Raw genomic sequence first — 42,756 nt, 5'->3', positions numbered from 1 at the left:
GCTTCACGCGATTTGAGGCGTTCTTCATAAAGCACCTGGCCCAGAGCGTCTTCGCCTGCGACCTGAAAGACCTGCTTGGCAAGATCGACCGCCACTGTCGTACAGGCCGACACATCGGTTGAAGACAGGGACTGTTTAAGCGTCGTATTCTTTTTCATGGACTCGCCCTCGCTGCCGTTGGCTTCTTAGACTGCCACCGTGGCGCATTGACGCCTCGGCGTGGGCGAGTCCATCCAATTACAGGTATGACCGGCACCATTGTAGGAGCAAGGCTTGCCCGCGATGAGGCCCTGTCTGCTTGCACAAAACGGCAAGATCTACACTTTACGGATGACGGTTGCGCACTAAACCCGCAAAATGCAACGATTCCAGAAACTATCAACGACATGGCCCGCGGGCCTTGTCGATAAAAGCCATCGTTCCAATCAGACTGGGCCTGCTGACTCTATGCGAATGCGCCTTATGTTACTGGGCGGCGGAAATGCCCTTGGGCAGGCGCTGATTCGCCTCGGTGCGGAGGAAGACATCGGTTTCCTCGCCCCCCGCCCCCCGCAAGACGGCTGGGATGCCGCGAGCCTGACGCAACTGCTCGACGACACCCGCCCGGACGCGTTGATCAACCTCGCCTACTACTTCGACTGGTTTCAGGCGGAAACAGTCAGCGAGCAACGTCTGGCCGGGCAGGAGCGAGCAATCGAGCGTCTGGCCGAACTGTGCCAGCATCACAACATTGTTCTGCTGCAACCCTCGAGTTATCGCGTGTTCGATGGCTCCCGTGCCACCGCCTACAGCGAGAAGGACGAACCGGTTCCGCTGGGACTGCGCGGTCAGTCGTTGTGGCGCATCGAACAAAGCGTTCGCGCGACTTGCCCGCAGCACGTGTTGCTGCGTTTCGGCTGGTTACTCGATGACAGTCCTGACGGCACGCTCGGGCGTTTCCTCGCGCGGGCCGAGACGCCTGAAGAACTGTTGTTGGCCGACGACCGCCGGGGCAACCCGACACCGGTCGACGATGCGGCCCGTGTGATCATCTCGGTGCTCAAACAACTCGATTGTGCCGCGCCGCTGTGGGGCACCTATCATTACGCCGGCCATGAGGCGACCACGCCGCTGGCACTGGGTCAGGCTATCTTGACCGAAGCACGCAGCCTGCATCCGCTGGCCATTGAAGCGCCGACCGCCCAGGCTCACGCCGCGCGACCGGATGCCGCCGAAGAGCCGCAACACGCGGTGTTGGCCTGCAAGAAAATTTTGCACACGTTCGGGATCAAACCTCGCGCCTGGCGCGCCGCACTCCCGGGCCTACTGGATAGGTTTTATCGCCATGGCTGACGGACCTGTTTTAATCACCGGCGGTGCCGGTTTCATCGGCTCGCACCTGACCGATGCCTTGCTCGCCAAGGGGCATTCGGTGCGCATTCTCGATGATCTGTCCACCGGCAAACGCAGCAACCTGCCGCTGGATAACCCCAACCTCGAATTGATCGTAGGTGATGTCGCCGACGCTGCTTTGGTGGCTCAGGCGATGGTCGGTTGCAGCGCCGTGGCGCACCTGGCCGCGGTGGCCTCGGTACAGGCCTCGGTGGCCGATCCGGTGAAGACTCACCAGAGCAATTTCATCAGTTCACTGAATGTCTGCGAAGCCATGCGCCAGGCCGGCGTCAAACGCGTGCTGTTTGCCTCCAGTGCGGCGGTTTACGGCAACAATGGCGAAGGTGAGTCGATTGACGAAGACACGCCCAAGGCGCCATTGACGCCTTACGCAGTGGACAAGTTGGCGAGCGAACACTACTTCGAATTCTACCGTCGCCAGCATGCGCTGGAGCCGGTGATTTTCCGCTTCTTCAACATCTTCGGCCCGCGTCAGGACCCCTCCTCGCCGTATTCTGGGGTCATCAGCATTTTCAGCGAACGGGCGCGCCAAGGTCTGCCGATTACCGTGTTCGGTGATGGCGAGCAGACGCGCGATTTCGTCTACGTCGAGGATCTGATTGAACTGCTGGTGCAGGCCATCGAAAAGCCGCAAGTTGAAGCCGGTGCGGTGAATGTCGGCTGGAACCAGGCGACCAGTCTCAAGCAATTGCTACAAGCGCTGGAAGCGCTGTTCGGTGAGTTGCCGCCCATCAGCTACGTCCCGGCGCGCTCTGGCGATATCCGCCATTCGCGGGCGAACAACCGGCGTTTGCTGGAGCGCTTTACCTACCCTGCGCAGACACCCATGAGTGTTGGCCTGGCACGGTTGTTGGGGCGCTGAGATTTTCGCGATCACAAAAAAGGCGCCTGTTGAGGCGCCTTTTTTATTGGGTCTGGCTGTGTGCTGTCTGGGCTGACGTCTTCGCGAGCAGGTCGAATCGTCGCACCGTCGCCCCCACAGTGGTTGTGTGTTGATGCACAGATCAAATGTGGGAGCGACGGTGCGACGATTCGACCTGCTCGCGAAGGGGGCTTAGAACTTGTAACCCAAACCAACCATGTAAACGAACGGGTCTACGTCCACATCGACTTTAGCCCGGGTACCCGGCGCAATTGCGTTGTTTTCAACGGTCGCGGTGGTGTCGATGTCGATGTAGCGTACCTGGGCGTTGATCAAGATGTTGTCGGTGATCATGTAGTCAGCACCAACCTGAAACGCCAGGCCCCATGAGTTGTCCGCTTCGAAGTTGCTGAAGCCCTTGGCCTGGGCTTCGCTGCCGACGTTTTCGTCGTAGATCACGGTGTAGTTGATGCCGGCGCCGAGATACGGTTGGAAATCGGACTTCGAGTCCAGCGGGTAGTACACGACACTCAAGGTCGGTGGCAGCTGTTTAATGGTGCCGAGTTTACCGTTGGCGGCTGAGCCCAGGGCAGTGCCTTTGAGCTTCACGTCATGCTCGAACGGGGTGGCTGCCAGCAGTTCGATCCCCCAGTGGCTGGTAAACATGTACGCGAAGTTCAGACCCAGCTGCGTGTCGCTGCTCAGGGTGGCTTCGCCACCCAGGTCTGCACCGGCCAGCGGGCCTTGATCGACCTTGACGCTGGAACTGTCGGCTTTTGGGTCGACGGTGATTGCGCCGGCACGAATAAGGATGTCGCCGGCCTCGAAGGCATGGGCGAGGGGGGCTGCGAGCGCGAGGGCAACCAGCGAGGCGCTGAGCAAAGACTTGTGCATGGGAGGGCTCCAAAGGGCGTTAAAAATTTTTGATGCCCAATGGTACAAATCCGTCTGATGCGGTCTTTTGATTCAGCTCAATGAAAACAGTGATGGGGCTTGTTTCTGTGGTGTAACTGAGGCCCTATCGCGAGCAGGCTCGCTCCCACAGGGATCACCTAAACCCTGTGGGAGCGAGCCTGCTCGCGATAGCTATCTTGTGGGCAACACAGAATTGCCGGATTCACTCCGGCAATTCATACACATAAATCTTGTTCGCCTCCATCTGATATCCGGCATCCGCCAACTCACTGGTTGATGCCTTGACCTGCATCGCCCCCTCGATCCAGTACGGTTGGTACAGCTCATCCAGCTTCACGCCGACTTCGCTTTTCACATGCACGATCTGGTTCGACGGCGGTGGCGGCACGTGGATGCACGCGCCGAAATACGGCACCAGCAGAAACTCCGTGGTACGACCGTCTTCACTCACTTCCAGTGGAACGATGTAGCCCGGCAGGCGAATATTCTGACCATCAAGGCTCTTCACCACCGGCGCATTCGGCATGTCCTGTCTGGCGGCGGGTGCCGACTCGGCAGACAGCGTGCTGCTCATCTGCGACAGGTCGTGCAGGGGCGTCATGTTCGGCACTTCCGGCGCGGCATCCGGCGGGATCATTTGCGACCAGGTCAGGTCTTTCGGCTCGGCTGCCCAAAGGGGCAGGGCGACCAGCATCAGCAGCGCAAGTAAGGCGCGGGGCATGTTCAACGTCCTCATAGTCGGATCGACAGGCCATCGGCCAACGATTGGCGATACGCGCGCCAGGCCGGCACGCTGCCCATCAGCAAGGCGGCGATCAGGATGCCACCGAGCAGCATCCATTCATACTCGCTGGGCCACGCGAGTGGCAGGTACAAGCCGTAATTGGCTTGCACGTAACCTTGGGCGGTGGCGATGCATACATAGAGCAATGCCACGCCGGCAATCACCCCGGACAGCGCCAATGCAAACGCCTCCAACACCAGCAAGGTCGCGATGTGCCACGGCCGGGCTCCCACCGAACGCAGTATCGCCATCTCGCGCCGACGTTCGTTCAGGCTGGTGAGAATCGCCGTGAGCATGCCGATCAACCCGGTCAGCACAACAAACAGCGAGACCACAAACAAGGCTTTTTCCGCCGTGCTCATCAAACTCCAAAGTTCTTGCAGCGCCACGCCGGGCAGGATCGCCAGCATCGGCTCGCCACGGAATTCATTGATTTCGCGTTGCATCGCAAAGGTCGAAATCTTGCTGTTGAGGCCGAGCATGAACGCAGTGATCGCTTGCGGCGTGAGGTCCATGTTGCGCGCCTGATCGGCACTGATCCGGCCGTTGCCTTGCGCTGGCACACCGTTGTGCCAGTCGACGTGAATCGCCTCCATGCCGCCAAGGCTGATGTGCAGCGTGCGGTCCACCGGGGTCCCGGTGCGTTTGAGAATGCCGACCACGGTGAATGGTTTGTCGTCGTGCTTGACCAGGCTGATCACCGCCACACCGTGGGCCAGTACCAGTTTGTCGCCGAGCTTGTAGTGCAATGCATCCGCCACTTCGGCACCGAGCACCACTTCAAACGGATCGGTGGCGAAGGCGCGACCGTCGGCCAGTTCCAGGTGCTGCTGATGGCCGTACTGGTAATGCTCGAAGTAGGCCTCAGTGGTGCCCATTACTCGATAGCCGCGATGGGAGTCGCCGAGGGACATCGGGATCGCCCATTTCACTTTCGGATTGTTGGCGAAGTGTTCGAAGCTGTCCCAGCGGATGTTGTTGGTGGCGTTGCCGATTCGGAACACCGAGTACAGCAACAGGTTCACCGAACCGGAACGCGCGCCGACGATCAGGTCGGTACCGCTGATGGTGCTGGCGAAACTGGCTTTGGCTTCGGTGCGCACTCGTTCCACCGCCAACAGCAGGCACACCGACAGGGCGATGGCGAACGCGGTGAGGAGGGCGGTGAAGCGCCGGTTAGCCAGACTGGCCATGGCTAGACGAAACAAATACATCTCAGACCTCGAACGGGGTGGCGGCGCGATTGAGTTCGGCCAGCGACAGGTGGCGATCGAACAGCGGTGCGAGGCTCTGGTCATGGCTGACAAATAACAGGCTCGACCCGGCTTCACGGCATTCGGCGAACAACAACCGAATGAAGTTTTCTCGCGCGTCGTAGTCCAGGGCCGACGTCGGTTCGTCGGCGATGACCAATTCCGGTTGACCGATCAACGCGCGCGCAGCGGCCACGCGTTGCTGCTGGCCGATAGACAGCGAGTCGGCGCGACGGCTGAGGATGCTTTCATCCTTCAAACCCAAATGAGCGAGCAGGGTGGCCGCTGCCTGATCGACGCTGCCGTGGCGCTGTTTCGCCCGTTCGGCGCGCAGCCTGGAGAAGTGGCAGGGCAGTTCGACGTTCTCGCGCACGGACAGAAACGGCAGCAAATTGAATTGTTGGAAGATGTAACCGGTGTGATCGACGCGGAAACGGTCGCGCGCACCGGCGCCGAGTTCGGTCAGTTCCTGGCCAAGCAGACGAATGCTGCCGCGATCCGGCTTCTGCACGCCACCGAGCAGGCCGAGCAGGGTGGTCTTGCCACTGCCGCTGGGGCCTTTGAGGAACAGGGTTTCACCAGGCTCCAGGCGAAACGCCGGGATGTCCAGCAATGGCGGGTGACCGGGCCAACTGAAGCCCAGGTCGGACAGTTCGATGAGTGCTTGGGTCATGGCGCCGATTTCATGGGTGTTGATAAACCTGTGGGAGCGAGCCTGCTCGCGAAACCGGTCTGACAGTCAACAGATGTGTTGAATGTGATGGCCCCTTCGCGGGCAAGCCCGCTCCTACATTGGATTTTCGGTGGATTCAGAATTTCAGGGCGGCCGCCTTGGCTGTCACTTCAATGCCTTGCTGGCCGCTCGGGCTGATCAGTTGTACCTGAATTTTCTGGGTCGCCGGGAACGTGTTGAAGATGTTCGCCAAGTCCAGGTTTTTCAGGGCGCCGGGAGCTGCGCAGGTGAATTGGTAGTGAGCGTGGATTTCGCTGTGATCGTGATGATGTTCGTTTTTGGCGTCTTCATCGTGGTCATCGGCGTCCGGTTTGTCACCGAACAACGGGCTTTCCAGTTCCTGCATGGCGATCACGCAACCGGCCGCTTTTGGCAGGTTGAACAGCACCAATGGTTTTTCGAGTTGCGCACGAACGGTGGCGACTTTGGCTTTGTCGGCATCCGTGGTGGCGGCGTGTTCGAAGCCCACCAGGTTCATCGCCGGGCTTTCAAGTTCCAGTTCCAGGGTCTGGCCGTCCAGCGCGGCATTCAAGCGACCGACGCCATGTTCGTGGGCGCCGAGGCTGCCGTGCTCATGATCATGTTCGTCAGCGGCGTGGGCGACGGCCAGCGGTAACAAGGCAAACGGCAAAGCGAGCAGCAGACGGCGCATGGCGGGTCCTCGAAAAGTAAAATGAAGTATTTGTTATGTAATCTTATAACGTAAGTGCGAGGAGTTTGACCGGCTACTTGGCGTTGCACAAGTCCCATGGGAGCATGCAGGTCAGAAATGTGCAGGAGCAGACGTATGTTGCGTATACGCGGAAGCATCGGCGACTGGCCGGTGGATTTGACGCTGGAGATGGATGACGGCGACTGGGCACGGCTCGGCGCGCAGTTGCAGGTGAGCCAGCCCGAGGCCAGTGTCGCCCCGGCCAAACCGGTGACTCAGGATGAGGCGTTGTGGCAGATCGCCAGGGACCTGTTGCGCAAGGCCGGGCAATTGAGCGGGCCGGATTTGCTCGATCAGCTGGAAGCTCTGACGGGCAGCGCGGCGTCGGGCAAGCGCTTGTTGGTGCGCTTGCGCCATAGCGCCGATGTGAAGGTGTCGAGCGGCGGCGATACGCCGCTCTACAGCTGGCAAGAGCCCTTGTAGGAGCACAGGCGGCTGGCGATGGCGATCTCAGGGACGCCATCGCCGGCAAGCCGTGCTCCTACAAGGTTGCTTAATACAGCGCAGCAAACAGCTTGCGGCGGTACGTGGTCACCAGCGGGTGGTCATTGCCCAACAATTCGAACACCTGCAGCAAGGTCTTGTGCGGCAAGCCTTCGCTGTAGCTGCGATTGCGGATGAACAGTTTCAGCAACGAGTCCAGCGCCGGCTCGTATTGCTGGCGAGCCAGTTGCTGAATGGCCAGTTGATACACCGCTTCATCATCCTGCGGATTTTTCGCCAGACGCGCTTTCAGGTCTGCCGCATCCGGCAAATCCTTGGCCTGGCCGAGAAACAGGATCTGCGCCTTGGCACCGGCCAGCGCCGCTTTGTGTTCATCGCTCTTGACCGCGTCGAGCACGGTTTGCGCTTCAACCAACTCACCGCGCTCGGTGAGGCAGCGGGCGTAGAGGATCAGCGCTTTGGCGTTGGTGTTGTCTTCGCCCAGCAACACTTTCAGTACGGCTTCGGCGTCGGCGAAACGACTGTCATCGAACAAGGCCTGAGCCTGCTCGAACGGGTCGGCGGCGGCCGGTGGCGGCATTTGTACGTGAGGCTCAAGCATCGCCCGTACGGCGGATTCCGGCTGTGCACCGGCAAAACCGTCGACCGGTTGACCATCTTTAAACAGCACCACGGTCGGCAGGCTGCGAATCCCGAAACGGGCGACGATGTCTTGTTCCAGATCGCAGTTGACCTTGGCCAGCAGCAACTCGCCCCGATAACTCTCGGTAATGGTCTGCAGCAATGGCATCAGCACTTTGCAGGGCGCACACCATTCGGCCCAGAAGTCCACCAGCACCGGTTTGTGGAAGGAGTTCTCGATCACCGACTGGTCGAAATCAGCAGTCGTGGCGTCGAAGATGTACGGCGTTTCCTGACTCATGGGGGATCTCTTGGAAGCGTGAATGGGGCAACTATAAGGCCAGGCGGGGTATGGCTGAAAGCGGGGTGGCAGTTAGTCTTGTGTTGCCGAACACATCGCCATCGCGAGCAGGCTCGCTCCCACAAGTGATCTACGTCACACCGAACATCCCTGCTCGCGAAGCTTTTAGCCGCGCCGCGCGTGGTAAAGGCTCACATGCCGAAACTCTTCAGGTTCGGCCAGATCCGGCAGAGTCATGGCCTCCAGCATTTCGATGCGCTGATACAGCGAATGACGAAAATCCCTGACACGCGAATCGGCCACCAGCGCCTCTTTGCCACGGGTTAAAAATTCATCGAGCAATGGCAGGTTCGCCCGGTCGTAGAGCACATCGGCGACCAGGATCAGATCAAACCGGTCCGCCTCGGCGAAAAAGTCGGTCGAGTAGTTGAGATGGACATCATTGAGTTGCGCGTTTGCCCGGCACGCGGCAATCGCCAGCGGGTCGAGGTCACAGGCCACCACTTCAAGCGCGCCGGCCTTCACTGCAGCGATGCCCGCCACCCCGGAACCGGCACCGAAATCCAGCACCCGTTTGCCTTTGACCCACTCGGGGAATTCGGCGAGGTAGCGCGCCACTGCCAGGCCACTGGCCCAGCAGAAACTCCAGTACGGCGGCTCATGCAGAATCCGCCGGGTTTCTTCCGGGCTGAATGCGCGGTCCATGTTGTCGCCGTCGATCAGCCAGAGTTTCAGGTCGGTCTCGGGTAATGCGACAGGTACAAGCTGCGCATCACCGAGCAGTTCACCCAAGGCCTGTTGCAGGTCGAGCGGTGCAATCATGGCGCTTTGACAAATTGCAGCTGACCCAAAGCCTGCGTGGTTGGCTGCGAGATGACCCGCGACGGCAGATGCAGAATCAACTGGCCGGACTGGCTGGCACGACCGCGCAGTTCAACGCGGGCACCGGAAGGGAACGATTCCGGATTAAAACGCAGGTGAAATGGCAGCACTTGATTGGTGCCGATCAAACTGGAGCTGGCGAGCAATTGTTGCGGGCGATCCTTTTCGTCGATCACCAGCAGCGCCAGTTCGACTTCGGCGCCGGCAGGCACGCCTTGCAAGGTGCCGCTCAATTCACGTTGATACGCCGGCAGCGGTCCGAGGTTGGCCGATTCTTGCGCTTTTTTCTGCGCAGCCTGTGGGGCCGGCCCTGGCGTCGGCGGCTGGGACTTGGGTGCATCGCTGCCGCAGGCCACCAGCAGGCTGAATAGACTGAGCAAAACGAGCGGTCTTAGGGACATTTACGGCTCCAGCAAGGTGAAATCCATGGATCAAACACTATAGCCGTCTGTATACCGCAAACCCTATGGCTTGTCTTGCCACGGGGATGCGCTACCATGGCCCTCCCTTTTTTTGTTGCCTGCCACCATGCACTGTCCCTTCTGCGGTGCCAACGACACCAAGGTCATCGACTCGCGTCTGGTCGCCGAGGGCGAACAGGTGCGCCGCCGGCGTGAATGCCTGGCCTGCGGCGAGCGTTTCACGACGTTCGAGACTGCCGAACTGGTGTTGCCGCGCCTGATCAAAACCGACGGCAGCCGTCAGCCGTTCGACGAAGAAAAACTGCGCGCCGGTATGCAGCGTGCCTTGGAGAAGCGCCCGGTGAGTGTCGAGCGCCTTGAATCGTCGCTGGTGCACATCAAACACAAACTGCGCGCCACCGGCGAGCGCGAGGTCAAATCCCTCGTGGTCGGTGAGCTGGTGATGGCCGAGCTGCAAAAGCTCGACGAAGTCGCCTACATTCGCTTCGCTTCGGTGTATCGCCGCTTCCAGGACCTCAACGAGTTCCGCGAAGAGATCGATCGCCTGGCCCGTGAGCCGGTGAAAGAATGAATACGCCCGCAGAACTTGCCATCCTCGATGCCCATTACATGGCCCGCGCGCTGGAACTGGCGCGAAAAGGCCATTACACGACGCACCCCAACCCTCGGGTGGGCTGTGTGATCGTGCATGACGGGCAGATTGTCGGCGAAGGCTGGCACGTGCGCGCCGGCGAACCACATGCCGAAGTCCACGCCCTGCAAGCCGCCGGCGACAAGGCCCGTGGCGCCACCGCCTACGTGACGCTGGAGCCGTGCAGTCACCACGGCCGCACGCCGCCCTGCGCCGATGCCCTGGTGAATGCCGGTGTCGCCCGTGTGGTCGCGGCCATGCAGGATCCGAACCCGGAAGTCGCCGGTCGCGGTCTGCAACGCCTGGCCCAAGCCGGGATTACCACCGAAAGTGGCGTGCTGGAAGGTGAAGCGCGAAAGCTCAATCAAGGCTTCCTCAAGCGCATGGAACACGGCTTGCCGTTCGTGCGGGTCAAGTTGGCCATGAGCCTGGACGGTCGCACCGCGATGGAAAGCGGCGAAAGCCAATGGATCACAGGCACAGCGGCGCGTTCGGCGGTGCAACGCCTGCGTGCCCAGGCCAGCGTGGTGCTGACCGGCGCCGACACGGTGCTGGCGGACAACGCCCGGCTGACCGTGCGCGCTGACGAATTGGGCCTGGATCCGGAGCAAACCGCTCTGGCCATGAGCCGTCCACCGCTGCGCGTGCTGATCGACGGCCGCCTGCGGGTGCCGTTGAATGCGCCTTTCTTCAAGGCCGGCCCGGCGTTGGTCGCCACCTGCGTGGCGGTAGAGGAGCAATATGCCAATGGCCCGGAATGCCTGATCGTGCCCGGTGTTGACGGTCAGGTCGATCTGCGCCAGTTGCTGGTCGCGCTCGCCGCCCGTGACGTCAACGAGGTGCTGGTCGAAGCCGGCCCGCGTCTGGCCGGCGCTTTCGCGCAGCAAGGCCTGGTGGATGAATTCCAGATTTTCATCGCCGGCAAGTTCCTCGGCTCCTCGGCGCGGCCACTGCTCGACTGGCCGCTCGTGCAAATGAAGGATGCGCCCGAGCTTAAAATCACCGAAATTCGCGCGGTTGGCGATGACTGGCGGGTCACTGCCATTCCTTCGCCAGCCGCCAGCGTATAATTCCTGGCCGCTGCCTAGACGGCTTTGTTCTCGAGGAGGACTCCATGTTTACCGGCATCATCGAATCCATCGGCAGTATTCGTGCATTGACCCCAAAAGGCGGAGATGTGCGGGTCCACGTAGAAACCGGCAAGCTCGACCTGAGCGACGTCAAACTGGGCGACAGCATCGCGGTCAACGGCGTGTGCCTGACCGCAGTTGAACTGCCGGGCAACGGCTTTGCTGCCGACGTCAGCCGCGAAACCCTCGACTGCACCGCCATGAACGACCTCAAAAGCGGCAGTCCGGTGAACCTGGAAAAAGCCCTGACCCCGACCACTCGCCTCGGCGGGCATCTGGTCAGCGGTCACGTCGATGGCGTGGGCGAAGTGGTTGCCCGTACAGAAAACGCGCGTGCCGTGGAATTCCGCATCCGCGCCCCGAAAGAACTGGCCAAGTACATCGCCCATAAAGGCTCGATCACCGTCGACGGCACCAGCCTGACCGTGAACGCGGTCGATGGCGCCGAGTTCCTGCTGACGATCATTCCGCACACTCTGAGCGAAACCATCATGGCGTCGTACCAGCCAGGTCGCCGGGTGAACCTGGAAGTCGACTTGCTGGCGCGTTATCTGGAGCGTCTGTTGCTGGGCGACAAGGCCGCAGAGCCGACTGCCGGCAGCACCATTACCGAAAGCTTTCTGGCCGCCAACGGCTACCTCAAATCCTGACTCAAGGGGGTGCCTTGTGGCGCTCAATAGCATCGAAGAACTGGTTGAAGACATCCGCCAAGGCAAGATGGTCATCCTCATGGATGACGAAGACCGCGAGAACGAAGGCGACCTGATCATGGCCGCCGAGTGCTGCAAGCCCGAGCACATCAACTTCATGGCCAAGCACGCCCGTGGCCTGATTTGCATGCCGATGAGCCGCGAGCGCTGCGAACTGCTGAAGCTCCCATTGATGGCGCCGCGTAACGGTTCCGGCTTCGGCACCAAGTTCACCGTGTCCATCGAGGCGGCCGAAGGCGTGACCACCGGCATCTCCGCTGCCGACCGTGCGCGCACCGTGCAAGCGGCCGCCGCGAAAGACGCCAAGGCTGAAGACATCGTCAGCCCGGGCCACATCTTCCCGCTGATGGCCCAGGCCGGCGGCACGCTGGCCCGCGCTGGCCACACTGAAGCCGCCTGCGACCTGGCGCGCATGGCCGGTTTCGAGCCAAGCGGCGTGATCTGCGAAGTGATGAACGACGACGGCACCATGTCCCGTCGCGCCGAATTGGAAACCTTCGCCGCTGAGCACAACATCAAAATCGGCACCATCGCCGACCTGATCCACTACCGGATGATCCACGAACGTACCGTTCAGCGGATTGCCGAGCAGCCACTGGACAGCGAACTGGGCCAATTCAACCTGGTGACCTATCGTGATTCCGTGGAAGGCGACGTGCACATGGCCCTGACCCTGGGCACTGTCTGCGCCGAAGAACCGACCCTGGTTCGTGTACATAACATGGACCCGTTGCGCGACCTGTTGATGGTCAAGCAGCCGGGCCGCTGGAGCCTGCGCGCCGCCATGGCCGCGGTCGCCGAGGCCGGCAGCGGTGTGGTGCTGTTGCTCGGTCACCCGCTCGATGGCGACGTGTTGCTGGCGCACATTCGCGAAACCGCCGACCAGGCGGCCGTGAAAAAACCGACCACCTACAGCATCGTCGGTGCCGGTTCGCAGATCCTTCGGGACCTGGGCGTACGCAAAATGCGCCTGATGAGTGCGCCAATGAAATTTAATGCGATATCCGGTTTCGATCTGGAAGTTGTAGAATACGTGCCCTCCGAATAATGACCGGTTGTTTCCAGTCCTTGATTCGCGGCTAAAAAATCACTGAGGGGCGCGTAGAAAGCGCGTCCCGGCTCTTTAAGAGATCTAACGAATGACCCTGAAGACCATCGAAGGTACCTTCATCGCCCCTAAAGGCCGCTACGCTTTGGTAGTGGGCCGTTTCAACAGCTTCGTCGTTGAAAGTCTGGTCAGCGGTGCTGTGGATGCCCTGGTTCGCCACGGCGTAAGCGAAAGCGACATCACCATCATCCGCGCTCCTGGCGCCTTCGAAATTCCGCTGGTTGCGCAGAAAGTCGCTCAGAAGGGCGAATACGCGGCAATCATCGCTCTGGGCGCGGTCATTCGTGGCGGTACTCCGCACTTCGAATACGTGGCGGGCGAATGCACCAAGGGCCTGGCCCAGGTGTCCATGGAGTTCGGCGTTCCAGTCGCTTTCGGCGTGCTGACCGTTGATTCCATCGAGCAAGCCATCGAACGTTCCGGCACCAAGGCCGGTAACAAAGGTGCTGAAGCTGCCCTGTCCGCTCTGGAAATGGTCAGCCTGCTGGCGCAGTTGGAGGCCAAGTGATTAGCGACGAAAGCGATCGTTTCAACCCGCGCGATCCAAAGCCTGCGGATGCCGGCAAGCCATCGAAAAGCGTCAAGCGTCGCGAAGCTCGTCAGCTCGCGACTCAGGCGCTGTACCAGTGGCACATGGCCAAGCAGTCTTTGAACGAGATCGAAGCGCAGTTCCGGGTCGATAACGATTTCAGCGATGTTGATGCCGCGTACTTCCACGACATCCTGCATGGCGTTCCGGCGCACCGCACCGAGATCGATACGGCCCTGGCCCCATGCCTGGACATTACGATCGAAGAGCTGGATCCGGTCGAACTGGCCGTTCTGCGCCTGTCGACCTGGGAATTGATCAAGCGCGTCGACGTCCCTTACCGCGTTGTGATCAACGAAGGTATCGAGCTGGCGAAAGTCTTCGGTTCCACCGACGGCCACAAGTTCGTCAACGGTGTACTCGACAAGCTGGCCCCGCGTCTGCGTGAAGCTGAAGTGAAGGCGTTCAAGCGCTGATTCGCGCTTGAGTATGCGATGGGCGAGTTTGAGCTGATCCGCAACTTCTTCGCCGCCGCGCCCTGTGCGCAAGGCGGCGAAGGCGTTGCCCTCGGGATTGGTGATGACTGCGCCTTGCTGGCTGTTCCTCCCGGGGAGCAGTTGGCCATTTCCACCGATACGCTGGTTGCCGGTGTGCATTTCGCAGACCCCTGTGACCCGTTTCTGCTCGGTCAGCGCTCGCTGGCTGTGGCGGTCAGCGATCTGGCTGCCATGGGCGCCACCCCCATTGCCTTTACCCTTGCCCTGACCTTGCCGACGGTGACCGCCGATTGGTTAGAGGCCTATGCCCGTGGTTTGAGCCTCATGGCGCAACGCTGCGGTGTAGCGTTGGTAGGCGGCGATACCACCCGGGGGCCGCTGAGCCTGACCATGACCGTGTTCGGTCGTGTGCCGGCCGGCAAGGCGCTGACCCGTAGTGGCGCGCAAACCGGCGACTTGCTTTGCGTTGGCGGTGAACTGGGCAACGCGGCGGGGGCTTTGCCACTGGTGTTGGGTCAGCGTACCGCTGACGCGGCCATCGCCGATCCGTTGCTGGCGCATTACTGGTCACCGCAGCCGCAATTGGCGTTGGGCCAGGCATTGCGCGGCAAGGCGACCTCGGCGCTGGACATCTCCGACGGCCTGCTCGCCGACTGCGGGCACATAGCGCTGGCGTCGAAGGTCGGTATTCAGGTTGAGCGGAGTAAGCTGCCCGTGTCGGCGGCGTTAGTGGCGTTCCTCGGTCAATCCGGTGCCGAAACGGCTGCCCTGAGTGGCGGCGATGATTATGTGCTGGCCTTCACATTACCGTTCGTCGAGTTGTCTTCATTGCTGGCGGACGGCTGGCCGATACATGTGGTCGGGCGTGTCGTGACGGGGCAGGGCGTGGCGCTGCTGGATGCCGATGGGCAAGACATCACCCCGCAAACCCGGGGCTATCAACATTTTCGGGAGACACCGTGACAGATCATCCCAAACAGGTCCCGGCGGAATTCGTACCGCCATCGGTCTGGCGCAACCCCTGGCATTTCCTGGCGTTCGGCTTCGGCTCGGGCACCCTGCCCAAAGCACCGGGCACCTGGGGTTCGTTAGTGGCGCTACCCTTTATCCCGTTGTGGCAAATGCTGCCCGACTGGGGTTACTGGCTGACGCTCGGTATCACCATGTTGTTCGGCTTCTGGCTGTGCGGCAAAGTGGCCGATGATTTGCGCGTGCACGACCACGAGGGCATTGTCTGGGACGAAATGGTCGGAATGTGGATCACCCTGTGGCTGGTGCCGGAAGGTTGGTACTGGTTGCTGGCGGGATTCCTGATGTTCCGCTTCTTCGACATTCTCAAGCCCTGGCCGATTCACTGGATCGACCGGCATGTGCATGGCGGCGTCGGGATTATGCTCGACGACGTGTTGGCTGGTGTATTTGCGTGGTTGGCAATGCAAGGGCTGGTATGGATTTTCGCCTGACGGGCGAAGCAAGGGGACTAGGATGGCTCGGTGCGGGTTGGCGGTTTTTTTCGCAATGTTTTGCTCACTCGCCCAGGCGGCGGATGCCGCGCCGACGCCGTCAGTGATTCATCTGGCCAGCGAAGAATGGGAAGACTACACCGCCGCTGACGGGCATGGCCTGGGCTGGGACGTGCTGCGGGCTATCTTCGAGCCGGCCGGGGTCAAGCTGGACTTGCGCACCGAACCCTACACCCGCGCCGTGGGCCTGGCCCAACGCGGTGAAGTGGATGCCTGTGTCGGTTCTTACCGTGACGAGGCCAGCGATGTGCTTTATCCACGCTGGAATTACGATACCGATCACATCTACGCGTTGGGCCTGGCCAGTAATCCGGCGCCGAGCCCGGAGACCCTCGGCAACTATCGACTGGCCTGGGTCCGCGGTTACGAGTACCAGAAGTACCTGCCCAACGTGCAGCGCCATAACGAAGTCGTGCGGCGTACCGGCATTTTGTCGATGCTGTCCCACAACCGTGCCGACTTTTACATCGATGCGCTGCCCGAGATCGATTACATCGTCAAGCGGGCCAAGGATCCTTCCCAGTACCGCCGCACGCATATCGCTGAATTGCCGCTGTATCTGTGCTTTGCTAATACGCCCGATGCCCGGACGTTGATGGCGTTGTTCGACCAGCGCATGGATCTGTTAGTGAAAAGCGGCGCACTGAAACCGATCTTCGTGCGCTGGAAACAGCCCTATCCGTTCGATTCGAACTGAACATGAACCCTGTGGCACATGATTAACCCTGTGGGAGCGAGCCTGCTCGCGAAGACGGTATGTCAGTCGACATGACATCAATGGCGCAAGACAGTCCGTCATCGCGAGCAGATTCGCTCCCAAAGGGTGCAGTAGTGGCCTGATATCTAACTTTTTGATCGTTATGCCCCATAATTCAGCCTAAGCGTCTGCAGGAATCGGCTGTTACAATGCCGCGTCTGCGAATCTCCAGCACTATTGATCAGGAGCACACCGGTGCCTGTCGTTTTTGTCGCCGCTTCCAAGCTGCCAACGCCTTTTGCGCAATTCACCATGCATGGCTTTCTCGATGAAGCCACCGGCCGCGAGCACGTGGTGCTGAGCCTGGGTGAGTTTGCCGACGGTGCCCCGGTACTCGGCCGGTTGCACTCCGAATGTCTGACGGGTGATGCCTTGTTCAGCCAGCGCTGTGACTGCGGCTCTCAACTTGAAGCCGCCTTGCAAGCCATCGCCCGTGAAGGCCGTGGCGTGTTGTTGTACTTGCGTCAGGAAGGCCGTGGTATTGGCCTGCTGAACAAGATCCGCGCCTATGAGTTGCAGGATGGCGGTGCTGACACCGTTGAGGCCAACGAGCGCCTGGGCTTCGCTGCCGACCAGCGTGATTACGCCATATGTCTGCCGATGCTTGAGCACTTGGGCGTGAAATCCCTGCGTCTGATGACCAACAACCCGCGCAAGGTCAAAGCCTTGACCGACATGGGCATCTTGGTCGCCGAGCGCGTGCCGCTGCACACCGGCCACAACCCGCACAACAAACTCTACCTGGCGACCAAGGCCAGCAAGCTCGACCACATGATGGGCAACGAGCATCAGGGCGAGGCGGATCGAGCGTGACCCGCGGTCAGGTTAGGCGGCGGCTGTCGTTCAATTGGTGGCAATACCTGGCGCTGGCCTTGTTGCCGCTGTTGGTGATCAATGGCGTATTTGGCCAGGGCGAGGCGATTCTGCCGGTGCTGGCGATGCCGTTGTTCATCGCTGGGGTGGCCTCGATGTTTGTCAGCCTGAAGTTTTTCGGTGGCTACAAGCACGCCCTGATCGCTACGCAAAAAGCCCTCGACACGCCTGAGGAACCCGCCGCCTGGATCGCCCTGGCCGCTAAGCGGCGTACCGCGTTTCTGGCGGCTGCAGTGCCTGCCTGGATTGGTGCGCTGGCGGTGTTCGTCGGCCTCGAAGCCGTGCCGTTGATGCTGCTGGCGCTGTCGACCATGGTGCTGTTTTACCTCTACCGTATTCCGCGTCAACTCGGCTGATGCTTCGAGCCTGGCTGGCGGTTCTGCTGCTGGCCGTCAGCGGCTCGGCGGTTGCCGTCGGGCGGGTCGTCAGTCTGGCGCCGTCCCTCTCTGAAATCGTCGTCGAACTGGGTTCAGCCGACCTGCTGGTCGGTGTGCTGGATGCCGGTGAGCGCCCATCCGGGCTTGAACACCTTCCTTCGGTTGGCCGCTACGGTCAATTGGATATGGAGCGTTTGCTCAGTCTTCAGCCCGACTTACTGCTGCTCTGGCCGGGCAGCGTTGGCCCAGCCCAGCGTGAGCAGCTCAAGCGGTTGAACATCCCCACGTACGTCGCCGAACCTCACACGCTCAACCAACTCGCTGCGCAAATGGAGGCGATCGCTACGCAACTCGGTCGGCCCGAACGGGGCGTAACGTTGGCGGTCGATCTACGCCAAAAACTGGATACCCTGCGTCAGCGTTATCGACGGGATGAGCCGTTGCGGGTGTTTTATCAAGTCTGGGATCGGCCGTTGTACACCGTGGGTGGCGGGCAGATCATCAGTGATGCGCTAGAGGTGTGCGGCGCGCGCAACGTGTTTGCCGACCTGACGTTGCCCGCGCCGCAGGTCAGTGTCGAGGCGGTGTTGCAGCGTAATCCCGAGGTGATTCTGGCCAGTGATCAGGCCCAACTCGACGCATGGAAGACGTGGCCGCAGGTGGCGGCGGTGGGCCACGCTCCCACATTTGGAATGCATTCCACTGTGGGAGCGTGGCTTGCCCGCGATGACGTCCGCCTAGACACAGCTGACTTCAGGTCAGATCTCGGGTGTCCAGGTCACCCCAAACAACCACGCCCGACCTTCCTCTCGATACCCAAACTGACTGCCTTCATGGCTGTACATCGCCCGGCTATAGCTTTTATCCAGCAGGTTATCGAGCTTCAGCTCAAGCGTGATTTCACGATTGAGTTCCCAGCTGCTGCGCAACCCCAACAAGCCGTAGCCACTCAGTGGCTGTTGATTGTTCAAGTCGTCATAGCTGCTGCTGACTGCTTGCCAACTGGCGCCGAGGCCCAGGCGATCAAATTGTCGATCCAGATCCAGGCTCAACGTCCGCCGTGCACGACGGGCGAGGGTGTGGCCGGTATCGCGGTCGCGCGGGTCGATGATCGATATACCAAGGTTGCTCTGCCAGCCGAACAATTCCTGTTTCAATGCCGCTTCGAAGCCATTGATCCGCGCCGAGGCCACGTTCTCTGGCTGAGAGTTACTGCCGAAAATAATCGCGTCTTCAAGATCGATGCGATAAAGCGAAGTTTCCAGGCGACTGGTTTCTGTTAACTGGCTACGCCATTGCAGCTCATAGTTTTTCGACGTTTCAGGTTTCAGGTCCGGGTTGCTGAAATCCGGGTAGTACAAGTCATTGAACGTCGGCGCGCGAAAGCCTTCGCTGTACGTCAGCAGCACAACGTTATCCGGGTTAAGCGGCAGGGTGAAGGTGCCGCTCCAGCTGTTCTGGCCGCCAAACTGTTGGTTCTGGTCACGGCGCAGGCCCAGTTCGGTGGAAAAACTGTCTACCTGGTAGTGATGCTGAACAAAGGCGGCGCGGTTCCAGCGGCTGTCTTCGTCGAAGGGCGTGCTGCTGTTGATCCGGTCTTCGTACCAGTCGCCGCCCAGGATCAGGCTGTTGCGCTCGGTGAGCGTCAGGTCGTTTTGCCAGTTCACCGAGTCGCGGTAGGTATTGAAGACGCTGCGTTCATCGCTGAGCTTGTCGAGGGTCTTCTCGCGGTTTTCGCTGTGGCCGAATTCGACGCGGGTCTTCCAGGCATCGTTAACCCGTGCGTCGACATAACTGCTGACGCTGCTCACTTCGAACTCGCTGAAAGGCTGCTGCTGGACTGACTCGAAAGTGTCCGGGTCAAAGCGGCCAAACGGGTTGTCGAACTCGCTTTTGCCTCGGTTATCCAGAATATTGGTACCGATTTCCAGGTCATCGGTAAGCGTATGACTCACGCTGAAACTAACCGATTGATTGCGGTACTCATCGTGATCGCTGTCGCTGGGAAAAGACTCGTGTGTGCGATTGATCCCGGCAGTTTCATTGAGGCTGGCGCCGAGATTGAAGCGGGTGTTCTCATCGCCACCTGACAGCCCAAGGCTGCGTTCCCAGGTCTGGTTGTTGCCAAATCCTACGTGCATCCGCGGTTGCAGGCCTTGTTCACCTCCGCGCCGGGTGAAGATTTGAATCACCCCGCCGATGGCGTCACTGCCATATATCACCGAACGGGAGCCGCGCAGCACTTCCACGCGCTCGACCTGCTCGATGTTGATGTGTTGCAGGTTGCTGTCGCCCGAGGTCGAATTGCCGATGCGCTGACCATCCACCAGCACCAGGCTTTGCGCCGACTGGGTGCCGCGAATATAAACCCCCGGCAGACTGCCGAGCCCGCCGGTTTGTGCCACTTGCACGCCCGGCACCCGTTTGAGCAAATCGGTGATGCTGTCCGGTTGCAGACGGTCGATGTCTTCGCGGGTGAACACTGTATTGGCGGCACTGCTGTCGTTGCGCGCTTCGACCTGACGATTGGCGGTGATCAACACGTCGGGCAGTTTCAAGGCTTGATCGCGTTCGAAGGTGTCGGCCAGCAGTTGACCGGCTGGCAGCAGGGTCAGCGTCAGGGCGAGGCGAGAGAAATTCATGGTCAATTCTTGTGTATCAAGGACGGCGCGGTCCTTGTAGGAGCTGGCTTGCCAGCGAAGCTTTTGGCGCCCATGAGGGCGCCTTCGCCGGCAAGCCGGCTCCTACAGGGGATGGGATTTAGATGTTGAGCAGTTGCAGGCGCTCACGCACCGCCGCTTCGATCCCGGCCTCATCCAGCCCACACTCGGCCAGCATCTGCGCAGGCTTGGCGTGTTCGACGTAGAGGTCCGGCAAGCCCAGGTGCAGGACCGACTTGAGGATATTTTCGCGGGCGAGGAATTCGCTGATCGCGCCGCCGGCACCGCCCATGATTGCGTTTTCTTCGACGGTCACCAACAGCTCGTGGCTGCCGGCGATTTCGCGAACCAACGCTTCATCCAGCGGTTTGACGAAACGCATGTCGACCACCGTCGCATCCAGCGTTTCGGCGACTTTCAGCGCCTCGGCCAGTTGCACGCCGAACACCAGCAAGGCGACTTTGCTGCCCTGACGACGAACAATGCCTTTGCCGATTTCAATCGGTTGCAGGTCTTTCTCAATGGTCGCATTAGGCCCCGAGCCGCGTGGGTAACGCACCGCCGCGGGGCCGTTGTAGAGGTGACCGGTAGTGAGCATTTTGCGCAGTTCGTTTTCGTCGCTCGGGGTCATCACCAGCATGCCGGGGATGCAGCGCAAGAACGACAGGTCGAAGCTACCCGCGTGGGTCGGGCCATCTTCACCCACCAGACCCGCGCGGTCGATGGCGAACAGCACGTCGAGGTTTTGCACCGCCACATCATGCACAAGCTGGTCATAGCCACGTTGCAGGAACGTCGAATAAATCGCCACCACCGGTTTAGCGCCTTCACACGCCATGCCGGCGGCGAGGGTCACCGCGTGTTGCTCGGCAATCGCCACGTCGAAGTAGCGCAATGGGAAACGCTCGCTGAACGCCACCAGATCGGAGCCTTCTTTCATCGCCGGGGTGATGCCCACCAAGCGCGGATCAGCAGCGGCCATGTCGCACAGCCATTCACCGAACACGCCGGAATACTTCGGCCCGCCGGCTTTCTTCGGCGCAGCGGCCGGTGCGTCCAGCGGTTCGAGTTTGGTGATGGCGTGGTAACCGATCGGGTCGACTTCGGCCGGGGCGAAGCCTTTGCCTTTCTTGGTGACGACGTGCAGGAACTGCGGGCCTTTGAGATCGCGCATGTTGCGCAAGGTGGCGATCAGGGTAGGCAGGTCGTGGCCGTCGATAGGGCCGATGTAGTTCCAGCCCAGCTCTTCGAACAGCGTGCCGGGAACCAGCATGCCTTTTGCGTATTCTTCGGTACGACGAGCGATTTCCCAGGCGCCGGGCAGGCGCGACAGGACCTTTTTGCTGCCCTCGCGCATGCTTGCGTAAGTGCGACTGGAAAGGATTTTCGCCAGGTAATTCGACAATCCGCCGACATTGCGCGAGATCGACATGTCGTTGTCGTTGAGGATCACCAGCATGTTGGCGTCCACTTCCGGCGCGTGGTTCAACGCCTCGAAGGCCATACCGGCGGTCAGCGCGCCATCGCCGATCACGGCAATGGCCTTGCGATCACTGTTCTGCAGGCGGGCGGCAATGGCCATGCCCAGCGCTGCGCTGATCGAGGTGCTGGAGTGGCCGACGCCAAAGGTGTCGTACTCACTCTCGGAACGGCGCGGGAAGGCTGCGACGCCGTCCTTCTGGCGCAGAGTGCCCATGCGCTCGCGACGGCCAGTGAGGATTTTGTGCGGATAAGCCTGATGACCCACGTCCCACACCAGCCGGTCGTCCGGGGTGTCGAAGACGTAATGCAACGCGATGGTCAGTTCGATGACGCCCAGGCCTGCACCGAAATGCCCGCCGGTCTGACCGACCGTGTAGAGCAATTCCAGGCGCAACTCATCGGCCAGGGTTTCCAGCTCGGCTTCGCCTAACCGGCGCAGGCCGTCCGGCGTGTTGGCACGGTCGAGCAGGGGCGTGGTCGGGCGCTTGCGGGGAATCTCATGAAACGTCGTGGGCATCAGGCGAATCGTTATAGGTATAAAAGATGCGGCAGTTTACCTGATGCATCGCCCCCTGCCCACGCGTTGGTCTTAACTTGGCCGATACGCTGTCAGCTACGCCGGTCGACGATGTAGCGGGCCAGATCGCGCAAGGGTTCGGCGGCCGCGTCAAACGGTCGCAGCGCGTGCAGGGCCTGATCACGCAGTTCCAGGGCGTAAGCCTTGGCCGCGTCGAGGCCGAGCAGCGCCGGGTAGGTCGGTTTGTCGCGAGCGATGTCGGCGCCCTGGCGTTTGCCGAGGGTTTCGGTATCGCTTTCAACGTCGAGAATGTCGTCCTGCACCTGAAACGCCAGGCCGATGGCCTGAGCATAGGTCTGCAATGCTTTCAGTTCGTCCTTCTCGGCGCGGCCGCTGGCCAGGGCGCCGAGTTTGACGCTGACTTCAATCAGCGCGCCGGTCTTGTGCCGGTGCATGTACTCAAGGGCTTTTTGATCGAGCTTCAGACCGACCGAACCGAGGTCGATGGCTTGACCGCCGACCATGCCCGCCGGGCCTGCCGCGACGGCCAGGGCGCTGACCATCTGCAGGCGGATCTCGGCGTCCGCCCCGTTCAGGCGCGGGTCGAGCAGGGCGCTGAACGCCAGGCTCTGCAAGCCGTCACCGGCAAGAATTGCGCAGGCTTCATCGAATTTCTTGTGAGTCGTCGGCTGGCCGCGGCGCAGGTCGTCATCATCCATGGCCGGCAAGTCGTCGTGCACCAGGGAGTACGCGTGAATCAGCTCCACCGCGCAGGCCGCGCCGTTGGCTTGCTCAGCCTTGCCGCCCAACGCTTCGCAGGCCGCATAAGCCAGCAATGGACGTACGCGCTTGCCGCCATTCATCACGCTGTAGCGCATGGCTTCATAGAGGCGGGCAAGTTCAGAGCTGGGGGCGTTGAACAGGGTTTCCAGTGCCGCGTTGACGCGGGCCTGGCTGGTCGCCGAATACGCTGCAATCATTCTGGCTGATCCGCGTCGAAGGGTTCCTCGGCCAACTCGCCATCACGTTCGAGCAGCACTTGAACCTTCTGCTCGGCCTGGGCCAGCGCCGCCTGGCAATCGCGAGTCAGACCGATGCCTTGCTCGAAAGCCGTCAGCGAGTCTTCCAGCGACAGTTCGCCGTTCTCCAGACGCTCTACCAGCGTTTGCAGGTCAGCGAGCGATTGTTCGAAATCCAGTGCAGCTTTTTTGCGGGCCATGGCGGCTATTTCCGGTTGACGTTAAACCGGCGCGACACTAGCAGACATGGGGGTTATGGGCAAATGAGCAGGACCCCGTTAACTCTCTGACACGACGAAGAGGCTAACTGATCAAACGAAGCAAAATATGGCGGAAGGGGGCTTCTCTCAGAAAATCTTGCGCAATCAATGGTTGTTCCTTCAGGAGACTGACAAAGGCGTTTATCCATTTTTCACGTTCACGAACGAGCGCAGCGCTTTGAAGCCCAAGCATGTCTCTCGTTTGGCGAACCACATGCTTTTCCCTTCTGTTAAGAGTAGGCATAGGTTCCAGCGAGCCATCCGATGACAGCGAGAACCGCTCGTTACAGCCGGGTGCAGGTTCAATTGGGAGGACCCGGTCTCCTTTTCGCTGTCCACACCCATCTGATCGGATACACCCGTGCGCATAGTTGGTGTAAGTGAACGTCAAGTGAGGGTGTCCATCGTTGCCGCGCTTAGGTTTGATATGGTCAATTTGTCCTGAATCGGGCTCGAGTGGCGTTTCACAATAAACGCAAAGCCCGCCTTGATCGTAATGGAGGCTCGCCTTCACGATTTTTTTCACTAAGTGAAAGGCATTTCCATCGAAGTCCCCTGGCCCCGCATGTGGATAGGCCGCGTTGAAATCCACAAGCGCCTGCGGTGTTACAGGGTTATGAGCCAACTCAATCATTACGCGCCTTCCTAACTTGCGCTGCAAGGAACGTCCAGAGAGTCATATCAGCTTCGGAAATTTCATAACCTGCGTCGTCCAACTCCTTTTTCAACTGTTTCGCTTGTGGACTGGTGCCTGCGCCATCCCGGAACAATTGCTCATATTCGTGAGCTGTTTCAACTATGTCCATAGGAGGGCGGGTACTCACATTCATGACCCCAGCCAGTGCGTCTCCCGATTCCTGTGCTAAAGGGCTCATTGTCGGTTGTTCAGAAATCCAGCCTTGCTCATCCTTGTGAATCACGCGGATCTGTTCGCGGTTCACGGTAGTCAGTACCTGTGGACTATGTGTGCTGACGATGAACTGGATCTTTGGGAACGCTTTGCGTAAGGCTGCGAGCACTTGTTGTTGCCAAGCGGGGTGAAGGTGCAGGTCGACTTCATCTATCAGAACAATGCCTTCAGTCAGCAGCGGGGCTTTATCCTGAAATTGACCGTTCAATCGCGCACAACGAAATGCCATGTCGGCGGTCAGCGAGATCATTGCGCGAACGCCATCACTGAGCAGACTGATAGGCAACAGCCCGTGATCAGGGTGAGACATCGCGAGATCTTCATAGCCAAGGCTGTAATGGAAGTTGCTCCACCCCTCATTCTCCAGAACCAGATTTACGGCGTTTTGAATTCCGGCGATTCTGGGCTTCAGGTCTGACTGTTCATAACCCGGTAGCTCTTGTTGTTGGAGCAGTGCCATTGTCGCCTTACGCATCCACTGCTGCATTTGCACAAAGTTGGATGCAGAGGATAGGCAGTCTTCGTAACCCATGGTTCTGCTGGCACTCACCACCGCTTTTCGTGAACTGTTGTTATGGGTGATCCAGAGCCGTCCTGCAGGGTAGTAGCTAATTAGCGGCAAGGCAGTCGCTACTTCGGAACGCAGTAGCTCTTGTAGATTCTTACCCCAGTTGGCCAGAGGAGTCGCTTCTTTGGTTGTCGTACGGCTTTTGGGGCCATGCAGGGCTCTCTGCCACTGGATGCTTGGAGTATCAAGAGCCGCATCAATGACGACCGGAAACCTTTGTTCATTTTCAAAACTGTTGCCCAAGCGAACATAACGAGCGTCAGTACGTTCGATGTGCTTGGACTTTCCCATATCGAATGCGCCTACAAAGGGGCCGAGAGCGGTGGCAATGGCTTCCAGAATGGTAGTTTTGCCTTGCCCGTTACGTGCGGCAATTACCGTCAGTTCAGGATGGAAGTCGATTTCAATGTCTTCAAATCGACGGAAATCCTTGAGTTTCAGTTTGCGCAGCTTCACAGGCTTACCTCTGGTTCTACCGTCCTTGCCGACGGTTTTTCTGGCCGTAGTTGACCATGAGATGACATTGAGCTCCAGTTAAAATCTTTGTTTGAAACTGGAGGGTTGCTGATCATGGAAATGGATCTGAATCATCAATTTGATAACGCGTACTGCGCCCGCCACCGGGCAAGCGTTTCAGGCAACCCTTCTCCAGCAACTCAGCCAGATGACGCGTCGCAGTGGCCTTGGATACCTTTGCAACCGCTTGATACTGTGTCGCGTTGATGTTGTCTTCTCCATCGAGCAGGCCATTCAGTACCTTGATCTGTTCGGCCGATAGCGATGACATCCTGTGCGCCTGCCAGAAACGTGCCTTACCCAGCAGGCTTTCGATCCAGGCCATGGCTTGTTGTAAGCTGCGCAGCAGGGTTTGCAGAAACCACTCCAGCCATTCGGTGATATCCAGCGTAGCCTTCTGACTGGTTTCCAGCACTTGGTAATAGCCTGAACGATCCTCAAGGATGCTCGCCGACATGGCATAGAAACGGATCGCCTGCGCTTCACCTTGAGCAAATGCCAGATCGGTGATCGTGCGCGTCAGGCGACCGTTGCCGTCGTCAAAAGGGTGCAGCGTGACGAACCAGAAGTGCGCGATGCCGGCCCGCAACAATGGATCGAGCCCGCCCTGTCTCTGGCTGTTTTCAAACCACGCAAGAAAAGTATCGAGCTGTTGTTCAAGGCCAAGGCGGGGTGGTGCCTCGAAGTGGATGGTCGGTTTGTCGAGTCGTCCGGAAACCACCTGCATCGGCTCATCGCCGCGCAATTCGCCGATACGAATCGACCGGGCGGCAACATTCATGCCCTGATCCGGAAACAGCCATTCATGCCATGCCAGTAACCGCTCCAATGTCAGCGGTTGCGCAAAGTGCTGAGTCGCGTCGAGCATTAACTGCGCTAGCCCTTCACTGCGTTGGCTGACTTTATCGCCATCGACCACCTCCAGACCCAGGCGTCGCGCCAGTGATGAGCGGACCGAGCCAACATTCAGCTGCTCACCCTCGATAGCTGAAGACGTCACTATGTTCTGCAATAACGCATCCAGTTCGTTCTGCACGTTGAGTGAGCCACCCACAGAACTGGCCATGCCCATCAACCGACCTTGCGCCTGCACGCACTCACGCAATAGCGGCGTCAGGCGTTCGGATTGCCAAGTGAAATTCGGCCAATCAGGCTGTTGCCAAATCCAGTGAGGTGCCATGGCCACGGTAACTCCAGAGTGAATGAGCTGAATAATAGTCTTATTCGGCTCATTTTGTGAGCCGAATAACCTCGCTATTCGGCTCACGCACTCAAATGTTCGTGACTTCCCCCGCAAATCAAGATGGATCCGATTGTTAAAAACCAGCCAAATCGCTACCCTCGCGCCTTCCAGGACCCATCAGTCACCGGGTCTTTCTGACGAAACGCAGTATTTGGATCTGTAACGCGCCGAGGATCGGGCGCAAGGTTTCGTTATGCATGGCAGGAGGCATCACATGCGTTCATTTCTTTTGCTGGTGATGGGGCTGGTCTGCGCGACCGCTGCCTGGGCAGAACCGACGGCTGAGCTGTCGGAACCGGTCGGCGGCTGGCGCTTTAGCGGTCTGCTCGACCGTAGCGAAAACCCGCAAGTTGCCTATCCCACGCCGCCCATCGACCGAGGCGTGCAGCGCAATCGCACGATGATCGAGGGCCAACTCAAGGCCATCGGCACTCAACGCGGGCCGCACACGCTGGCGGTCAACGGTAATCCACTGAATCTGTACACCGACGACCAAGGGCGTTTCGCCCGGCCGTATGCCTTTGGCGCGGGCTCCAACAGCGTCGAAGTGCGCAGTGCCGAAGGCCAGTCGCTCAAGCGCGTTCAATTCTATGAAGCCAACAACCTGCGCACGCCGGCACGGATTCGTGTGGTGCTGGGGTGGGACGATCCGAAAGCCGAGCTCGACCTGCACATCATTACCCCTGACGGCCAGCATGCGTTTTGGGCTCACTCGGCGCTGACCAATGGCGGCGGCCTCGACCCCGACGGCGTCGATGGCCCCGGTCCGGAAATGTTCACCATGACCGCGCCGTTGCATGGCACCTATCTGGTTTATGTGAACTATTGGGGCAACTTCGGCAGCGGCGGCTATAACTTCGAGGAGGCCAGCAACCAGAACGAGGTCATCACCTCGCAGATCAACCTGGTGCTCAACGAAAACACCGTCGACGAAAAACGCGAGACCTTCATCGTGCCCCTGCGGGCCATCGGTGACCTGCTGCTGGTCAAGACTTTCAACTATTAAGCATCCCGCACCACGGATGAATTGGGTGTTGTGAACATGAGTGAAGAGACTGTTTCCCCGGCCGCTGACGCACCTGCTGCCAAAGCTCCCCGCCGTTGGCCGGCGCTGCTGGTCGGGCTGTGCCTGGTGGCTGGCGTGGCGGGTGGGTTGTGGTGGTTCATGCACAAACCCAAAGCGCCACTGGCGGAGTTGGCTAGCGACAAACTGGGCATGAGCCGGCCGGACGGTCTGCTCGAAACCCACTCCTTGAGCCAATTGCCCAAGGACCTGCTGGCGGTGCCGTTCCTCAAGGAAACCCTGACCGAAGATTTCGTCTTCTATTACGAAGCGCATGTCGATCGTCTCGGCTTGATCGGCAGTCTGCGACGGATCATTTACGAGCATGACCTGAAATTGCAGGACAGCCTGATCGAGCAACTCTTCGATCAACCAGCCGACGTGGCGCTGTGGCGCGGGGCGGATGGCCGGCTCAAGGATTTCCTGTTGGTGATGGATCGCGGTGGCCTGGCCAAGGTCTTGGAGCCGCTGGCCAAAGTGGCGCTGGACGATTCACAGCTGACTAAACTCAGTGATGTGAAGGTCGGTGCCGACGACGTGGCGCTTTATCAGCTCACCTACAACAACAGCAAAGCGCTGGTCTTCGCTTCCCATGGCGACAAACTGGTGGTGCTGTCCAATCCCTCCAAACTCTACGACCCAAGTAACGGAGCGGCGGAAGAGCCGGGCAGTGTTTCGACCCTGGCGCTGGCGGCTCTGCTGAACGGCGACAAACTGTTCCCCGAAGCCTTCGGCCTGCCACCGCGTACACCGGAAGTGAAACAACGTCTCTCGGTGAACTCCAGCGTTCTGGCCATGGGTTACCAGCGCTTCATCCCGAACTTCGCCGGACTGCGCTTCGACATGGACGACAAGGGCTGGCACAGCTTCCTTGCTCTGGATGAACTAGAGGATCAGCCGGACTTCGACTTCAAACCGATCTGGCAAGCCATGCCGATGGGCGCCAGCGCCTGCGTTGCTTTGCCCCTCGCGGCGGAACAACAGAAACCGCTGTTGGTGAAACTCGGTGCCGAAGAAACCGTGGCCCAGGCCCTGACCGAACACATGGCTGGTGCCGCCGGACTGTGCTGGTATGCCGATTCGCGTCTCTACACACCGCTGCTGGTGGCCAGCCTGAACGACGATGACAGCGCCAAGCTCGACGGTGATCTGGGCAGTTTGTTCGGTTCGATGGTCGGCGCCTTTGAGCCGAATGTCGAAGAGCATGCGTTCCCGGTGGTCGAGAAACAGGAAGGTCCAACCCACCAGTGGCAGCGTCAGGTCAGCTCCAACTTCGGCCCCTACAAAGCCAAGGAAGCTGAAGATCCGGACGCGATTTCCGGCAAGGCCTTCATGAAAGTCAGCCTGGCCCGTCACGGCTCGACGCTGCTGTTCTCCCTCGACGACAAACTCGTGGACAAGGCCCTCGGCACCCTCGACAAACGCTTCCCGCCGATGGCTGACGTGGTGCCGAAAGACCTGCTGATGCCGCTCTACTTCGGCCCGGAGCCCATGGCGCAACTGATGCAACAGGAAACCCTCGACAGCCTGCCGCAGGACATGGAACCGGTGTTTTACAACGCCGCGCAAACCTACCTGATCCCGAAATTGCGCAAGCTCGGTGGCTATGGAAAATACGCCCTGACCTTGCCCGAAGGCAGCGAACCCGACGGCCACTGGCAATGGCTGCCGCTGCAATGGAAAGCCCTGTGACTGCACTCATCCGAGGCCTCGGCTTGCTGGCCATGTTGCTGGGCAGTCGCGCGCTCGCCACTGAGGCGCCACCCCTCGACGTGCAGCAATCCCAGGTGTTCCGCGCCTGGTTCGTGCGCATCGCCCAGGAACAACTGACCCAAGGCCCGAGCCCGCGCTGGTATCAGCAGGACTGCGCGGGACTGGTGCGGTTCGCCGCCAACGAAGCGCTGAAAGTCCATGACGATAAATGGCTGCGCAGCAATGGCCTGTCCAATCGCTACCTGCCACCGGAACTGCAATTGAGCGAGGCGCAACGTGGTCTCGCCCAGCAATGGCAACAGGGCGGCGGCAAGGTCGGGCCGTACGTCAACGCGATCAAATTGATTCAGTTCAACAGCCATCTGATTAGCCGTGATGTGGCGCAAGCCCGGCCCGGCGACCTGATGTTTTTCGATCAGGGCGACGACCAGCACCTGATGATCTGGATGGGCCGCTACATCGCCTATCACACCGGCACCACCACCCCCACTGACAACGGCATGCGTTCGGCAAGCCTGCAGCAACTCATGACATGGAAGGACACCCGATGGATACCCGACGCAGCCAACCCCAACTTCATCGGCGTCTATCGACTGAACTTTCTCTCCCAATGATCGGTGCCCGCATGTTGCGTTTTCTGCCTCTGCTGTTGGTCTTGATGCTGCCTTTCTCGGCGGTCAACGCCGAAGACACCGTCGAGCCGAGCGGCTACACGCCAGTGGCCGGTGAAAGTTTTTTTCTGCTGGCCGACAGCAGTTTCGCCAGCGATGAACAAGCCATGGTGCGCCTCGAAGCGCCGGGTCGTGACTATCGCCGGTTTCGCATGGAGCCTTACGGCGGCGCCGACATTCGTGTGTACCGCATCGACAAGCCGCTGGATTTTCTCAAACGCCAGAAGAACCTGCACCGCGTCGTCAGCGATGGCCAGTTCAAAGGTGAAGGTCTGTCGAACACGCTCGCGTACCTGTGGGACAACTGGTACCGAAAATCCCGTCGCGTGATGCAGCGGGCGTTTTCCTACGAGTCCCGCCAACAAGTCACCGAGGCAGTGCCGGAACTGAAGATGGGCACCGCGATTGCCGCGCCAACGCCTTACGACGCCCAGCCGCAATTCGCACTGATTCCGGGCTTGCCGGTGGTCAGTCAATTCCGCTATCCACTGTGGCAAGCCAAACCGATCCAGCCGCCTGAGGGTGTGAACCTGGCGGGTTCTTCCAGCGAGTTCGTCAGTGTCGCGCCGGGCAATGTGTACATCCCGTTGGGCAACCTGAAACCGGGTCTGTACCTGGTGGAAGCGCTGATCGGCAAGTACCGCGCGACCACCATGGTATTTGTCTCGAACACTGTGGCGGTGAGCAAGATTGCCGGTGATGAACTGGTGGTCTGGGCCGCGCGCAAACACGAAGGCAGTTCGGTGCCCAAGGTTAATGTGCTGTGGACCGACGGCCTCGGCGTGATGAGCAGCGGCGCCACTGACACCGACGGTTTGCTGCGTCTGAAACACGTCAGCCCCGAGCGTTCTTTCGTGATCGGCGAGGACGAAGAGGGCGGGGTGTTTGTCTCCGAGAACTTCTACTACGACAGCGAAATCTACGACACCAAACTCTACGCCTTCACCGACCGGCCGCTGTACCGGCCGGGGGATTGGGTGTCGCTGAAAATCGTCGGGCGCGAATTCAAGAATGCGCGTGATTCGGTGGCGCCGACCGCAGCCGACGTCAACGTGACCGTGCTCGATGCCACCGGCACGGCGCTGCAATCGCTGGCGTTGAAACTCGATTCCAAGGCGGGCACCCAAGGTCGTTTCCAGTTGCCGGACAATGCGGTGGCGGGCGGTTATGAACTGCGTTTCAGCTACAAGGATCAGACTTACAGCAGTGCGTTCCGCGTGGCTGAATACATCAAGCCGCACTTCGAAATTTCGCTGAACCTGGCCAAGCAGGATTACCGCACTGGCGAACCGGTCAAGGGCAGCCTGGTGTTGCTATACCCGGACGGTAAACCGGTGGCCAACGCCAAGTTGAGCTTGAGCCTGCGCGCCCAGCAACTGTCGATGGTCGACAACGAACTGCAATACCTCGGGCAATTCCCGGTGGAGCTGACCAGCACCGAACTGACCACTGATTCCAAAGGCAACGCGACCCTCGACCTGCCGGCCGCCGAGAAGCCGAGCCGCTACATGCTCACCGTGTTTGCCAGCGATGGCGCGGCGTATCGGGTCAAGACCACCAAGGAGATTCTCATTGACCGTGGTGCCGCGAGTTTCAGCTTGAGTGCGCCGCAACGCTTCAGTGCGGTGGGCGACAAAGTCATTTTCAGCTATCAAAACGAAGGCGCCAACGAGCAGAGCAAAACCGTCACGCCGAGCAGCTACGGCTGGGTGCGTCTGGAAGACCAGAGCAGCGGCGACGGCAAACTTGCCGCGAAGGACAAAGGTTTCACCGTGGCTTTCGACCGTCCGGGCACTTACAACCTGACGTTGAAGGATGACCATGGCCGCGTGATTGGCGCGACCGGTCATTCGGTCACCGGCGATGGCGTCAAAGCCGTGCCGGGCACCGTGGAAATTGTCCTCGATAAACCGGAGTACAAAGCGGGTGATGAAGCCTTGGCGTTGATCACTTTCCCGGAACCAATCAGCGATGCGCTGCTGTCGCTGGAGCGCGACAAGGTCGAGGCCACGGCGCTGCTGTCCAAGGGCGGCGACTGGCTGAAGATGGAAAAACTCAGCGACACCCAATACCGTGCGCGCATTCCGGTGAAGGACAATTTCGCGCCGAACCTGACCTTCTCCGTGCTGTACACCAAGGGCGGTCAGTACAGTTTTCAGAACGCCGGCATCAAGGTGATTGCGCCGCAAATCGACGTGGCCATCGTCACCGATAAAGAGGCCTATCAGCCGGGCGATACCGTGTCGGTCGACCTCACCACGCAGTTCGCCGGCAAGCCGATTCCGGCACACCTGACGGTCAGCGTGGTCGACGAAATGGTCTACGCGTTGCAACCGGAAGTTGCGCCAACCATCGACCAGTTCTTCTACCACCCACGCCGCAACAACGTGCGCACCAGCGCCAGTCTGTCGTTCATCAGCTACGACGTGGCGTTGCCGGGCAGCCCGGGCGCGCCGGGCAAAGCCAACCGCAGCGAGCGGGGGGTGAAAGTGCTGGAGCGGCCACGTCGTGAAGACGTCGACACCGCCGCGTGGCAGCCGGAATTGATCACCGATGCCAACGGCAAAACCCGCTTCACCTTCAAGATGCCGGACTCGCTGACCCGCTGGCGCATCACCGCCCGAGCCATCGCCGATGACGGTCAGGTCGGGCAGAAGAAGCAATTCGTGCGCTCGGAAAAACCGCTGTACCTGAAGTGGAGCGGGCCAACCAAATTCCGCAGTGGCGACAAGCCGGCTCTTGGGGTGTTTGCCTTCAGTCAGGCTGAAAAACCAGTCAAGGCTGAGCTGGTGATTCATTACGGCGGCGCCGATCAGCGTGTGCCGGTGACCCTGAACAATGGCATCAACTACATCCCGCTGCCTGCGTTCGCGTTGGCCTCTGGCGAGTGGACTGCCGAACTGGTGCAGGATGGCAAAACCGCTGACGCGCTGGCCGTGCGCCTGACCGCGACCGGTGAAGGTTGGCAGGTTACGCAAAGCCAAAGTCTGGACGTGGCCAGCGGCGAAACACCGCTGAGTTTGCCGGCGGACGCGACGGATATTCGCCTGCGTCTGGATGACAGCCCGCAAGCGCTGTTCCGTTCGGCGCTGGATGATTTGCTCAGTTATCCATACGGCGGCGTTGAACAAACCGCCAGTCGTTTGCTGCCGCTGAGCATCGCGTATCCAACCTTGGCGTCGAACCCGCAAATCCGCGATCGCTTACGCCTGATCATGCAAAACAGCCGCTTGCGACTGGTGCAAATGGCCGGGCCTTACGCGAGCTTCACCTGGTGGGGCATGGACGGCGAGCCGGATGCGTTCCTGACCGCTTACGCTTACTACGCCGACTGGTACGCCAGTAAAGCGTTGGAGCTGAGCCTGCCGCCGGAGCATTGGCAGCGGGTGCTGGAGGTGTATTCGAAGCAGGCCAAAAACACCCCGCTGTTGCAGCGCGCGCTGATCCTGTCGTTCGCCAAACAGATGCAATTGCCGGTGAACACCTTACTCAGTGGGTTGATGGATGACCTGGCGAAAGCGGGCGAGGGTAACGCCGCGAACCTGATGGAGGACGGTGAAGACAGCCTCGTGATGAGTGATCCGGATTCGGCGCTCGGCTTAGCCGCTGCGCGCGTGTTGACGGCATCACTTGCGCGTCAGTCCAAGGTGACGCTGCCGGACGCTTTCAATCGTCAACTGGCGGATGCGCAACAGCGTTTGGCCGTCAGCTCGCAGCCGTTCGCCGAAGCGCTGAACCTGTCGCTGCAAGCCTTCGATCCGGCTCACGCGCAAGCCTTGTTGCAACGCTTGCTGCCGCAGCAATCGACGCTGGAACGCGCCTTGGCGCTGACCTGGTTGCAACGCAGCATCGAGCAGGCTTCGCCCACCATCGCATTGGCACCGGGGGAAGGCTGGAAGAAAGAACACAGTGATACCGGTGAGATGTATTGGACGTGGCAGGGTGTTTCGCCAGTGCCGGCCGTGTTGTCGTTGGCTGGGACGCAGGAACGGCCATTGCGTGCCGCGTTGAGCTACCAGACCCAACAACCTTCGATTGATCCGATGGCAGTGACCATCACTCGTCGCCTGTCGCGTCTGGTGCCGGGTGATGAGGCCTTCACCTTCAAACTCGAAGCGGTCGGCACCCAGCCATTGTCCAGCGACAGTCTGTATCTGGACGAAGTGATCATCACCAGCAAAGCCGCGAAACCGCTGCGCTACGGCATGCTCGAAGTGCCGCTGCCGCCGGGTGCCGATGTCGAGCGCACGACGTGGGGCATCAAGTTGATGGGCAAGGCTGGCACCGAACCGACGGCGCTGGAGAAGGCGCGTTTCGAGCCGGGGCAAATGGCTTACGCGATTCCGGTGGATGCCTTGAGCGGGGAAATGCGCTTGCGTCACTTGGTGCGCTTTTCGCAGAAGGGTCAGTTCAATTTGCCGCCAGTGCGGTTCACTCAGGTTTATGCGCCGCAACATCAGGCGCAGGAACAGAAGCCGGCCCTTGGTCAGGTTACGGTCAACTGACATGACCCGGCCTCTGGTCTGGTTGCTGCTGTGTTTGACTCCTGCTCTGGCGACAGCGCAGGACGAACCGCTGCGGCTGGGTTTCAAGGGCGAACTACTGTCGTTGAGCCGGACTCAGGTGGTTTCACGCGAGCCCATGCCTGCTGATTTGCAGGCGCCATTGGGCAGTTTGTGGAAGTTGTTTGTGTACGGTTGGCTGGTGGATACCGGCGCTCAAGAATCGCCTTATGAATGTCGCGGGCAGTCAAAAGAAGAAGTTTATTGCTGCACGGCCGGCGGCAAAATTGAGCGCGATCAGGCGTTGGTGAAATCGTGTGGCTTGTACTTTGAACCGGCGCGATTGGGCATCACCGACGCTGACTGGCGCACGTATTGGCAAGCGCGACAGGCACCGGAGTGGTTACTGGATTTGCCCTCATTAAAGCCCTCTGCGCGAGTTTCCGTCGCTGAATTGCTCAAGGTGCTGGCCGGGATGCCGGCGCAGGATCAGACGAGACGGGTGTTGCTGGACGTGGTGCTGAATGCCGCCGACGGCAATGTCGTGGGCGAACTCGGTGGCCGGTTGCGGGTTAAAACCTGGAGCTGGCTGGGGGATCAGGACCCGTCGTCACGTCAGGGCGGGTTTGCCGGTTGGACGGCGGATGGCACGCCGATCTGGGCCGGTGGGCGCGGGACCAGTCAAATAGTGCTTCGTCATTACGGTGAGGCGTTAGCCTCAGCGTTGCCGACTGACTGGCCTGCGGATACGGGGCGTTGTGTCGAAGTCGGATTGTTTTCCCGCTATCCGATCGAGCGCGTTCTGGCGGGGGATCGTGTTGTTTCTTCCGGGCCATTGCAGGGCGACTATCGCATTGAATTCAGCAAAGGCAACCAGCTTGATATCCACAGCGACGGCGAACTCTTTTTATTGAAGGACAAGCTCGTCGCCCGCCTGGACCGCGAAGAATACGTCGCCCGCGTCCTCCAGCGCGAAGCCAAACCCGAACCCGCCGAAGCCGCCAAAGCCTTGGCCGTCGCCATCCGCACCTACCTGCTGCAAAACGCTACCCGTAATGGCGACTGCCTGAGCATCGACGACAGCAGCAGCCGTCAACGCGTCGCCCCACGCCCAGCCACTAACGAAGCGCGCAATATCGCCGCCTGGACCAGCGACCTCGTACTGGCCGGCAGTACCGTCACCTACCACGCCGATCAACCCGGCCCGGACAAACTCTCCTGGCAGCAAGCCGTCGAACAAGCCAACGCCGGCCAACGCTTCGACTCCATCCTGATGCACGCCTACCCGCGCGGCAGTCTCAGTCGCTGGGACAACCCTGTCGCCTCCTGCGAAGCACTGCCCGCCGCGCAAGACTGGCTGCAAACCCAGCGTCGCGGCTGGCGTGCGCGGTTGGAAAGCGAGGTCGGCTACAACGAAGTCAGCACCTTCGCCGTCTGCCGCCTGGCCTTCGGCCGGCCCTACGTCGACCGCGAACGTCAGCGCATCTACGTACGCGGCGTGCTGTCGCTGCAAGACCGCCTCGACCTGACCCACGAATACCTGCATCTGGCCTTCGAAGCACACCCCAACGGCCAGGATGAAACCTACATCGAAGGGCTCGCCCGCCACCTCTTGCTGGAATAGGCCATGAAACTCCGTTATCCACAGGTCATCCTGTTCCTTTGTTCTTTTTGCGCACTGCCGCCGATTTTCGCCGCCGACGCCGCCGTCAAACTCGACACCCCCGTCGGTGGCTGGCGTACCGGCGCGGTTGAGGGCGAAGGCGAAAACTTCCGTCAGACCGTCAATTATCCCGCTTCGTCGGTTAACACCCCGGTGGGGCAGGCCAACACTGCGCGCATCAGCGGTCAGATAAAATCCACGCCCAAATCGGCGGAGCCTGGTCGACTGATCGTCAACGGCGTGAGCATGCCGCTGAAAATCGACTCGGCGGGTCGCTTTGATCGCCCGTTCTCGTTTCCCAATGGCAGCAACAGCGTTGAAGTGCGCAGCCCTGATGGCCAGCAGCGGCATCGCACGCAATTTCTCAATGCCAGTGGCGGTGCCACACCAGCCAAGTTACGGGTGTTGCTTTCCTGGGACAGCGATAACACGGATCTGGACTTGCACCTGATTACGCCGGAGGGGGCGCACATCTGGTACGGGGATCGTGTTGCGCCCAATGGTGCGGCGCTGGATGTTGATGTGACGACCGGGTTTGGCCCGGAAATTTTCGCCATGCCAGCGCCGATCAAGGGGCAGTATCTGGTGTATGTGAACTACTTTGGCGGTGGCTATCGCAGTGACGATGAGGGGCAGGAAGATGCGGTTCAACCGCTGACAACGGCGCAGGTGACGGTGATTACCGAGGAAGGTACGCCGAACGAGAAGATGGAGACGTTTCTGGTGCCGATGCGGGCCGTGGGGGAGTTGACGATGGTGAAATCGTTTAGTTATCCATGATGAAGTGATTGTCCAGCGGGCTGCTGGACAATCAAAAATTCAACTACAACTGCGTTTCACTCGAATGAAAAAATCTTCTTCCAGTCCTTTTTCATGCTGATCACAGTCCAGCCCTCATTTTTCGCCTGGTTAAACAACGATTCGGTAAAGGTGCCCACTTTACTATCCGGTAATCCTTGCGCCGGGCCATAGGCGTACTCGCGATCGGCGTCGTCATGGAGCACCAACATTGCCAGTCGCGCGCCCTTGCCGGCTTTGGTGTACTCCAGCATTTGCTTGTCACCGGTGGAATTGCCGAAAGCTGCTTGAGGCTGACGGCCGACCATCAGGTAAATGTTCTCTGGCTTACCCGCATCGTTGTCGTTGAGCAGTATCTTGGGCATCTTGATCAGCTCGGGTTTGCCGCTTTTGTCGTAGCTATATTCGGTGGCCCCGGCACTGCCGACTACCTGTTCGGGAGGCACACCATAGACTTCTTCGGCATAAGCGCGAACGAAGTCCTGACCGCCGCCGGTGACGATGTAAGTTTTGTAGCCGTTGTCACGCAGGTATTGCATGACTTCCTTCATCGGCTTGTAGGTCAGCTCGGTAAAAGGGCGCTTCCAGCGAGGGTCACGGGCTTTGGCCAGCCAGGCTTGGACTTGCTGCTTGAACTCATCCGTGGGCATGCCGCTCAGGGTCACCATGGCAATTTTAAGATAATCATCAAGGGTCAGTTTCGCCATGGCGGCATGGTCCCCCGAAAGCACTGTTTTGAAGGGTTCTACTTGAGCCAATTCGGGCCTTGCCTCGACTGCGGCAGGCACGCGACTCAGGCAATAGAACAATTGGCTATAGGCAGGGTGTTCAACCCACAAGGTGCCGTCCTGGTCGAAGGTTGCGATGCGCTCGGCTGGTGATACGAACTGAGCACCGCCTTCCTGGGTGGTCGCCTTGACGAATTCTACGATGGCTTGCTTGGCCGGCCCTTCATTCCAGGAAGGCAGCGGGTCGGCAGCGAACACCGCCGTCGACGCAATCAAACTCAGCCCAATTACGGCAAGGGGTGAACCAAAACGTCGCCTGACATGAGCGTCAGGACGGTTCGCAGAGATGACGGAGCTCCAGGTACGCTGCACCAAAATCATGAATTTCATGATGTTTACCTATGGTTGGATTGGTAAATCGTTGGTCGTACGTGGCTGCTCACTTTGCTTATGACTACAGCAGTCAGTTGGGAGTCAAGTGTAGATGGTAGTACTTGCTATTCAAGCCGACCCTGCCCCCCCTGTTGCCGTTTGTAAGCTGGTTTTTACCCGGTGTCTGGACGCTACGCACCACAGCGAAACGCTAGTGACGGTGGAGTTCACGCTGCCAGTCCCGGCGGCAGAATAAGTCCGTAACGAGCTCTTTGCTCATCATCCGCTATGGTGATGTAAATCAGTCTCTTATCGAGGGTGCTCCATGAACACCTATTTCACGTTGTTTGTCGGTATGTTCACCACGTTACTGGCCATCATCAATCCCTTGGAGGCGATTCCCGTGTTCCTTGGTATGTTGCAAGGCAAGGACGTTGCCGAGCTCCGCCGGGTGGCACGTAAAGCTTGCATCTATGCATTACTGCTGATGTTCTTTTTCCTGATTTTCGGCAACCTGCTACTGCGCCTGTTCGAAGTGCCACTGAGTATGATTCGGGTGGTTGGCGGGATAATTCTGATGCGTATCGGTTTTGAGCTTTTCGCACCCTCGCCCAATAGCAGCCTGATTCCCACTAACCACGACACTGATCAGGATGTGTCCTTCATTCCCATGGCCATGCCAATCATGTTTGGCCCCGGTGCGATTGCCACCGTGATCGGACTGACCAGCACCATCAAGGACTCCGATCGGGCCCTGTTATCTTTCGCCGTGGTGGCGCTGGCCATCTGCGCCACCATGTTCACCACCTATTTGTCACTGGCCTACGCTCAAGTCATCCTCAAGACAATCGGCCCGCAAGGTATCGATGCCGCCACACGAATTGTCGGATTCTTCGTCTCTGCCATGGGGGTCGGCCTGATATTCCACGGCACGGTGGAGTTTCTGCAATCGTACGGGGTGCTGCTCCATGGCGGAGCGGGGTAGGGCGGCGGCGTGATCGTGATCTGCGGGGAAGGGGGTGCTTCGTGCGAGGCCAGTAATTACGTGGGTTTCGGGCATTAAAAAGCCGGCTTGTGGCCGGCTTCTCGGGGACTGGCTTGGATCATTTTTGGTAAACCGCGTCAGCCTTCAAAACGTACACCCGGATCTTGCGTCCGGCTGTGGGACTTGGCGAGAAAATCATCTGCCTTGTCAGTGCGATCTGAGCCGCGAGGCGGGTCGATGCGCAAATGTGGGGCGCAGCATACTGATTTTTTTGGGGAATTCCCAGTGTGGTGTGGTGTGCTGCGCGGTGTTACAGAAACGGCACCGCCGGTCGGCGTTTGTTAAGCGTCGACCACCAGAACACCCATCCCAACACACTGATGTTCTGCTTCTCAATCTGCTCGGCACTAAGGATCTCATCCGGGTGCTCGGTTTTGTTGTAACTGCGCAATCTCAATGCATTGCCTGGCATCCGGTGCAGGTATTTGATTCGCAGCATCCCGTCATGATCTATGGCGTAAATCTCTCCATCAATCACCGTGGTCAGCCCACGGTCGATGGCTAGTGTGGAGCCATCTTCAATCCTCGCGCCCATGCCGTTACCGAGCATGTGAACGCAGAACACATCCGCATGATTGATTTCCAGGGAGTCGAGGTGGCTTTTGGGTAGTCGGATGAATTGGCCGGTGTCTTCCACGATATGGGTTTTATGGGACCCCGGAGTTATGGGCATTTCTTTGTAAAGGGGCAGTTCGACATCCGTCGGCTCGATTACCGTGTAGATGCCACGAATCGCCTGCGCGTCGAAGGTGTTGCCAGACTCGCCGAGCAGATGCAGGTGTTTGGCGTCTTCCGGGCCTTCGCCGGTTTTGAGCCAGTGGCTGTTTACCGAGAGTAATCTGGCGACCTCTTCCATGCGGTAGGCGGGCACGCCGCGGGTGTACCAGTTGTGGATGTTTTGTGCTTCCGTGTCGAAAAACGCGGCAAATCCTGTCGTCGTGATGTTCGCTTTTTCGAGGAGTGCTTTGAACCGGGGGCCGCTAGTGTTCTTTTTCATAAACACGAGTCTACGGGCGCAGGGCGGGGCTTTGAATAAACGAACCGTTCAAATTTCGAGGGAAATTTACGACCGGATGTAAGACGTATTTCGAACAAATTAAACAGAAAAAAACCGCAGCGACCGAAAGATAAACACGCTGTTTAAAGCGCTTTATGAGCGCCCACAAAAAACCCCGGATAAACCGGGGTCTTTTCAAGGCGTCAGTGGCGCGAGGCCGATGGCGTCTTAGCCTTTATAGGCGGCAACCGACTTGGTGATCGCGTCGCGGGCGGCATCTGCGCCGGCCCAGCCTTCGATCTTCACCCATTTGCCTTTTTCGAGATCTTTGTAGTTCGCGAAGAAGTGCTCGATCTGCTGAATCAGCAGCGGTGGCAGGTCGGTGTATTCCTTCACGTCGACGTACAGCTGGGACAGCTTGTCGTGTGGAACAGCGATGACTTTGGCATCGCCGCCGCCGTCGTCGGTCATGTTCAGGATGCCGACCGGACGTGCGCGGATGACCGAGCCTGGAGCCACCGGGTAAGGGGTCACTACCAGCACGTCGAGGGGATCACCGTCGTCAGCCAGGGTGTTCGGGATGTAACCGTAGTTGGCCGGGTAGAACATCGGGGTGGCCATGAAACGGTCAACGAACAGGCAATCGCTGTCTTTGTCGATTTCGTATTTGATCGGCGCGTGGTTGGCCGGAATCTCGATCGCGACGTAGATGTCGTTCGGCAGGTCTTTGCCAGCCGGAATCTTGCTGTAGCTCATTGGGCGGTGCCCCCGTTAGTTGACCAAAGATACTTGGCCGGATTGACCAAAAAGTGGCGGCGATTATAGGCATATTCCGCCGTTGATGCTACGTACCAAGGGTCGTAGAGACCTTAGTCGCGTGCCTGATAGACCGGGTCTGCAGCCAGAAGTTGCCGTAACCGGCTCAGTGGATCCTGCCGGTAGAAAAGCTTGAGCTGCTCATAGACCCGCGGATAAGCCTCGAACAGTAAATCCGGGGCGCTGAAGAAATACTCGCTGGTGACGGCGAAAAACTCGGCGGGGTTCTCTGCGGCGTAGGGATCGATCGCGGTTTCGGCGTCCGGGTTGCGCTCCAGTTGCCGGTCGAGGTCATCGTAGGCCTCTTGCATCACCTTGGCCCAGTCGCTGACCCGCATGTCGGGGTGCAGCGGCGGCAGGCCGTTGGCGACGCCATTGAGCATGTCGAGTTTGTGTGCGAGTTCATGGATGACCAGGTTGTAGCCCTCCCAGCCACCACTGGCCATCACGCCCGGCCAGGCGAGGATAATCGGACCTTGTTGCCACGCCTCGCCACTGTGTTCGCCGTCCCATTCATGCTCGACGCCGCTGGCGTCGCGATGGCGCTGGGGGCTGAGGAAGTCGTCGGGGTAGAGAATTATTTCGTGGAAACCCTGATACCAGTTCAAGTCGCCCAATTTTAGCAGTGGCAATTGCGCCTGCGCTGCCAGCAGCAGGCGCTGCTCCTGGTGCAGTTCGACGCCGGGCAGGGCGGTCAGGTGTTTGTCTTCGAGGAACAGCACGCAGGCTTCACGCAGCCACTGGTCTTCAGTGGCGCTGATGCCATCGAGAAAACTCAGGTGATGGCGCACCCGCTGCCACATGTCGTCGGCAATCGGGTGCCTGGCCAGGATGCGCTGGCGGCGCCAGGCGCTAAGCGACCACATCGCGGATCAGCGCGATTGGGTTTTGGACGCAGCGTTGGCGAGGCGGCTGCGGACCATGCTTATGACCATCGGAAGCAGCGACACCAGGATGATGCCCACCACCAGCAGCGACAGGTTTTTCTTGATGAACGGTACGTTGCCGAAGAAGTAACCGAGGGTCACCAAGCCGCCGACCCACAGGATCGTGCCGAAGACGCTAAAGAAAAAGAAACGCGGGTAAGGCATTTTTCCGACACCGGCGACGAACGGTGCAAAGGTGCGGATGATCGGCAGGAAACGCGCCATCGTTACGGTTTTACCACCGTGCTTGTCATAGAAATCGTGGGTTTGTTGCAGGTAGTCGCGACGAAAGATCTTCGAGTCCGGGTTACTGAACAACTTTTCGCCTGCTGTTCGACCAATGATGTAGTTGGTGCTGTCGCCGAGAATCGCCGCGAGCATCAACAGGCCACCCAATAATACGGGGTCCATGCCGCCACCGGCCGCAACGGCACCGGCGATGAACAGCAGGGAGTCACCCGGCAAGAACGGCGTCACCACCAGGCCCGTTTCACAGAAAATCACCAGAAACAGAATGGCGTAGATCCAGGCACCATAGTTGGTTACCAGCATGTCGAGGTAGACGTCGAGATGCAGCACGATGTCGATCGGGTTGAAATCCATAGGGGCACCTGTGGTAACGGCCGGACTCTGCAGGCCTGTGCGGATGACTTCGCGGAAGACTACATAGGAGTGTAGTTTTTCTTGCAAGTCGAAAAGCTCGGGATTATACGGGCTGAAAAGTGAAAAGAGCGTTCAGTGTATATAGCGGGGGATGTCGCGGTAGACCGATGGTCGATGCGGTTTTTTGTAGGAGTGAGCCTGCTCGCGATGGCGTCAGCCCAGACAACA

General features: G+C 59.6%; 41 protein-coding genes and 2 pseudogenes. 22 read left to right on the top strand and 21 right to left on the bottom strand.

Features of this window, described 5'->3' with window-relative positions:
- Nucleotides 1-113, bottom strand: a pseudogene (locus tag AC1DWM_RS28380) (IS110 family transposase); the annotation flags it as partial.
- 334 nt (nt 114-447) lie between these two features.
- On the opposite strand from AC1DWM_RS28380, the gene AC1DWM_RS28375 reads away from it, so the two are divergent.
- Nucleotides 448-1,332 (top strand): sugar nucleotide-binding protein, encoded by an 885-nt coding sequence (locus AC1DWM_RS28375; protein ID WP_223521876.1) that lies wholly within the window; start codon nt 448-450, stop codon nt 1,330-1,332.
- The gene (locus AC1DWM_RS28370) at nt 1,325-2,254 is read left to right on the top strand and encodes an NAD-dependent epimerase/dehydratase family protein (RefSeq protein WP_477796709.1); all 930 of its coding nucleotides are present in this window, start codon (nt 1,325-1,327) and stop codon (nt 2,252-2,254) included. Before AC1DWM_RS28375 ends, AC1DWM_RS28370 begins: the two co-directional genes overlap by 8 nt.
- Nucleotides 2,255-2,446: 192 nt before the next feature.
- Here AC1DWM_RS28370 and AC1DWM_RS28365 read toward each other — a convergent pair whose 3' ends face one another.
- The 5 genes from AC1DWM_RS28365 to AC1DWM_RS28345 form a co-directional block, all read right to left on the bottom strand.
- Nucleotides 2,447-3,148 carry an OmpW/AlkL family protein gene (locus AC1DWM_RS28365; protein WP_223521880.1) on the bottom strand — a complete coding sequence of 234 codons (702 nt, stop codon included), beginning with the start codon at nt 3,146-3,148 and terminating at the stop codon, nt 2,447-2,449.
- A 223-nt stretch (nt 3,149-3,371) separates the two neighbouring features.
- Nucleotides 3,372-3,890 (bottom strand): DUF3299 domain-containing protein, encoded by a 519-nt coding sequence (locus tag AC1DWM_RS28360; RefSeq protein WP_223521882.1) that lies wholly within the window; start codon nt 3,888-3,890, stop codon nt 3,372-3,374.
- A gap of 11 nt (nt 3,891-3,901) precedes the next feature.
- On the bottom strand, nt 3,902-5,167 hold the full coding sequence (locus tag AC1DWM_RS28355; RefSeq protein WP_477796708.1) for an ABC transporter permease: 1,266 nt from the start codon (nt 5,165-5,167) through the stop codon (nt 3,902-3,904).
- 1 nt (nt 5,168) lies between these two features.
- The gene (locus tag AC1DWM_RS28350; RefSeq protein ID WP_223521886.1) at nt 5,169-5,879 is read right to left on the bottom strand and encodes an ABC transporter ATP-binding protein; all 711 of its coding nucleotides are present in this window, start codon (nt 5,877-5,879) and stop codon (nt 5,169-5,171) included.
- Between the two features lie 136 nt (nt 5,880-6,015).
- Nucleotides 6,016-6,591 carry a DUF2796 domain-containing protein gene (locus AC1DWM_RS28345; RefSeq protein WP_223521887.1) on the bottom strand — a complete coding sequence of 192 codons (576 nt, stop codon included), beginning with the start codon at nt 6,589-6,591 and terminating at the stop codon, nt 6,016-6,018.
- 135 nt (nt 6,592-6,726) lie between these two features.
- Between AC1DWM_RS28345 and AC1DWM_RS28340 the strand changes: the two genes are divergently transcribed.
- Nucleotides 6,727-7,074, top strand: a complete 348-nt coding sequence (locus AC1DWM_RS28340) for a hypothetical protein (protein WP_223521890.1) — start codon at nt 6,727-6,729, stop codon at nt 7,072-7,074.
- 70 nt (nt 7,075-7,144) lie between these two features.
- Here the strand turns inward: AC1DWM_RS28340 and trxA are convergent, their stop codons facing one another.
- The 3 genes from trxA to AC1DWM_RS28325 all read right to left on the bottom strand — a co-directional run bounded on the left by trxA (nt 7,145) and on the right by AC1DWM_RS28325 (nt 9,300).
- Nucleotides 7,145-8,017 carry a thioredoxin gene (trxA, locus tag AC1DWM_RS28335; protein ID WP_223521892.1) on the bottom strand — a complete coding sequence of 291 codons (873 nt, stop codon included), beginning with the start codon at nt 8,015-8,017 and terminating at the stop codon, nt 7,145-7,147.
- Between the two features lie 165 nt (nt 8,018-8,182).
- Nucleotides 8,183-8,839 carry a class I SAM-dependent methyltransferase gene (locus AC1DWM_RS28330; RefSeq protein ID WP_223521894.1) on the bottom strand — a complete coding sequence of 219 codons (657 nt, stop codon included), beginning with the start codon at nt 8,837-8,839 and terminating at the stop codon, nt 8,183-8,185.
- Nucleotides 8,836-9,300, bottom strand: a complete 465-nt coding sequence (locus AC1DWM_RS28325) for a YbaY family lipoprotein (RefSeq protein ID WP_223521896.1) — start codon at nt 9,298-9,300, stop codon at nt 8,836-8,838. The genes AC1DWM_RS28330 and AC1DWM_RS28325 overlap by 4 nt, the downstream gene beginning before the upstream one ends.
- A 127-nt stretch (nt 9,301-9,427) precedes the next feature.
- On the opposite strand from AC1DWM_RS28325, the gene nrdR reads away from it, so the two are divergent.
- From nrdR to AC1DWM_RS28265, 12 genes and pseudogenes are all read left to right on the top strand, one after another.
- Nucleotides 9,428-9,892, top strand: a complete 465-nt coding sequence (nrdR, locus tag AC1DWM_RS28320) for a transcriptional regulator NrdR (protein WP_003228656.1) — start codon at nt 9,428-9,430, stop codon at nt 9,890-9,892.
- Nucleotides 9,889-11,022: a bifunctional diaminohydroxyphosphoribosylaminopyrimidine deaminase/5-amino-6-(5-phosphoribosylamino)uracil reductase RibD gene (gene ribD, locus AC1DWM_RS28315; RefSeq protein ID WP_477796707.1), complete on the top strand. Its 1,134-nt coding sequence runs from the start codon at nt 9,889-9,891 to the stop codon at nt 11,020-11,022. Before nrdR ends, ribD begins: the two co-directional genes overlap by 4 nt.
- 44 nt (nt 11,023-11,066) lie before the next feature.
- Complete coding sequence (locus AC1DWM_RS28310) at nt 11,067-11,732, top strand: riboflavin synthase (protein ID WP_008059524.1); 666 nt, start codon at nt 11,067-11,069, stop codon at nt 11,730-11,732.
- Nucleotides 11,733-11,748: 16 nt separating this feature from the next.
- Nucleotides 11,749-12,840 carry a bifunctional 3,4-dihydroxy-2-butanone-4-phosphate synthase/GTP cyclohydrolase II gene (gene ribBA / locus AC1DWM_RS28305; RefSeq protein ID WP_223521900.1) on the top strand — a complete coding sequence of 364 codons (1,092 nt, stop codon included), beginning with the start codon at nt 11,749-11,751 and terminating at the stop codon, nt 12,838-12,840.
- 91 nt (nt 12,841-12,931) lie between these two features.
- Nucleotides 12,932-13,408, top strand: a complete 477-nt coding sequence (gene ribH / locus AC1DWM_RS28300; protein WP_003185938.1) for a 6,7-dimethyl-8-ribityllumazine synthase — start codon at nt 12,932-12,934, stop codon at nt 13,406-13,408.
- Nucleotides 13,405-13,905: a transcription antitermination factor NusB gene (nusB, locus tag AC1DWM_RS28295; protein WP_007944234.1), complete on the top strand. Its 501-nt coding sequence runs from the start codon at nt 13,405-13,407 to the stop codon at nt 13,903-13,905. Before ribH ends, nusB begins: the two co-directional genes overlap by 4 nt.
- 18 nt (nt 13,906-13,923) lie before the next feature.
- The gene (gene thiL / locus AC1DWM_RS28290) at nt 13,924-14,889 is read left to right on the top strand and encodes a thiamine-phosphate kinase (protein WP_477796706.1); all 966 of its coding nucleotides are present in this window, start codon (nt 13,924-13,926) and stop codon (nt 14,887-14,889) included.
- Complete coding sequence (locus AC1DWM_RS28285) at nt 14,886-15,389, top strand: phosphatidylglycerophosphatase A family protein (protein WP_477796705.1); 504 nt, start codon at nt 14,886-14,888, stop codon at nt 15,387-15,389. Before thiL ends, AC1DWM_RS28285 begins: the two co-directional genes overlap by 4 nt.
- Before the next feature lie 22 nt (nt 15,390-15,411).
- Nucleotides 15,412-16,146, top strand: coding sequence for a substrate-binding periplasmic protein (locus AC1DWM_RS28280; protein WP_477796704.1), 735 nt, complete (start codon nt 15,412-15,414; stop codon nt 16,144-16,146).
- 255 nt (nt 16,147-16,401) lie between these two features.
- Entirely contained in the window at nt 16,402-17,019 is a 618-nt protein-coding gene (gene ribA, locus AC1DWM_RS28275) for a GTP cyclohydrolase II (RefSeq protein WP_223521905.1), read from the top strand.
- Nucleotides 17,016-17,435 carry an MFS transporter gene (locus AC1DWM_RS28270; RefSeq protein WP_477796703.1) on the top strand — a complete coding sequence of 140 codons (420 nt, stop codon included), beginning with the start codon at nt 17,016-17,018 and terminating at the stop codon, nt 17,433-17,435. Before ribA ends, AC1DWM_RS28270 begins: the two co-directional genes overlap by 4 nt.
- Nucleotides 17,435-18,127: pseudogene (locus AC1DWM_RS28265) on the top strand (helical backbone metal receptor); the annotation flags it as partial. The gene AC1DWM_RS28270 and the pseudogene AC1DWM_RS28265, both read left to right, overlap by 1 nt.
- Before the next feature lie 87 nt (nt 18,128-18,214).
- Here the strand turns inward: AC1DWM_RS28265 and AC1DWM_RS28260 are convergent.
- The 7 genes from AC1DWM_RS28260 to AC1DWM_RS28230 all read right to left on the bottom strand — a co-directional run bounded on the left by AC1DWM_RS28260 (nt 18,215) and on the right by AC1DWM_RS28230 (nt 26,568).
- Nucleotides 18,215-20,098 (bottom strand): TonB-dependent receptor domain-containing protein, encoded by a 1,884-nt coding sequence (locus AC1DWM_RS28260; protein WP_223521908.1) that lies wholly within the window; start codon nt 20,096-20,098, stop codon nt 18,215-18,217.
- A gap of 118 nt (nt 20,099-20,216) precedes the next feature.
- Nucleotides 20,217-22,115 (bottom strand): 1-deoxy-D-xylulose-5-phosphate synthase, encoded by a 1,899-nt coding sequence (gene dxs, locus AC1DWM_RS28255; protein WP_223521909.1) that lies wholly within the window; start codon nt 22,113-22,115, stop codon nt 20,217-20,219.
- Between the two features lie 92 nt (nt 22,116-22,207).
- Nucleotides 22,208-23,095: a (2E,6E)-farnesyl diphosphate synthase gene (gene ispA / locus AC1DWM_RS28250; RefSeq protein ID WP_223521910.1), complete on the bottom strand. Its 888-nt coding sequence runs from the start codon at nt 23,093-23,095 to the stop codon at nt 22,208-22,210.
- Complete coding sequence (locus AC1DWM_RS28245; RefSeq protein ID WP_007894317.1) at nt 23,092-23,334, bottom strand: exodeoxyribonuclease VII small subunit; 243 nt, start codon at nt 23,332-23,334, stop codon at nt 23,092-23,094. The genes ispA and AC1DWM_RS28245 overlap by 4 nt, the downstream gene beginning before the upstream one ends.
- A 103-nt stretch (nt 23,335-23,437) precedes the next feature.
- Nucleotides 23,438-24,028 (bottom strand): retron system putative HNH endonuclease, encoded by a 591-nt coding sequence (locus AC1DWM_RS28240; protein ID WP_477796702.1) that lies wholly within the window; start codon nt 24,026-24,028, stop codon nt 23,438-23,440.
- Complete coding sequence (locus AC1DWM_RS28235) at nt 24,021-25,328, bottom strand: AAA family ATPase (RefSeq protein ID WP_477796701.1); 1,308 nt, start codon at nt 25,326-25,328, stop codon at nt 24,021-24,023. Before AC1DWM_RS28235 ends, AC1DWM_RS28240 begins: the two co-directional genes overlap by 8 nt.
- A gap of 112 nt (nt 25,329-25,440) precedes the next feature.
- Nucleotides 25,441-26,568, bottom strand: coding sequence for a Fic family protein (locus tag AC1DWM_RS28230; protein WP_477796700.1), 1,128 nt, complete (start codon nt 26,566-26,568; stop codon nt 25,441-25,443).
- Between the two features lie 277 nt (nt 26,569-26,845).
- Between AC1DWM_RS28230 and AC1DWM_RS28225 the strand changes: the two genes are divergently transcribed.
- The 6 genes from AC1DWM_RS28225 to AC1DWM_RS28200 are packed head-to-tail and all read left to right on the top strand — an operon-like array spanning nt 26,846 to nt 37,023.
- A complete protein-coding gene (locus AC1DWM_RS28225; RefSeq protein WP_477796699.1) occupies nt 26,846-27,637 on the top strand; it encodes a YfaP family protein in 792 nt (263 codons plus the stop codon).
- A 36-nt stretch (nt 27,638-27,673) separates the two neighbouring features.
- Nucleotides 27,674-29,386, top strand: a complete 1,713-nt coding sequence (locus tag AC1DWM_RS28220) for a DUF2138 domain-containing protein (protein ID WP_477796698.1) — start codon at nt 27,674-27,676, stop codon at nt 29,384-29,386.
- Nucleotides 29,371-30,021 carry a DUF1175 domain-containing protein gene (locus AC1DWM_RS28215; protein ID WP_411741882.1) on the top strand — a complete coding sequence of 217 codons (651 nt, stop codon included), beginning with the start codon at nt 29,371-29,373 and terminating at the stop codon, nt 30,019-30,021. Before AC1DWM_RS28220 ends, AC1DWM_RS28215 begins: the two co-directional genes overlap by 16 nt.
- On the top strand, nt 30,018-34,583 hold the full coding sequence (locus AC1DWM_RS28210; protein WP_477796710.1) for an alpha-2-macroglobulin family protein: 4,566 nt from the start codon (nt 30,018-30,020) through the stop codon (nt 34,581-34,583). The genes AC1DWM_RS28215 and AC1DWM_RS28210 overlap by 4 nt, the downstream gene beginning before the upstream one ends.
- Before the next feature lies 1 nt (nt 34,584).
- The gene (locus tag AC1DWM_RS28205; protein WP_477796697.1) at nt 34,585-36,204 is read left to right on the top strand and encodes a DUF2300 domain-containing protein; all 1,620 of its coding nucleotides are present in this window, start codon (nt 34,585-34,587) and stop codon (nt 36,202-36,204) included.
- A gap of 3 nt (nt 36,205-36,207) precedes the next feature.
- Nucleotides 36,208-37,023, top strand: a complete 816-nt coding sequence (locus AC1DWM_RS28200) for a YfaP family protein (RefSeq protein WP_477796696.1) — start codon at nt 36,208-36,210, stop codon at nt 37,021-37,023.
- A gap of 56 nt (nt 37,024-37,079) precedes the next feature.
- Here the strand turns inward: AC1DWM_RS28200 and AC1DWM_RS28195 are convergent, their stop codons facing one another.
- Nucleotides 37,080-38,159, bottom strand: coding sequence for an HAD family hydrolase (locus AC1DWM_RS28195; protein ID WP_477796695.1), 1,080 nt, complete (start codon nt 38,157-38,159; stop codon nt 37,080-37,082).
- Nucleotides 38,160-38,466: 307 nt separating this feature from the next.
- Between AC1DWM_RS28195 and AC1DWM_RS28190 the strand changes: the two genes are divergently transcribed.
- Nucleotides 38,467-39,126 (top strand): MarC family protein, encoded by a 660-nt coding sequence (locus AC1DWM_RS28190; protein ID WP_223521920.1) that lies wholly within the window; start codon nt 38,467-38,469, stop codon nt 39,124-39,126.
- 310 nt (nt 39,127-39,436) lie between these two features.
- On the opposite strand, the gene AC1DWM_RS28185 is transcribed toward AC1DWM_RS28190, so the two are convergent.
- From AC1DWM_RS28185 to AC1DWM_RS28170, 4 genes are all read right to left on the bottom strand, one after another.
- On the bottom strand, nt 39,437-40,183 hold the full coding sequence (locus tag AC1DWM_RS28185) for a S24 family peptidase (RefSeq protein WP_477796694.1): 747 nt from the start codon (nt 40,181-40,183) through the stop codon (nt 39,437-39,439).
- A gap of 228 nt (nt 40,184-40,411) precedes the next feature.
- Nucleotides 40,412-40,939: an inorganic diphosphatase gene (gene ppa / locus AC1DWM_RS28180; RefSeq protein WP_008052339.1), complete on the bottom strand. Its 528-nt coding sequence runs from the start codon at nt 40,937-40,939 to the stop codon at nt 40,412-40,414.
- Between the two features lie 113 nt (nt 40,940-41,052).
- Nucleotides 41,053-41,865 carry a M90 family metallopeptidase gene (locus AC1DWM_RS28175; protein WP_477796693.1) on the bottom strand — a complete coding sequence of 271 codons (813 nt, stop codon included), beginning with the start codon at nt 41,863-41,865 and terminating at the stop codon, nt 41,053-41,055.
- A gap of 6 nt (nt 41,866-41,871) precedes the next feature.
- Nucleotides 41,872-42,528 (bottom strand): DedA family protein, encoded by a 657-nt coding sequence (locus AC1DWM_RS28170; RefSeq protein WP_223521924.1) that lies wholly within the window; start codon nt 42,526-42,528, stop codon nt 41,872-41,874.
- Nucleotides 42,529-42,756 lie beyond the last annotated feature (228 nt).

This window comes from Pseudomonas sp. P4_C8 (assembly GCF_056401975.1).
Note: the sequence above shows the minus strand (reverse complement) of the source record. Positions and strands in the feature narration are given on the sequence as shown.

Bases quoted from the DNA above. Each gene is read 5' to 3' on its own strand.
- AC1DWM_RS28330 (WP_223521894.1), bottom strand. From the start codon at position 8,839: ATGATTGCACCGCTCGACCTGCAACAGGCCTTGGGTGAACTGCTCGGT.
- ppa (WP_008052339.1), bottom strand. From the start codon at position 40,939: ATGAGCTACAGCAAGATTCCGGCTGGCAAAGACCTGCCGAACGACATC.
- AC1DWM_RS28260 (WP_223521908.1), bottom strand. From the start codon at position 20,098: ATGAATTTCTCTCGCCTCGCCCTGACGCTGACCCTGCTGCCAGCCGGT.
- AC1DWM_RS28210 (WP_477796710.1), top strand. From the start codon at position 30,018: ATGATCGGTGCCCGCATGTTGCGTTTTCTGCCTCTGCTGTTGGTCTTG.
- AC1DWM_RS28225 (WP_477796699.1), top strand. From the start codon at position 26,846: ATGCGTTCATTTCTTTTGCTGGTGATGGGGCTGGTCTGCGCGACCGCT.
- AC1DWM_RS28345 (WP_223521887.1), bottom strand. From the start codon at position 6,591: ATGCGCCGTCTGCTGCTCGCTTTGCCGTTTGCCTTGTTACCGCTGGCC.
- AC1DWM_RS28370 (WP_477796709.1), top strand. From the start codon at position 1,325: ATGGCTGACGGACCTGTTTTAATCACCGGCGGTGCCGGTTTCATCGGC.
- AC1DWM_RS28280 (WP_477796704.1), top strand. From the start codon at position 15,412: ATGGCTCGGTGCGGGTTGGCGGTTTTTTTCGCAATGTTTTGCTCACTC.
- ribH (WP_003185938.1), top strand. From the start codon at position 12,932: ATGACCCTGAAGACCATCGAAGGTACCTTCATCGCCCCTAAAGGCCGC.
- nrdR (WP_003228656.1), top strand. From the start codon at position 9,428: ATGCACTGTCCCTTCTGCGGTGCCAACGACACCAAGGTCATCGACTCG.
- AC1DWM_RS28365 (WP_223521880.1), bottom strand. From the start codon at position 3,148: ATGCACAAGTCTTTGCTCAGCGCCTCGCTGGTTGCCCTCGCGCTCGCA.
- AC1DWM_RS28240 (WP_477796702.1), bottom strand. From the start codon at position 24,028: ATGATTGAGTTGGCTCATAACCCTGTAACACCGCAGGCGCTTGTGGAT.
- AC1DWM_RS28220 (WP_477796698.1), top strand. From the start codon at position 27,674: ATGAGTGAAGAGACTGTTTCCCCGGCCGCTGACGCACCTGCTGCCAAA.
- AC1DWM_RS28195 (WP_477796695.1), bottom strand. From the start codon at position 38,159: ATGAAATTCATGATTTTGGTGCAGCGTACCTGGAGCTCCGTCATCTCT.
- AC1DWM_RS28230 (WP_477796700.1), bottom strand. From the start codon at position 26,568: ATGGCACCTCACTGGATTTGGCAACAGCCTGATTGGCCGAATTTCACT.
- ispA (WP_223521910.1), bottom strand. From the start codon at position 23,095: ATGATTGCAGCGTATTCGGCGACCAGCCAGGCCCGCGTCAACGCGGCA.
- AC1DWM_RS28355 (WP_477796708.1), bottom strand. From the start codon at position 5,167: ATGTATTTGTTTCGTCTAGCCATGGCCAGTCTGGCTAACCGGCGCTTC.
- AC1DWM_RS28205 (WP_477796697.1), top strand. From the start codon at position 34,585: ATGACCCGGCCTCTGGTCTGGTTGCTGCTGTGTTTGACTCCTGCTCTG.
- AC1DWM_RS28310 (WP_008059524.1), top strand. From the start codon at position 11,067: ATGTTTACCGGCATCATCGAATCCATCGGCAGTATTCGTGCATTGACC.
- trxA (WP_223521892.1), bottom strand. From the start codon at position 8,017: ATGAGTCAGGAAACGCCGTACATCTTCGACGCCACGACTGCTGATTTC.
- AC1DWM_RS28325 (WP_223521896.1), bottom strand. From the start codon at position 9,300: ATGTCCCTAAGACCGCTCGTTTTGCTCAGTCTATTCAGCCTGCTGGTG.
- AC1DWM_RS28245 (WP_007894317.1), bottom strand. From the start codon at position 23,334: ATGGCCCGCAAAAAAGCTGCACTGGATTTCGAACAATCGCTCGCTGAC.
- AC1DWM_RS28200 (WP_477796696.1), top strand. From the start codon at position 36,208: ATGAAACTCCGTTATCCACAGGTCATCCTGTTCCTTTGTTCTTTTTGC.
- AC1DWM_RS28360 (WP_223521882.1), bottom strand. From the start codon at position 3,890: ATGCCCCGCGCCTTACTTGCGCTGCTGATGCTGGTCGCCCTGCCCCTT.
- thiL (WP_477796706.1), top strand. From the start codon at position 13,924: ATGGGCGAGTTTGAGCTGATCCGCAACTTCTTCGCCGCCGCGCCCTGT.
- AC1DWM_RS28340 (WP_223521890.1), top strand. From the start codon at position 6,727: ATGTTGCGTATACGCGGAAGCATCGGCGACTGGCCGGTGGATTTGACG.
- AC1DWM_RS28350 (WP_223521886.1), bottom strand. From the start codon at position 5,879: ATGACCCAAGCACTCATCGAACTGTCCGACCTGGGCTTCAGTTGGCCC.
- ribD (WP_477796707.1), top strand. From the start codon at position 9,889: ATGAATACGCCCGCAGAACTTGCCATCCTCGATGCCCATTACATGGCC.
- AC1DWM_RS28170 (WP_223521924.1), bottom strand. From the start codon at position 42,528: ATGGATTTCAACCCGATCGACATCGTGCTGCATCTCGACGTCTACCTC.
- dxs (WP_223521909.1), bottom strand. From the start codon at position 22,115: ATGCCCACGACGTTTCATGAGATTCCCCGCAAGCGCCCGACCACGCCC.
- AC1DWM_RS28190 (WP_223521920.1), top strand. From the start codon at position 38,467: ATGAACACCTATTTCACGTTGTTTGTCGGTATGTTCACCACGTTACTG.
- AC1DWM_RS28375 (WP_223521876.1), top strand. From the start codon at position 448: ATGCGAATGCGCCTTATGTTACTGGGCGGCGGAAATGCCCTTGGGCAG.
- AC1DWM_RS28185 (WP_477796694.1), bottom strand. From the start codon at position 40,183: ATGAAAAAGAACACTAGCGGCCCCCGGTTCAAAGCACTCCTCGAAAAA.
- AC1DWM_RS28215 (WP_411741882.1), top strand. From the start codon at position 29,371: ATGGAAAGCCCTGTGACTGCACTCATCCGAGGCCTCGGCTTGCTGGCC.
- AC1DWM_RS28175 (WP_477796693.1), bottom strand. From the start codon at position 41,865: ATGTGGTCGCTTAGCGCCTGGCGCCGCCAGCGCATCCTGGCCAGGCAC.